At 37.2% G+C, this 57,671-nt stretch carries 55 protein-coding genes (2 of these 55 only partly in view); 34 read left to right on the top strand and 21 right to left on the bottom strand.

Annotated elements, in window-relative coordinates; translation table 11 throughout:
* Positions 1-1,507, top strand: the 3' portion of a protein-coding gene (locus HQN83_RS14645; RefSeq protein WP_173091083.1) for a putative porin. The gene continues 515 nt to the left of window position 1, outside the view; the window shows 1,507 of its 2,022 coding nt (coding positions 516-2,022); the start codon falls outside the window, past its left edge; its stop codon occupies positions 1,505-1,507.
* A gap of 248 nt (positions 1,508-1,755) precedes the next feature.
* On the opposite strand, the gene HQN83_RS14640 is transcribed toward HQN83_RS14645, so the two are convergent.
* Entirely contained in the window at positions 1,756-2,937 is a 1,182-nt protein-coding gene (locus tag HQN83_RS14640; RefSeq protein ID WP_217277395.1) for an asparagine synthetase B, read from the bottom strand.
* Between the two features lie 219 nt (positions 2,938-3,156).
* Here HQN83_RS14640 and HQN83_RS14635 point away from each other — a divergent pair, with 219 nt between their 5' ends.
* Both HQN83_RS14635 and HQN83_RS14630 read left to right on the top strand, forming a co-directional pair.
* The gene (locus HQN83_RS14635) at positions 3,157-3,618 is read left to right on the top strand and encodes a peptidylprolyl isomerase (RefSeq protein ID WP_173091081.1); all 462 of its coding nucleotides are present in this window, start codon (positions 3,157-3,159) and stop codon (positions 3,616-3,618) included.
* Position 3,619: 1 nt separating this feature from the next.
* Positions 3,620-4,159 carry a DUF5606 family protein gene (locus tag HQN83_RS14630; protein ID WP_173091080.1) on the top strand — a complete coding sequence of 180 codons (540 nt, stop codon included), beginning with the start codon at positions 3,620-3,622 and terminating at the stop codon, positions 4,157-4,159.
* A gap of 457 nt (positions 4,160-4,616) precedes the next feature.
* Here the strand turns inward: HQN83_RS14630 and rlmH are convergent, their stop codons facing one another.
* Complete coding sequence (gene rlmH, locus HQN83_RS14625; RefSeq protein ID WP_173091079.1) at positions 4,617-5,090, bottom strand: 23S rRNA (pseudouridine(1915)-N(3))-methyltransferase RlmH; 474 nt, start codon at positions 5,088-5,090, stop codon at positions 4,617-4,619.
* Between the two features lie 79 nt (positions 5,091-5,169).
* Here rlmH and HQN83_RS14620 point away from each other — a divergent pair, with 79 nt between their 5' ends.
* Together HQN83_RS14620 and HQN83_RS14615 are read left to right on the top strand one after the other, a co-directional pair.
* Positions 5,170-6,996, top strand: a complete 1,827-nt coding sequence (locus HQN83_RS14620) for a MutS-related protein (protein WP_173091078.1) — start codon at positions 5,170-5,172, stop codon at positions 6,994-6,996.
* Between the two features lie 36 nt (positions 6,997-7,032).
* Positions 7,033-8,373: a GH1 family beta-glucosidase gene (locus tag HQN83_RS14615; RefSeq protein WP_173091077.1), complete on the top strand. Its 1,341-nt coding sequence runs from the start codon at positions 7,033-7,035 to the stop codon at positions 8,371-8,373.
* Between the two features lie 138 nt (positions 8,374-8,511).
* On the opposite strand, the gene HQN83_RS14610 is transcribed toward HQN83_RS14615, so the two are convergent.
* The gene (locus HQN83_RS14610) at positions 8,512-9,192 is read right to left on the bottom strand and encodes a tetratricopeptide repeat protein (protein WP_173091076.1); all 681 of its coding nucleotides are present in this window, start codon (positions 9,190-9,192) and stop codon (positions 8,512-8,514) included.
* Between the two features lie 143 nt (positions 9,193-9,335).
* Between HQN83_RS14610 and HQN83_RS14605 the strand changes: the two genes are divergently transcribed.
* Positions 9,336-9,743: a putative signal transducing protein gene (locus tag HQN83_RS14605; protein WP_173091075.1), complete on the top strand. Its 408-nt coding sequence runs from the start codon at positions 9,336-9,338 to the stop codon at positions 9,741-9,743.
* 23 nt (positions 9,744-9,766) lie between these two features.
* Here HQN83_RS14605 and HQN83_RS14600 read toward each other — a convergent pair whose 3' ends face one another.
* Positions 9,767-10,204 (bottom strand): DoxX family membrane protein, encoded by a 438-nt coding sequence (locus tag HQN83_RS14600; protein WP_173091074.1) that lies wholly within the window; start codon positions 10,202-10,204, stop codon positions 9,767-9,769.
* Between the two features lie 198 nt (positions 10,205-10,402).
* On the opposite strand from HQN83_RS14600, the gene HQN83_RS14595 reads away from it, so the two are divergent.
* Positions 10,403-12,367 carry a glycoside hydrolase family 97 protein gene (locus HQN83_RS14595; protein ID WP_173091073.1) on the top strand — a complete coding sequence of 655 codons (1,965 nt, stop codon included), beginning with the start codon at positions 10,403-10,405 and terminating at the stop codon, positions 12,365-12,367.
* Positions 12,368-12,591: 224 nt separating this feature from the next.
* Here HQN83_RS14595 and HQN83_RS14590 read toward each other — a convergent pair whose 3' ends face one another.
* Together HQN83_RS14590 and HQN83_RS14585 are read right to left on the bottom strand one after the other, a co-directional pair.
* The gene (locus tag HQN83_RS14590; RefSeq protein WP_173091072.1) at positions 12,592-14,868 is read right to left on the bottom strand and encodes an aconitate hydratase; all 2,277 of its coding nucleotides are present in this window, start codon (positions 14,866-14,868) and stop codon (positions 12,592-12,594) included.
* A gap of 289 nt (positions 14,869-15,157) precedes the next feature.
* Positions 15,158-15,775 carry a polysaccharide deacetylase family protein gene (locus HQN83_RS14585; RefSeq protein WP_173091071.1) on the bottom strand — a complete coding sequence of 206 codons (618 nt, stop codon included), beginning with the start codon at positions 15,773-15,775 and terminating at the stop codon, positions 15,158-15,160.
* Positions 15,776-15,986: 211 nt separating this feature from the next.
* On the opposite strand from HQN83_RS14585, the gene HQN83_RS14580 reads away from it, so the two are divergent.
* From HQN83_RS14580 to HQN83_RS14565, 4 genes are all read left to right on the top strand, one after another.
* A complete protein-coding gene (locus HQN83_RS14580) occupies positions 15,987-17,438 on the top strand; it encodes a TolC family protein (RefSeq protein ID WP_173091070.1) in 1,452 nt (483 codons plus the stop codon).
* A 68-nt stretch (positions 17,439-17,506) separates the two neighbouring features.
* Positions 17,507-18,847 (top strand): efflux RND transporter periplasmic adaptor subunit, encoded by a 1,341-nt coding sequence (locus tag HQN83_RS14575; RefSeq protein ID WP_173091069.1) that lies wholly within the window; start codon positions 17,507-17,509, stop codon positions 18,845-18,847.
* Positions 18,848-18,929: 82 nt separating this feature from the next.
* Complete coding sequence (locus tag HQN83_RS14570; protein WP_173091068.1) at positions 18,930-19,928, top strand: NAD(P)H-dependent glycerol-3-phosphate dehydrogenase; 999 nt, start codon at positions 18,930-18,932, stop codon at positions 19,926-19,928.
* A gap of 45 nt (positions 19,929-19,973) precedes the next feature.
* Positions 19,974-20,306: a hypothetical protein gene (locus HQN83_RS14565; protein WP_173091067.1), complete on the top strand. Its 333-nt coding sequence runs from the start codon at positions 19,974-19,976 to the stop codon at positions 20,304-20,306.
* 195 nt (positions 20,307-20,501) lie between these two features.
* Here HQN83_RS14565 and HQN83_RS14560 read toward each other — a convergent pair whose 3' ends face one another.
* Together HQN83_RS14560 and HQN83_RS14555 are read right to left on the bottom strand one after the other, a co-directional pair.
* Positions 20,502-22,379 carry a DEAD/DEAH box helicase gene (locus HQN83_RS14560; protein ID WP_173091066.1) on the bottom strand — a complete coding sequence of 626 codons (1,878 nt, stop codon included), beginning with the start codon at positions 22,377-22,379 and terminating at the stop codon, positions 20,502-20,504.
* 83 nt (positions 22,380-22,462) lie between these two features.
* Positions 22,463-22,930 (bottom strand): DUF4293 domain-containing protein, encoded by a 468-nt coding sequence (locus HQN83_RS14555; RefSeq protein ID WP_173091065.1) that lies wholly within the window; start codon positions 22,928-22,930, stop codon positions 22,463-22,465.
* 84 nt (positions 22,931-23,014) lie between these two features.
* Between HQN83_RS14555 and truA the strand changes: the two genes are divergently transcribed.
* A complete protein-coding gene (gene truA / locus HQN83_RS14550) occupies positions 23,015-23,785 on the top strand; it encodes a tRNA pseudouridine(38-40) synthase TruA (RefSeq protein WP_173091064.1) in 771 nt (256 codons plus the stop codon).
* 3 nt (positions 23,786-23,788) lie between these two features.
* On the top strand, positions 23,789-25,561 hold the full coding sequence (locus HQN83_RS14545; protein WP_173091063.1) for an ABC transporter ATP-binding protein: 1,773 nt from the start codon (positions 23,789-23,791) through the stop codon (positions 25,559-25,561).
* 262 nt (positions 25,562-25,823) lie between these two features.
* Here HQN83_RS14545 and HQN83_RS14540 read toward each other — a convergent pair whose 3' ends face one another.
* The gene (locus HQN83_RS14540) at positions 25,824-26,459 is read right to left on the bottom strand and encodes a DsbA family oxidoreductase (protein ID WP_173091062.1); all 636 of its coding nucleotides are present in this window, start codon (positions 26,457-26,459) and stop codon (positions 25,824-25,826) included.
* A 247-nt stretch (positions 26,460-26,706) separates the two neighbouring features.
* On the opposite strand from HQN83_RS14540, the gene HQN83_RS14535 reads away from it, so the two are divergent.
* Positions 26,707-28,443 (top strand): GMC family oxidoreductase, encoded by a 1,737-nt coding sequence (locus tag HQN83_RS14535; RefSeq protein ID WP_173091061.1) that lies wholly within the window; start codon positions 26,707-26,709, stop codon positions 28,441-28,443.
* A gap of 16 nt (positions 28,444-28,459) precedes the next feature.
* Complete coding sequence (locus HQN83_RS14530; protein ID WP_173091060.1) at positions 28,460-29,086, top strand: gluconate 2-dehydrogenase subunit 3 family protein; 627 nt, start codon at positions 28,460-28,462, stop codon at positions 29,084-29,086.
* On the opposite strand, the gene HQN83_RS14525 is transcribed toward HQN83_RS14530, so the two are convergent.
* The 3 genes from HQN83_RS14525 to HQN83_RS14515 form a co-directional block, all read right to left on the bottom strand.
* A complete protein-coding gene (locus tag HQN83_RS14525; protein ID WP_173091059.1) occupies positions 29,087-29,521 on the bottom strand; it encodes a carboxymuconolactone decarboxylase family protein in 435 nt (144 codons plus the stop codon). It abuts the gene before it with no gap.
* Between the two features lie 73 nt (positions 29,522-29,594).
* A complete protein-coding gene (locus HQN83_RS14520) occupies positions 29,595-30,167 on the bottom strand; it encodes a Crp/Fnr family transcriptional regulator (protein ID WP_173091058.1) in 573 nt (190 codons plus the stop codon).
* Positions 30,168-30,434: a hypothetical protein gene (locus HQN83_RS14515; protein ID WP_173091057.1), complete on the bottom strand. Its 267-nt coding sequence runs from the start codon at positions 30,432-30,434 to the stop codon at positions 30,168-30,170.
* Between the two features lie 46 nt (positions 30,435-30,480).
* On the opposite strand from HQN83_RS14515, the gene dctA reads away from it, so the two are divergent.
* On the top strand, positions 30,481-31,755 hold the full coding sequence (dctA, locus tag HQN83_RS14510) for a C4-dicarboxylate transporter DctA (RefSeq protein WP_173091056.1): 1,275 nt from the start codon (positions 30,481-30,483) through the stop codon (positions 31,753-31,755).
* Positions 31,756-31,801: 46 nt separating this feature from the next.
* The gene (locus tag HQN83_RS14505; RefSeq protein ID WP_173091055.1) at positions 31,802-32,626 is read left to right on the top strand and encodes a 3-keto-disaccharide hydrolase; all 825 of its coding nucleotides are present in this window, start codon (positions 31,802-31,804) and stop codon (positions 32,624-32,626) included.
* A gap of 5 nt (positions 32,627-32,631) precedes the next feature.
* On the opposite strand, the gene HQN83_RS14500 is transcribed toward HQN83_RS14505, so the two are convergent.
* Entirely contained in the window at positions 32,632-33,063 is a 432-nt protein-coding gene (locus HQN83_RS14500) for a hypothetical protein (RefSeq protein WP_173091054.1), read from the bottom strand.
* 96 nt (positions 33,064-33,159) lie between these two features.
* Here HQN83_RS14500 and HQN83_RS14495 point away from each other — a divergent pair, with 96 nt between their 5' ends.
* From HQN83_RS14495 to fabG, 11 genes are all read left to right on the top strand, one after another.
* On the top strand, positions 33,160-33,732 hold the full coding sequence (locus tag HQN83_RS14495; protein ID WP_173091053.1) for a TMEM175 family protein: 573 nt from the start codon (positions 33,160-33,162) through the stop codon (positions 33,730-33,732).
* Between the two features lie 70 nt (positions 33,733-33,802).
* Complete coding sequence (sucD, locus tag HQN83_RS14490) at positions 33,803-34,675, top strand: succinate--CoA ligase subunit alpha (protein ID WP_048907383.1); 873 nt, start codon at positions 33,803-33,805, stop codon at positions 34,673-34,675.
* Positions 34,676-34,817: 142 nt separating this feature from the next.
* The gene (locus HQN83_RS14485) at positions 34,818-35,297 is read left to right on the top strand and encodes a methionine-R-sulfoxide reductase (protein WP_173091052.1); all 480 of its coding nucleotides are present in this window, start codon (positions 34,818-34,820) and stop codon (positions 35,295-35,297) included.
* A gap of 109 nt (positions 35,298-35,406) precedes the next feature.
* A complete protein-coding gene (locus HQN83_RS14480) occupies positions 35,407-35,841 on the top strand; it encodes a septal ring lytic transglycosylase RlpA family protein (protein ID WP_246254512.1) in 435 nt (144 codons plus the stop codon).
* Between the two features lie 383 nt (positions 35,842-36,224).
* The gene (locus tag HQN83_RS14475) at positions 36,225-37,199 is read left to right on the top strand and encodes a ribonucleoside-diphosphate reductase small subunit (protein WP_173091051.1); all 975 of its coding nucleotides are present in this window, start codon (positions 36,225-36,227) and stop codon (positions 37,197-37,199) included.
* Between the two features lie 106 nt (positions 37,200-37,305).
* A complete protein-coding gene (locus HQN83_RS14470; RefSeq protein ID WP_173091050.1) occupies positions 37,306-39,684 on the top strand; it encodes a ribonucleoside-diphosphate reductase subunit alpha in 2,379 nt (792 codons plus the stop codon).
* A gap of 116 nt (positions 39,685-39,800) precedes the next feature.
* Positions 39,801-41,090 carry a beta-alanine-activating enzyme beta-propeller domain-containing protein gene (locus tag HQN83_RS14465; protein WP_173091049.1) on the top strand — a complete coding sequence of 430 codons (1,290 nt, stop codon included), beginning with the start codon at positions 39,801-39,803 and terminating at the stop codon, positions 41,088-41,090.
* An 89-nt stretch (positions 41,091-41,179) separates the two neighbouring features.
* A complete protein-coding gene (locus HQN83_RS14460) occupies positions 41,180-41,383 on the top strand; it encodes a cysteine-rich CWC family protein (protein WP_173091048.1) in 204 nt (67 codons plus the stop codon).
* Between the two features lie 48 nt (positions 41,384-41,431).
* Positions 41,432-42,307, top strand: a complete 876-nt coding sequence (locus HQN83_RS14455) for a carbon-nitrogen hydrolase (RefSeq protein WP_173091047.1) — start codon at positions 41,432-41,434, stop codon at positions 42,305-42,307.
* A 9-nt stretch (positions 42,308-42,316) separates the two neighbouring features.
* Entirely contained in the window at positions 42,317-43,381 is a 1,065-nt protein-coding gene (locus HQN83_RS14450; RefSeq protein WP_173091046.1) for an agmatine deiminase family protein, read from the top strand.
* 53 nt (positions 43,382-43,434) lie between these two features.
* Positions 43,435-44,178 (top strand): 3-oxoacyl-[acyl-carrier-protein] reductase, encoded by a 744-nt coding sequence (fabG, locus tag HQN83_RS14445; RefSeq protein WP_173091045.1) that lies wholly within the window; start codon positions 43,435-43,437, stop codon positions 44,176-44,178.
* A 50-nt stretch (positions 44,179-44,228) separates the two neighbouring features.
* Here the strand turns inward: fabG and HQN83_RS14440 are convergent, their stop codons facing one another.
* The gene (locus HQN83_RS14440; protein ID WP_173091044.1) at positions 44,229-44,927 is read right to left on the bottom strand and encodes a L,D-transpeptidase family protein; all 699 of its coding nucleotides are present in this window, start codon (positions 44,925-44,927) and stop codon (positions 44,229-44,231) included.
* Positions 44,928-45,001: 74 nt separating this feature from the next.
* On the opposite strand from HQN83_RS14440, the gene HQN83_RS14435 reads away from it, so the two are divergent.
* Positions 45,002-47,086 carry a hypothetical protein gene (locus HQN83_RS14435; RefSeq protein ID WP_173091043.1) on the top strand — a complete coding sequence of 695 codons (2,085 nt, stop codon included), beginning with the start codon at positions 45,002-45,004 and terminating at the stop codon, positions 47,084-47,086.
* 10 nt (positions 47,087-47,096) lie between these two features.
* A complete protein-coding gene (locus HQN83_RS14430; protein ID WP_173091042.1) occupies positions 47,097-47,708 on the top strand; it encodes a trimeric intracellular cation channel family protein in 612 nt (203 codons plus the stop codon).
* Here HQN83_RS14430 and HQN83_RS14425 read toward each other — a convergent pair.
* A complete protein-coding gene (locus HQN83_RS14425) occupies positions 47,705-48,004 on the bottom strand; it encodes an FtsB family cell division protein (RefSeq protein ID WP_173091041.1) in 300 nt (99 codons plus the stop codon). The two genes, HQN83_RS14430 and HQN83_RS14425, sit on opposite strands and share 4 nt — an antisense overlap.
* Positions 48,005-48,205: 201 nt before the next feature.
* On the opposite strand from HQN83_RS14425, the gene HQN83_RS14420 reads away from it, so the two are divergent.
* Positions 48,206-49,204, top strand: coding sequence for a nucleoside hydrolase (locus tag HQN83_RS14420; protein WP_173091040.1), 999 nt, complete (start codon positions 48,206-48,208; stop codon positions 49,202-49,204).
* Positions 49,205-49,292: 88 nt separating this feature from the next.
* On the opposite strand, the gene eno is transcribed toward HQN83_RS14420, so the two are convergent.
* From eno to carA, 5 genes are all read right to left on the bottom strand, one after another.
* On the bottom strand, positions 49,293-50,588 hold the full coding sequence (eno, locus tag HQN83_RS14415; RefSeq protein ID WP_108205208.1) for a phosphopyruvate hydratase: 1,296 nt from the start codon (positions 50,586-50,588) through the stop codon (positions 49,293-49,295).
* Positions 50,589-50,762: 174 nt separating this feature from the next.
* Positions 50,763-51,455 (bottom strand): aquaporin Z, encoded by a 693-nt coding sequence (aqpZ, locus tag HQN83_RS14410; RefSeq protein ID WP_173091039.1) that lies wholly within the window; start codon positions 51,453-51,455, stop codon positions 50,763-50,765.
* A 146-nt stretch (positions 51,456-51,601) separates the two neighbouring features.
* Positions 51,602-52,693 (bottom strand): ABC transporter permease, encoded by a 1,092-nt coding sequence (locus HQN83_RS14405; RefSeq protein WP_173091038.1) that lies wholly within the window; start codon positions 52,691-52,693, stop codon positions 51,602-51,604.
* 8 nt (positions 52,694-52,701) lie between these two features.
* Positions 52,702-53,472: an ABC transporter ATP-binding protein gene (locus tag HQN83_RS14400; protein WP_173091037.1), complete on the bottom strand. Its 771-nt coding sequence runs from the start codon at positions 53,470-53,472 to the stop codon at positions 52,702-52,704.
* A 94-nt stretch (positions 53,473-53,566) separates the two neighbouring features.
* Positions 53,567-54,679: a glutamine-hydrolyzing carbamoyl-phosphate synthase small subunit gene (gene carA / locus HQN83_RS14395; RefSeq protein ID WP_173091036.1), complete on the bottom strand. Its 1,113-nt coding sequence runs from the start codon at positions 54,677-54,679 to the stop codon at positions 53,567-53,569.
* Between the two features lie 319 nt (positions 54,680-54,998).
* Between carA and panB the strand changes: the two genes are divergently transcribed.
* Complete coding sequence (gene panB / locus HQN83_RS14390; protein ID WP_173091035.1) at positions 54,999-55,814, top strand: 3-methyl-2-oxobutanoate hydroxymethyltransferase; 816 nt, start codon at positions 54,999-55,001, stop codon at positions 55,812-55,814.
* Entirely contained in the window at positions 55,815-56,501 is a 687-nt protein-coding gene (locus HQN83_RS14385; protein ID WP_173091034.1) for an RluA family pseudouridine synthase, read from the top strand. It abuts the gene before it with no gap.
* A gap of 1 nt (position 56,502) precedes the next feature.
* Here HQN83_RS14385 and HQN83_RS14380 read toward each other — a convergent pair whose 3' ends face one another.
* Entirely contained in the window at positions 56,503-56,994 is a 492-nt protein-coding gene (locus tag HQN83_RS14380) for a putative periplasmic lipoprotein (protein WP_173091033.1), read from the bottom strand.
* Positions 56,995-57,113: 119 nt separating this feature from the next.
* Between HQN83_RS14380 and HQN83_RS14375 the strand changes: the two genes are divergently transcribed.
* Positions 57,114-57,671: the 5' portion of a DNA-3-methyladenine glycosylase family protein gene (locus HQN83_RS14375; RefSeq protein ID WP_173091032.1), read on the top strand. 345 nt of this gene lie beyond the right edge of the window; the window shows 558 of its 903 coding nt (coding positions 1-558); the start codon lies at positions 57,114-57,116; its stop codon lies off the right edge, out of view.

Genomic DNA, 57,671 nt, shown 5'->3' with positions numbered 1-57,671 from the left:
CCTTAATTTTAATAGAATAGGGGCAAACGGATATTATAGAAGGCAAAGGGGAGATGACCTCAATGGAGCACTCTTTAGTTGGTATCAATCGCCAAACAAAAGGTATAACCTATGGACGAGTGTTGTATTTAATACCCTTAAAACTCAAGAGAATGGTTCAATCATTAATGAATCCATTTTTACAGGTTCAGCCGCAAATAATTCGGTAGATAAGCTTACTGAACCAGTTAGGTTGCAAACAGGAAAGCGACTCTGGCGGCAAACGGGCTTTATGCTTAAACAAACCTATTTTGTTGGTCGTATAGATAGCGTTGCTCAGGAAATAACAAAAAAAATCCTTCCTACAAATAAGATATCCTATACTTTAAAGTACGATGCAAATTCCTACGCATTTCAAAAGGATGAAAATATTCCTAGTACGATTGATAGGGATATTGTTTTTCCAAATGGAATTGGTATTGCCGATACTACTTTTACCAATGACAGTACCAGATACAGCCATATACAAAATGAATTTATATACAGCTTTTTCTTAAGGTCAAAAGGAAGTTCAATTATCAAAAATGAACTGAAATTGGACGTAGGTATAAAGCACGACTTTTATAAGTATAATCAAATGGTGTTGTACAGAGACAGGACAAGATTTTATGATTATTCATCAACCTTCCAGAACATTACCCTGTTGGGTAACGCCGGTTATCGGTTAAGTGATAAGATAGATTTTAATGTTGATTTGCAACAAATCTTCCAGGGCCGTAACATCGGTGATTTTCTATACGAAGCTAAAAGTAATGTGAAGTTAAGTCAATCTGTGGGGCGTATTGTGCTTGGTGCTTATTTCCAAAATAAGTCGCCTGATGAAACTTATGTCAATTATTTTGGTAATCATTACCGTTGGGAAAATAATTTTGATCGTTCTAAAACCATCAATCTGTCTTTTAATTTTATTAACGATAAGTTCGGGTTTGATGCAGGCGCACAGTATTATTTAATAGACAATTACCTGTATTTTGGTCAGGATGATTTAGGCGGTATAAAGCCTTTTCAATTAGGTTCTTCTATAAATCTCCTTAAAATAACTGCCGGTAAAAAGTTCAAGTTTGGTAAGTTTAATCTGGAAAGTTATGTGGTTTACCAAAAAACAGATAATCCTGATAAGTTACGTACTCCGGAAATTTATACTTTCAATAGTTTTTATCTGGATCAAACCTTTTTTAAAGTGTTAAAGACAAATGTTGGGTTTGATGTGCGCTATAACACTCCATATAAGGCATATTCTTATTCAACAGCAACAGGTCAGTTTTATGTAGGTAAAGACATAACGTTTGATACCACACCAATTGTAGATGTATGGGTAAAAGCAAGCTTAAGAAGAGCTAATCTTTTTGTGAAATGCGATTATGTAAACCAAGGGTTAATTTACAAAGGATACTATACTGTTAACCGTTATCCAATGCCAGATCGTTTACTGTTCAAATTTGGTGTAAGCTGGAATTTTTACGATTAGTTTATTGCCGATTGGTTTATTGCAATTAGTTTATTGCGATTAAATTGGGCCTTTTGCGCTCATTAGGAGGTTGCTTGCCGTCATGAAGAGTCTCTCGCCGTCATGAAAAAAGCTCTTGCAATCATGCAAAAACCTCTTGTCGTCATCCTGAATTTATTTCAGGACCTCTCAAAACAAAGGCTGCCTAGTATGTGAGGGATCCTGAAATAAATTCAGGATGACGAGGAATATATTCAGGATTATAGCTACTAAGTTTTTTGCGGTTTCTTTTTAGCAGCCGGAAACAATACATTGTTCAATATCAACCTGTAGCCTGGCGAATTAGGGTGCAGGTTTAAGTCCGTTGGTGGATCTCCTACAGCATGCTGATAATCTTCAGGATCATGACCACCATAGAAAGTAAACTGGCCTTTGCCAATCTCTCCATTTAAATAACGCACTTCCTCAGCACCTTTATTTTCTCCAAGAACAGTTACACTTGGTTTTACAACACGCTTTTTAAATGCGGTAGTTTGCCCCATAAAGCCTTTGATAACCTTATCATGATTTTGAGTTAGCATAGTCGGCACAAGATCCCATTTTGCAGAGAAATCAAACAAAGTGAAAAAATCATTCGACTGTACCAACGTTCTTGTCTGGGTAGCATCAATATCAGAAAACTCATAATTATTCGGGTTTTCATCAAGCTTAAAATCTTTAAAAGCAAAGGTGTTATTGTAGTTGAGTTTACTCTGAGCCTGCGGATCGGCAGCATCACCATCAAACATACTTTCGCAAATATCTACACCCTCAGCGCTCAATGCAATGTCAAAACTATCAGTACCTGAGCACATGGCAAAAAGAAAACCTCCACCTGTACAGAATTCCTTTATTCGTTTTGCCACGGCAAGTTTTAATTGAGACACCTTAGTAAAACCATTTCTTTTAGCTGTAGCTTCTTGATTTTTAACATCCTCACGGTACCATGTCGCATTTCTAAATGAACTCCAAAAACGACCGTACTGACCGGTAAAATCCTCATGATGAAGGTGTAGCCAGTCGTAGGCCGACAGTTTATCCTTCAAAACATCATCGTCATATACTACGTCGTATGGGATTTCCGCATAAGTAAGTACCATTGTCACGGCATCATCCCATGGCAATTTACTTTTGGGCGAGTAAACAGCTATTTTGGGAGCTTTTTCAAGCTTTACCATTTCCATATTTACCTGCGGATCGCTGATCTCATTTAAAATACCCGTTACCTTTCCATCTGCAAGTATCTGATAAGAAACGCCTCTTGTTTTGCATTCATCTTCAATGGCTTTATTGTGGCCGATTAAAAAGCTGCCACCTCTATAATTCAAAAGCCAGCTAACATCCGCTTTCTGCTTTATGCTCCAATAGGCAATGCCATAAGCCTTTAAATGATTCTTTTGGTCCTCATCCATGTAGATAAGAATAGACGATGCCTTGGCAGCTATTGTAACTACAATTAAGAAAAACAGAAGGCCAAATTTTTTAAAGCTTAAAATCATGCGTTTGTATCAATGAGTACGAATGTATATTTTTTGTATACCAATATAAAATTATAATGTACATATAACGCTTTTAGTATAAATTGCATATAAAAACTATTTTATCTAAGTTTGGCGTTTACAAAAAATAACATGAGTAAAGCAATAATTAAAACAGAGAAAGGGAACATGACTGTTCAGTTTTATGATCAGGATGCACCAAATACAGTTGCTAACTTTAAAAAATTAGCTAACGAAGGATTTTATGATGGGATTACATTTCACAGAGTAATACCAAACTTTGTGGTTCAGGCTGGATGTCCAAACTCTAAAGATCCTGCAAAAGCACACTTAGCAGGTACTGGTGGCCCAGGTTATAAAATTGATTGTGAGCTTTCTGGTGAGAACCAATATCATGACCGTGGTGTTTTATCGATGGCACATGCCGGAAGAAACACTGGTGGATCACAGTTTTTTATCTGCCACAGCAGAGACAATACTGCTCACTTAGATAGAAATCATACTGTATTCGGTAAAGTAGTAGAAAATGTCGATATTGTTGATGATATTAAACAAGGTGACAAGATTTTAGGAATAGAAGTAATAGAGGATTAATATGAATTTAAGAGGAATAGTAGCAGTATCTGGGAGACCAGGCCTATTTAAACTAGTAGGGCAAAATAAAGGCGGATATGTTCTTGAGAGCCTTGATGCTCAAAAAGTTAAAATTGTAGCCAATATTACTACAACCAAACTTGCATCATTAGAAGACATTACCATTTACGGTGAAGATGAAGATCTGAAACTTGTAGATGTTTTGGCTAACATTGCTGCCGCTAAAGGAAACGTTCCTGATGCAAAATCAGAAATAACGGCTTTAAAAGCATTCTTTAAAGAAGTAGCTCCAGCTCATGATGAAGAGAAAGTATATACCTCTGACATGAAAAAGATCATTACTTGGTATCATTTACTAAAAGAATTGCCTTTGTTTTCAGAGGAAGCACCTTCAGTAACACCAGAGCAAGAAGCTTTAAAAGCAGAAGAGAAAAGCGATAAAAAGCCAAAAGCAACGCCAAAACCGGCAAATGCAAAGGCTCCGGCTAAAACATCACAGCCAGCTAAAAAAGCAAACATGACCAGTAAAAAAGGCGTGTAGTTAGCTGATATAATATTAAATAAAACAGGCTGCTCAATGTTAAGTTGAGCAGCCTGTTTTGTTATATATGGGCATAGTCTTTTAAAACGGCCGTCATCCTGAATTTATTTCAGGACCTCTCAAGAGAAAGATGGCTTTACTAGTGCGAGGTCCTGAAATAAATTCAGGATGACGGCGGGATTAATTAGTTCCTGCATAACTGATAGTTCCTGCAAACTTATGATGACGGCAAGGTTATCAGTTTTACCCCCAAATCCCCTTGTTGTTTTAAGCTAGATACCAGATCAGCAAAAACGCTATTGCCGAAATAACAATAGCAATAATGTAGCTTAAACGATCCTTTCTCTTGTCACTTTTAAACCTATAATTTCTTTTATAATCTGATGGTAAGCGCATAGTAAATCTCCTTTTATATAATGATGACAGCCGTTTTAAATTTCCATAAAATTAATACAGATTATTCATGGTGATATGGCTCACCCTTTAAAATACTAAAAGCCCTGTACAGCTGTTCTACAAAGAATAAACGTACCATTTGGTGAGAAAAAGTCATATCAGAAAGCGACATGCTTCCGTTAGCCCGTTTATAAACAGACTCATCAAAGCCATAAGGCCCGCCTATTACAAATACCAAATGCTGAACACTTCCAATCATCTGTTTGTTTAAATAATTAGAAAAAAGAACAGAAGTATATTTTTTGCCCTTTTCATCAAGTAAAATTACAGTATCCGGATTACTGATGTGCTTTAACATCATCTCAGCCTCTTTGCTTTTTTGCTGTGCTTCGCTTAAGTTTTTAGTGTTTTTCACATCAGGAATAACAATCATATTAAAGCCGATGTAATGTTTTAATCGATTTAAATACTTTTCAATACCCTCAATAAGGTATTTTTCTTCAGTTTTTCCTGTAACAAGTAGTGTAATTTTCATCTAATTAGCGGAGTAATAATCAATTCCCTATATTTAACAAACCGAGCCGAAGCAAAACAGTTCAACGGAGAAAAATACAATGATAAGAACAAAAGATAGCATTTTAAACGATTACAGAAATAATGTAGAGAGCCAGCAAGCCCAAATTGATGGCCTCAAAAGTAAACTCAATAAAATATCATTCTCCCGCTTAGGCCTTTTTATTGCCGAGATATTAATAGTTGCCCTCATCATAAATATGGGGTTTTCTTGGGTATTAATAGCACTAACCGCTATCCCGGTAATCCTTTTTATGATTTTGGTAAAAAAGCAAAGTGAGGTGCAACAGGAGCTAACCTATGCAGAGCAGCTTTTGTGGGTTTACCAAAATGAAGTAAATCACATTACTTCAAACATTAATGGATATAGCAATGGCGAAAACTATGCCGACGAGTACCATCCATATTCATCTGATTTGGATATTTACGGACAAGGGACTTTGTTTGCTCACATCAATAGGTGCAATACCAATAATGGCTTAAATATCCTTGCAGAAAATCTTGGGAGGCCAAATGAAAAGGAAGTTATTTTACAGCGACAGGAAGCTATTGCCGAATTAACTGAGCATATAGATAAAACCTTTCACTTCAGGGCCGAATTACAAAACCACAAACCAGGGCAACTTGATGTTATTAAGGATAAGCTGGAGCATCAGCTACCCAATCACCTAACATTTACTAAAAGTAAAGCACTTCAGTTATACGTAAAAATAGGACCTTATATTACCATCGGCCTGCTTATACTTGGTGCTATATTTGGCGGCTATGTATGGAAGATATTTGGCTTTGTAGCCATATTTAATATGGGGATCATCTTTTTCAACCTCAAATACATTAATCAGATTTATTATGGGTTTACAGGAAGCTCAAATTTACTAGACTCCTTTTCTGGCACGGTAAAGTGGACAGAAGATATAGTTTGGCGGAGCCCTTATATTAAAGACTTTTTTAAGGGTAATGACGAGAAAAATAAAACAAACGATCCTGTAAGTAAACAAATCAAACAACTAGCTTCCATCATAAAGGCATTTGATGTGAGACTAAATCCGTTTTTAGGTTTTCTTTTAAACCTGTTTTTGCTATTAGATTTAAAATGCTCTTTCGATTTAATTAAATGGTATGCAAAATCTTCAGCTAATTTGGTAGGAGGCCTGTATAGGATCAGCCAGTTCGAAGAACTTATTTCCTTTGCAACACTTAATCATAATCAGCCAGATTGGAACTTTCCAACAATTGCAGATACCTTTACCTTACATGGTACTGAATTAGGACATCCGCTAATTCACGAAAGCGCGCGCGTAGCGAACGATTTTGGTTTGGAGGGACATCCGACGGTTGATATCGTTACAGGCTCTAATATGGCCGGAAAAAGCACATTCCTGCGTACAGTAGGTATTAACATGGTGCTTGCCTTTTCAGGCGCCCCGGTTTGCGCTAAAGAAATGTCGCTTTCTATATTTAAAGTGCTTTCATATATGCGTATCAAGGATTCGCTGAACGATCAAACATCAACTTTTAAAGCAGAGCTAAACAGACTTAAAATGATCCTCGATGCGATCAGTATTTCCGAAAATTCATTTGTACTGATTGATGAAATGCTTAGAGGAACAAATAGCAAGGATAAATACCTGGGTTCAAAGGTGTTCATAGAAAGGCTAATTGCACAAAAAACACCTGCGCTGTTTGCCACTCACGATCTGCAGCTTTCAGAAATGGAAGCCGACCATAGCCACGAAGTTAGAAACTACCATTTTGATATTCAGATTGCAGAAGACGAAATGAAGTTTGATTATAAATTGAAGCATGGCCCTTGCAAAACATTTAATGCCGCTCTGTTACTCAAACAGATAGGCTTAACATTAAGTTAATACCATAATGCCATATTGCCTTTAATAACTAAAAGTATGATTAAAGCGTCTGATTTTGGAGCCGATTTTTTATGGGGCGTAGCAGCGGCTGCGGCGCAAATTGAAGGTGCTGCGGATGGTTATGGCAAAGGCCCATCAATTTGGGATACCTTCTCTAAAAGATCAGGCAAAATAAAAAGAGGACATCAGCCTACACAGGCCTGCGATTTTTATCATAAGTACAAAGAGGATATTGCGCTTGTTAAAACACTTGGTTTCTCCGTTTTTAGGTTTTCAATATCCTGGCCCAGAATCCTTCCCTACGGTAAAGGCGTAATAAATAAAGAAGGTATCTTGTTTTATCACAATGTGATTGATGAGTGCCTCGCTAACGGCATAATCCCTTATGTAACTCTTTACCATTGGGATTTACCAGATGCATTGGAAGAAGAAGGAGGGTGGACCGCTTACAGCGTAAACGATTCCTTTAATAATTTTGTATCCATCTGCGCCAAAGAATATGGCGATAAGGTTAAGAATTGGATAGTTTTAAATGAACCCTTCGGATTTACCTCGCTTGGCTACATGTTGGGCATACACGCCCCCGGAAAAACAGGTTTAACCAATTTCTTTTCAGCCGTTCATCATACCGCAATAGCACAAGCCGATGGTGGACGAATATTAAGGGCTGAAGTTCAGAATGCTAATATTGGAACCAGTTTCTCTTGCTCGGAGGTTATGCCTTATACGCAAAGCGATGCCGATATAACCGCCGCTAAAAGGATAGACTGTTTAATGAACAGGCTATTTATTGAGCCAACACTCGGAATGGGCTATCCAGGGGCAGATTGGGATTTGATGGAGAAGTTTTCTATTCAGCATTCTACCTGGCGACATACCGAACGCCTAACTTTTGACTTCGATTTTATTGGTTTGCAAAACTATTTCCCGCTAACTATAAAATACAATGCGTTTATTCCTGTTTTGCAAGCATGGGAAGTAAAGGCCAAAAGCCGAAAGAAACCTCATACCGCAATGGGATGGGAAATAAACGCCGATAGTTTTTATAATATCATTAAACAATTTGCTTCTTATCCCGGTATTAAAAAGTTAATGATTACCGAAAATGGGGCAGCATATCATGATAAGCTTTCCGGCGGTCATATTCACGATCCGGAACGGATAGCTTATTTTGAACTTTATTTAGCAGCCTTGCTAAAGGCTAAAAATGAAGGGTTAAATATTTCAGGATACATGGCCTGGACATTGATGGATAATTTTGAATGGGCAGAGGGTTTCAATGCACGTTTTGGATTGGTTCATACAGATTTTAAAACTCAACACAGAACCATTAAGGACTCCGGTTATTGGTTTCAGCAATTTTTGAAAGCGATTTAATACGGCTCTAAAATCGAGATGAAGTTATTCCACATTGACCACACGGTGAGTTCACACTGAGTCCACCTTTTTTCTAGCAAAACGTGGACTAGACGTGGACTCAGTGTGGACTCACCGTGGACTGACTATAGGAAGATTTTAGGTATGAGCTAGTAAACCATCCTGACCTAAAACCGTATTTATATACTCCGCTCTTGTGCTACTTTTAAGTGCTTCATATCCCGATTCAACTTTGGTGTCTTTTGGGAACAGTGCTTGTAATTTACTTAGCACGTCCAATGGTTCTTTACTATCTTTTTTAATGATAAAAATATTGAAGGCTCTTGAAACTGCTTCAGCAATTTGTTCCTGAGTCATGTTTTTGTTTATTGCAGGTGCAGGCTTGGCCGAAATAATTTGTAACGCTGCCTCATAATCCTTATTTGATAGATCGGTTTTGCCTAGCTGTTCGTATACTAATCCTCGCTTTATTAAAATATCCGGATTGTTTGGCTGGTTTTTTAACCAATCAGAAGATAGGGGGATGTTTTCATTAAACAGTTGCATGGAGTTATTGAAATTCCAGAGGTTCAAGTAGGCAATTTGATAAGTAGGATCAATTTCTATGGCCTGTTTCCAAAGGCTAGCTATTTTTAAAACTGAATCTTTAGATATGTTTCGGCTAATAAAATTCATCTGTATCTTAACTGCGCTATCATTAAGTACAACCGCTTTTTGGTCGAATCGCTGATCTCCTGTTTTTTCTGATTGATTGCAGGATACGAATGCACTGGTAAGAAATAAAGCTGCTAGCAGGTAAGGTTTAATGGTTGTGTTCATGATTGGATATATTTGGCTTTGCTTTTTAAAAGCTGAGCTAATATAGGAAATCACTAAATTATTACAGCTAGTTTTCTTGTTGGTTTGTCCAAAATAGCCCAATTTAGATGCTTTTCAGTATATTTATTGCCAAAGGAGATTAAGTGGATAAAATTATAGTATTAACAACTTTTTACAATCCAATTGAGGCCAATATTGTGAAAGCACGATTGTTGGATAGCGGCGTTCAATGTTTTTTATCTGATGAGAATTCAATCACATTAAATCCTTTGTATACTCAGGCTTATGGAGGGGTTAGGCTGCATGTTTTTGAAAAGGACATCCCTCTGGCAAAAAGCATTCTGCAAGACGAAAATGTTCAGTTACCAGATGAGGAAACTGAGCCAGGAGTTGAGGTTTGTCCTAACTGTGGTTCAAATCATGTAGGCTTTGTACAGGCCACTAAAAAGAGATTTGGCCTGCTAACAATGATAGTTTCCTTTGCACTAATGGTTTATCCTTTTCATGTTAAGAAAACTTATCATTGCTTTGATTGCGAGCATGAGTTTTAGCTTTAATTAAAAGCCAATATCAATTAAACAACCACCTTTTTTTCGTGTTCTATAGACAATACTCCGTCTCCTTCAATTAAAAAGCAGACTAAGCCGACTAGGACAATACATGACACCCAAAACTCAGCATATGGTCTAAATATGTCTGCTCTTAGATTAACAAAGAATACAGCCACGATAAGTATAGGCAAGTTGAGCGCACAAAATAAACGCGTTTGCGAACCTATGGCAATCAGTATTCCGCCAATGATATGGAGCACAATAATAATGTGCGCCATTAGGCTAATTGATACTGCTACCCCTAGCATGGCATCTTTCATCATGTTGGTAAAGGCTTGTAGATTTGATGCAAACGCAATGCCTTTCCAGATAAGTACAAGGCCTAAAAGAATCCTAAAATAGTCGATCCATTTTGGGTGATGATGATTACCCCAGTTTTGAACTTTAGTGAGTACATTCATAATCTTAGTATTTGGTTGAATGAATTTACTAAAAAAAATAATCATTTCCAGCTTTAATGCTGAAAGAAAGACTTTACCATCAAACGGGGTTGAGTAAATGGTTTTAGCAAATAAAATTGCTACCTTTAATGTTACAAAACTGAACCAAATATATTGTAATCACACAAACTCAACCGTATAGACTAAACCACTATTTTCATGAATTTTTTTAATAAACTCGTACTAACTCTTGTAGCCGTGTTCGGATTTTCGGCTGCGGTAAATGCTCAGGCAAAAAATATTGAGCTTAAATCTCCTGGTGGGGGATTGAAAGTTTCAGTGAATGTATCCGACAAGATATATTATTCTATTTCCTCTGGCGATGATTTGCTGTTGGAAAAGAACCATTTGCAGATGAGCCTTAGAAATGAGGTTTTGGGGCAAAATCCAAAATTAACCGGTAGCAAAAAGGGACAGGGTAATGAAACCATTAAACCTTATGTTTCTTTAAAATTTTCTACTGTTAAAAATAATTACAACGCTGTGTTGCTCAATTTTAAGGGCGGGTATAATGTAGAGTTTCGTGCATTTGATGATGGTATTGCTTATCGCTTTATTACCAATAAGAAGGATAGCATAGAGGTATTGAATGAGGAGTTTGCAGTTAACTTTCCGGCAGAGTATGCGCTTCATTTGCAACAACCGGGTGGTTTTAAAACAGCCTACGAAGAGCTGTATTCGGAGGTAAAATCAAGTGAATGGAAACCTGAAAATAAGATGTCGACTCTTCCTGTACTTATTGATACCAAGAAGAAATACAAGATACTGATAAGTGAGTCTGACCTGACTGATTATCCTTGTATGTTTCTTAAAGGCACTGGAAATAATGGGATGTCGGCTACGTTTCCTAAGGTTCCGCTTAAATTTGGAGATGATGGCGACCGTAGCTTGAAAATTCTTAAAGAGGCTGATTACATTGCAAAAACTTCGGGAACGCGTAGTTTCCCATGGAGATATTTTGTAGTAACTTCTAATGATAAGCAGCTTTTAGAAAACACCATGACTTTAAAGTTGGCTTCGCCAAGTGTAATTAAGGATCCTAGCTGGGTTAAACCTGGTCAGGCAAGTTGGGAGTGGTGGAATGATGCTGCGCCATATGGCCCCGATGTGAATTTTGTTTCGGGCTATAACCTGGCTACATATAAGTATTACATAGACTTTGCTGCTAAATTTGGTATACCTTATATCATTATGGATGAGGGTTGGGCAAAGAGCACCAGAGATCCTTATACGCCAAATCCGGATGTTGATGTACACGAGCTGATTCGTTATGGTAAAGAGAAGAATGTTGGTGTGGTGCTTTGGTTAACCTGGTTAACTGTTCATAAAAACATGGAGTTGTTTAAGACTTTCCAGGAATGGGGTGTAAAAGGCGTTAAAATAGACTTTATGGATCGTAGCGATCAATGGATTGTTAATTACTATGAGGATGTTGCTAAGGAAGCGGCAAAGCATAAACTGTTTGTCGATTTTCATGGTGCGTTTAAACCTGCAGGACTGGAATATAAATATCCAAATGTGATTTCTTACGAAGGGGTTAGGGGATTGGAGCAGATGGGTGGTTGTTATCCTGATAATAGCTTGTATCTTCCGTTTATGCGTAATGCCGTTGGTCCGATGGATTATACTCCGGGTGCTATGATCAGTATGCAGCCTGATGTTTACAGAGCCGACAGGCCAAATGCTGCAAGCATTGGCACGCGTGCTTATCAATTGGCTTTGTTTGTAGTTTTTGAAAGTGGTATACAGATGTTGGCTGATAATCCTACGTTATATTACAGAAATCTGGAGTGCACAGAGTTTATCACAAGTGTGCCAACTACATGGGATGAAACTAAGGCGCTAGAGGCAAAGATTGGTGAGGTTGCGGTAGTGGCTAAGCGTAAAAAGGATAAATGGTTTATAGGTGCAATTGCCAATGGTAAGGAAAAGGAAAGAACTGTTTCTTTAGATTTTGATTTTCTTGAAAAAGGTAGGACTTATACCATGACTTATTTTGAAGATGGAATTAATGCAGGTCGTCAGGCTATGGATTATAGAAAGAAAACTGTGCAGGTGAAATCTGGAGATAAGATGGATATTAAGATGGTTCGCAATGGCGGATGGGCTGCGGTGATTCAATAATTGAAAAGCAGCTGCAGAAAGTAACACGATCCGTCATCCTGAATTTATTTTGCTTCGCAGCTTCTTCGAGGTCAGGACCTCGCAAGAGAAAGAAAGCCTTGCTTATGTGAGGTCCTGAAATAAATTCAGGATGACGATCGTATAAAAAATAGTTCAACACAAAAGGCCTGAATCATTGATTCAGGCCTTTTGTGTATTAAGGTATTTTACTGAGATATTAGCTCCTAAGCGTTTTTAGCTGCTGCATCTCTACGAATGATATTCAATGCACCACCTGCTTTGAACCATTCGATTTGTTGTTCGTTATAACTGTGATTAACAGATATTTCTTCTTTAGTTCCATCAGCGTGGTTTAATACTAAAGTAAGAGGAACATCAGGAGTGAATGTTGTTAATCCAATAATATCGATAACATCACCTTCTAATATTTTATCGTAATCTTCTTTGTTAACAAAGGTTAAGCCAAGCATACCTTGTTTCTTAAGGTTGGTTTCGTGGATACGGGCAAATGATTTTACCAATACAGCACGTACACCTAAGTGACGAGGCTCCATAGCTGCGTGCTCGCGGCTTGATCCTTCACCATAGTTTTCATCACCAACAACGATAGAACCTAAACCTGCAGCTTTATAATCTCTTTGGGTTGCCGGTACAGGACCGTACTCGCCAGTAAGTTCATTTTTAACTGAGTCAGTTTTCTCATTAAAGTAGTTTACAGCACCGATTAACATGTTGTTAGAAATGTTATCTAAGTGACCGCGGAATTTTAACCATGGACCAGCCATTGAGATATGGTCAGTAGTACATTTTCCTTTTGCTTTAATTAACAACTTAAGGCCTTTAAGGTCTGTACCTTCCCATGGAGTAAATGGATCAAGTAATTGTAACCTGTGTGAAGTTGGAGAAACAAGTACTTCTACTTTACTTCCGTCTTCAGCCGGTTTCTGATAACCTGCATCTTCAACTGCAAAACCTTGAGTAGGTAATTCGAATCCAGTTGGAGCATCAAGTTTTACTTGTTCGCCTTTATCGTTAGTTAAAGTATCTGTTAACGGGTTAAAGCTTAAATCACCTGCAATAGCTAATGCTGTTACTAATTCCGGAGAACCAACAAAAGCAAAAGTATTAGGGTTACCGTCAGCACGTTTCGCAAAGTTGCGGTTAAACGAGTGAACGATAGTGTTTCTCTCTTGTTTATCAGAACCAACTCTGTCCCACATACCAATACATGGTCCGCAAGCATTTGTAAATACTTTAGCACCGATGCTTTTGAATACGTCTAAGAATCCATCACGTTGAATGGTGTAACGGATTTGCTCAGAACCAGGATTGATACAGTATTCAGATTTAGCAGTTAAGCCTTTTTCTGATACTTGTTTTGCAATACTGATTGCACGAGAAATATCTTCGTATGATGAGTTGGTACATGAACCGATCAATCCTACATCGATTTTCATTGGCCATCCGTTAGCAGCTGCAACTTCTTTCATTTTAGAGATAGGAGTAGCTAAATCTGGAGTGAATGGACCATTCAAATAAGGCTCAAGTTCAGATAAGTTAATTTCGATGATTTGATCGAAGTATTTTTCAGGCTCTGCATAAACTTCAGCATCGCCGGTTAAGTGTTCTTTAATTGCGTTTGCTGCATCAGCAACTTCAGCTCTATCGGTAGCACGTAAGTAACGCTCCATGCTCTCGTCGTAACCAAATGTTGACGTAGTTGCACCAATTTCAGCACCCATATTACAAATGGTTCCTTTACCGGTACAGCTCATGCTTGTTGCGCCTTCGCCAAAATATTCAACAATTGCACCTGTTCCACCTTTTACGGTAAGAATGCCTGCAACTTTAAGAATAACATCTTTTGCAGATACCCATCCACTTAATTTTCCGGTAAGTTTAATACCAATTAGTTTAGGGAATTTTAGTTCCCATGGTAATCCTGCCATTACATCACAAGCATCAGCACCACCAACACCTATTGCAACCATACCTAAACCACCTGCGTTTACAGTGTGAGAGTCGGTACCTATCATCATTCCACCCGGGAAAGCATAGTTTTCTAAAACAACCTGGTGAATAATACCTGCACCTGGTTTCCAGAAACCAATACCATATTTGTTAGAAACTGAAGCTAAAAAGTCAAATACTTCCTTACTTTCAGTGTTTGCAGCCGGTAAGTCAATTTCAGCACCATTCTTTGCCGTGATCAAGTGATCGCAATGAACGGTAGAAGGAACAGCAACCCTTGGTCTGCCTGCCTGCATAAATTGCAATAAAGCCATTTGTGCAGTAGCATCTTGCATGGCCACACGGTCAGGAGCAAAGTCTACGTAATCAGTACCTCTTGTGTAAGCGGTATTTGTATTTCCATCCCAAAGGTGGGTGTAAAGAATTTTTTCTGAGAGTGTTAAAGGTCTGCCTACTAATTTACGAGCCGCCTCAACGCGGGGGCCAAAGTTTGCATACACCTTTTTGATCATTTCTATATCAAAAGCCATTGATAATATGTGTTAAAAGGGTAAGTTATTCTTATTATTTGTAGCGAATTTACAAAAAAAAATAGGGGTAGGACATCATCTGCTTATCATTATATTATTTATACCTATTCTAAATAATGTTAGCTGATTATTCGCTTAAATCTTTGCAAAATAGAGGCGGTCATTTTTGAACAGTGTTGTTCGTTTTTGAACACCTGTGTGTTTTTTGTTTGCTGTAATGTGTTGTTTTTAAGTCTGTTGCGTTGGATTGTCGTTTTGGCCTAAGCTTAGCTGTTGCGATCATGAAAAATTAAAGAGAATCGAAGCGATAACCGAGATCAGAAAAATGTTTCAACACTCTGGGTAATGCATATTTCATTCGGTCGTAGGCTTTCAAGCTGTCATGAAAAACTACAATTGATCCGTTGCCAGTATGTTTTATCACATTGTTGTAGCATTTGTGAGGGGCAAGGTTGATGTCAAAATCACCGCTTAGTACATCCCACATGATGATCTGGGTTTCAGGGTTTAGTGCTCTGATGCTGGTGACCTGAGATTTTTTAATTCTGCCGTAAGGCGGACGAAATAAATTTGTGTTAGTTATTTCCTGACACTTTTGGAAGTTTTTGGTGTATATTTCATCCGGCGTTTTCCATCCTTTTAAATGGTTAAAAGTATGGTTGCCGATGCGGTGGCCGTCGTTCTTTATCTTCTCAAAAATATCAGGATGTTTGTGAATATTATCTCCAATGCAAAAGAATGTTGCTTTTGCATTAAAGCTTTTTAAAGTTTTTAATGCAAAGTCTGTAACATCTGGTATAGGTCCATCGTCAAAGGTTAAATAAATAACTTTTTGATCCCGGCTCTTGTGCCAGGTTAATGATGGGTAATACCATTTTAATAAAAGCGGGGATTTTATCAGGTACATGCCCAAACTTAGAGAAAATTTTAAATCTATTGGCTTCTTTTAAGTCAAATAGAAGAAAAATGGAGGATGAGAAGATTGAAAAAATACGGTTGTTGTACCCGAAAATTTACAAAATGAATAAGTTGTTTATATTAATATTGTGAAACCATTTGAGAATGCTCAATTAGTTTCACAACTAAAAAGAGAATCAAATCTCAGTGAAAATTAAATTATGAAAAAAATTATCCCTTATAGTACATTACCTAAAGTTACATTGGCACTCTCCTTTATGTTTATTACAGGTTTTGTGCAAAAAACTAACGCTCAGGAAATCATTACGATACAACAAGCAATAGATGAAACTTTACATAATAACCTTCAGGTAAAACAATCTCAATTGAGCGAAAGTTTGTCTGATGAGAACTTTAAGCAATCAAAAAATGCCCTTTTACCAACGTTAAATAGTAACGGGAGCTACAATATAAATTACGGTCGAAGCGTCGATCCTTCAACCAATCAGTTCAATAGTCAGCAGTTTTCTTCTTTTAACGGAGGGGTGTCAACCAGTATTAATGTTTTTCAAGGGTTTCAAAAGCTAAATCAAATAAAACAAAACAAAATTTTATTGGATGCTGATAAAACCAATACCGCTAAGGTTAAGAATGACTTGATTTTAAAGGTGATTACTTCTTATTTGGATATTCTATATAATAAAGACTTTTTGGTAGCTGCAAAACAACAATTGTCGGTTGCTCAACAACAGCTTAAGCAACAACAAGAGCTTTTGGATGTAGGTAATAAGACGCTTGCTGATCTTGCTGAGGCTAAGGCACAGGTTGCTACCGCTGATCTTGATGTGGTTACTGCTGAAAATTCGTTATCAATTTCTTACCTCACGTTGGCTCAGTTAATGGATATACCATCAGCTACTAAATATGATGTTAAGGCGCCTTTATTGGAAAGTTTTAGCAAGCCATTAACCAATGTTAATCCTGATGAAGTATATAGCTCGGCACTAAGTGTTTTTCCTGATATTAAACTGGCAGCTTTAAGAACTGAAGCTTCAAAAAGAGGAATGGACATAGCAAAAGGTAATTATTATCCGAGTTTATCATTTGGAGCGGGATTGAGTACTAATTATTCAAGCGGTAGAAAATCAATAGTTGGTGTTATTCCTAAGGAAGACAAAGTGGTTGGAGTAGTAGAGGGTACTACAACAAGAGTAGTAGCTCCAGACTTTACCACCCTTACAGAAAATTACAAGTTTAAGAATCAGATTCAAGACAACTTTGGTCAGTATGTTGGGTTAAGCTTACAGATTCCAATCTTTAATGGCTTCTCTGCAAGATCAACGGTAAGGAAAGCTAGAATAGCTTATATGCAGAATCAGACTGAAGAACAACTTGTTAAAAATAATTTGAATAAAATTATTTATCAGGCAGTTGCTGATTTGAAAGCTGCAAGTGGTACGTTCGAGTCGACAACCAATACTTTTACTGCCAGAAAAGAGGCGTTTTCAGTAATAGAGCAACGCTATAATGTTGGTTTAGTTAACTCTTTAGATTACAATACCTCATTAACAAATAAGAATAAAGCAGAAATAGACATGATTAGGGCTAAGTATGATTTACTTTTCAAAGCAAAAGTTATTGATTACTACTTAGGTCAACAAATAGTTTTCTAGGAGCAGGATATAAATTCGCACAATTTAATGCACCTGGATCATAAATAATAAAAAATAAATAAATTGAAATGAAACTAAAACCGATACTAATTGTAATAGGCGTTATCATTGTCCTGCTGGCCGGAGCAAAATTTACCGGCTTAATAGGAGGTGATAAGACTGAGAAGGTGACGATTGAAAAGGCTGCTGATAGGAAAGTTATTGAAACTGTTACTGCCAGTGGTAAGGTACAGCCTGAAACCGAAGTGAAACTAAGCTCTGAAGTATCGGGTGAGGTTACTGAACTTTTGGTTAAAGAAGGTGATGTGGTTAAAAAGGGCCAATTGCTGATTAAAGTTAGACCAGATGTGCTTCAATCTGGATTTGAAAGAGCTGTTGCCTCAAACAACACTCAAAAAGCTCAGGTTGTGGCTGCAGAGCAACAATTGAAACAGGCAAATGCAAACTTCGATAATACTGAAGCTTCTTTTAAAAGAAGTCAGGAGCTTTTTAACAGAAAGGTGATCTCTGCTTCGGAGTTTGATGCTTCTAAAGCACAATATTTCTCTGCCTTAGCTGATATTGCAAGATTGAAAGCTATGGTTACTGGTGCTAAATATAGTTTAGCTGAAGGTGGTGCTAATGTTAAGGAAGCTGGGGCTAATCTTGCCAAAGCAACTATCTATGCTCCTGTTGATGGGGTAATCTCTAAATTATCTGTTGAATTGGGAGATCGTATTCTTGGTACAGCTCAAATGGCAGGTACTGAGATTATGCGTATTTCTAATCTATCATCAATGGAAGTAAACGTTGATGTGAATGAGAATGATATTAATAGGGTTAATGTTGGAGATAGCTCGATTATTGAGGTAGATGCATTTGGAGATACTAAATTTAAAGGTATTGTAACTGAAATTGCAAGCTCGTCTAAAGATGTTGGCGCTGCAACAAGTTCTGTTGATCAGGTAACAAACTTTAATGTTAAGGTTCGTATTCTGGCTGAATCATACAGTAGTATTAAAACTGGTGCCAAAGATCTTCCTTCTCCATTCAGACCAGGTATGTCGGCAACTGTTGATATCGAAAGCGAGTCTGTAAAAGGCTTGGCTATTCCAATTCAATCTGTATTTACAGAAGATAAGACTAAATCTGATAAACCTGCTGACAATAATGAAAATGCAGATAAGCAGAAATCTAAACTTTCTGATAAAACCGTTAAACAATATGTTTATGTGTTTAATAATGGCACAGTAAAACGTACTGAGGTTACAACAGGGATTCAAAATGATCAATATATCATTATCAAATCTGGACTTAAAGCGAATCAGGAAGTGGTAACAGGTCCATACTCTGCAATTCAAAACAGATTAAAGGATGGTATGAAAGTAGAAAAAACCACTAAGGATCAATTGTTTGCCGCTCCTAAATAGAAAGTAAGCAATATCAGTCATTTAAAATAAGTAAATTGCCCCCGGTTTAAAACAATAAGCCGGGGCTTTTTATTTATAAATTATGATACCTAAAGTTGCAATGATTGGTGGCGGTAGTTGGGCTACTGCAATCATAAAAATGCTTTCAGATAATTTCACCGCAAAGGAAATTTATTGGTGGATGAGGAATCAGGATTCAATAGTTCACTTACAGAAATATAAGCATAATCCAAATTATCTGAGTTCTGTTGAAATCAGGATTCCTGAAGATAATATCTCAGATGATATTTCGGATATTATTGAAAAGGCCGAATACATTATTTTAAATGTGCCTGCAGCTTTTTTAAAAGCAACCTTGGATGGGATAACTCCTGAGCAATTAAAGGGCAAAAAGATCATTTCTGCCATTAAAGGGATAGTGCCTGATGAGAATCTTATCATTGGCGAGTTCCTAAATCAGAAATATAATGTCTCTTATGAGGATATTGTAGTAATAAGCGGACCTTGTCATGCTGAAGAGGTGGCTTTAGAGAAGTTGTCTTATCTAACAATAGCCTCCACTAATCTGGATCTTGCAGCAACATTTTCAAGGCTTTTAAGCACACGATATATTAAAACCAATATTTCTGATGATATTTTTGGTACTGAATATGCTGCTGTTCTAAAAAATATATATGCTGTAGCCAGTGGTATTTGTCATGGTGTGGGGTATGGTGACAATTTTCAGGCTGTTTTGATATCAAATGCAATTAGGGAGATAAAAAGATTTGTTGATGCCGTTCATCCTATTTCGAGAGACATAAAGGAATCAGCCTATCTTGGAGATCTGCTGGTAACAGCATATTCTCAATTTAGCCGTAATCGTACCTTCGGGAATATGATTGGCAAGGGGTATACCGTGAAATCTGCACAGTTGGAGATGAATATGGTTGCCGAAGGTTATTACGCGGTAAATTCTATGCATCATGTAAATAAAAAGTACAAGGTTGATATGCCTATTTGCAGGGCAGTTTATGCTATTTTGTACGAAAAGCATTCTCCTCATATTGAAATGCGTTTGCTTACTGAGCAGTTGAACTAGAAAAACAAATTGTGGCTGTAGTTGTTTTTATAGAAACATGTAACTATGAAAACAAAATTTGCAACGGGCTTATTAGCTCTCGCTCTATGTGCAGCAGTTTCTTTTAGCAGTAATGCACAAGATAAGAAGAAGGAATCGGTGCTTGATAAAACAGGCAAAGCCATCGGTAAAACGGCAACGAAAGTTGGTAATAAAACTGCAGAGGTTGCTGTAAAGGGCAGCTCTAAAGTGGTTGATAAGGTTTACAAAGGAAAAATGGCTCCGGATGGGACAGACGTATATATTGACGGTAAAAACAAAAAATACTATATCAATAAAAAAGGAGCTAAGATTTATCTTAAAGCATCTCAGATTAAAGAAAGACCTGTAAAACCATAAGAAAATGTTTTACTATGGAAGGAAGGATTCGTCATGCTGAATTTATTTCAGCATCTCACACTAGCAAGGCTTTCCTTCTCTTTAGAGGTCCTGAAATAAATTCAGGATCGCGATCGATTAAATAATAACAATGATATAAAAAAAGGCCCTTCAGAATTTCTGAAGGGCCTTTTTTGTATTAAGAAGATCTGTAAATTAAGATCTGCGTTTTCTGTCGTTTCCGCCTTCGCGTCTTCCGCTTCCACCTGCACCTCTATCCTCACGGCTTCTTCCAGAGAAATCTCTGAAACCACCACCGCTGTTTCCGCCTTCACGTCTTCCGCCTCCGCCACCACCGTAGCTTCTTCTCTCACCGCCTCCGCCTTCGCGTCTTCCACCACCGTAGCTTCCGCCTTCGCGTCTACCACCGCCTGAACCACCACGACTACGACCACCGCCATCACTGTCAGCAGTTTTTTCGATTCTTACACCACGGTTGTTAAATTCAACTCCTTTAAAGTTGCTGAATAATGACTCAACAGTTGCATCTTCAACCTCAAAGAATGAATAAACACCTTTTAAGTCGATTTTACCAATGCTTTTTCCGCTGATTTTACCGTTGTTACATACAAAAGATAATAAATCACCTCTTGTGAAATCATCAACAGAACCCAAGTTTATGAATAAACGGGTGTAACCATCGCTACCTCTGTGACTTCTTTCTCCACGTTCACCACGTTCTCCGCGCTCACCTCTGTCATCAGCAGATGAATTAAGATCAGGTGCATTTTTGTAATACTCTAAAAAGCGGTTAAACTCTAAAGATGCAAAACGTTTAATTACCTCATCTTTGCTTAGTTCAGCAAACTCATCCATAATACGAGGCATGTACTGCTCGATTTGGTTTTCGTTTACTTCAACATTGTGAACTTTGTGTACTAAAGCAAATAATTGTTTTTCGCAAACATCAAAACCAGTAGGTAGTTCAGCTTTAGTAAACTGTTTACCAATGATTCTTTCAATTTGACGGATTTTACCAATTTCTTTAGAGTTAACGATACAGATAGAAACACCTGTTTTACCAGCACGACCGGTACGGCCACTACGGTGAGTGTAACTTTCTATTTCGTCAGGTAAAGAGTAATTGATTACGTGAGTAACGTTATTTACATCGATACCACGGGCAGCAACGTCAGTAGCAATAAGCAACTGCATGTTACGATCGCGGAAACGTTGCATAACTTTATCACGTTGTTGCTGAGAAAGATCTCCGTGCAATGCATCAGCATTGTAGCCATCTTTAATTAAGTGTTCAGCAACGTCTTGAGTATCCAATTTGGTTTTACAGAATACTACTGCAAAAATTTCTGGATTAAAGTCAACAATACGTTTTAAAGCAGCGTATTTATCTCTTGCACGAACGATATAGTATTCGTGTTCAATGTTTACGTTACCTGTGTTTTTTGTTCCCATGGTTAGCTCAACTGGCTGATCCATGTAGTTTTTAGCTATTCTTCTAACCTCTGGAGGCATAGTTGCAGAGAATAACCATGTTTTTTTGTCGTCAGGAGTTGTTGACAAGATGTCGTTGATGTCTTCCTGGAAGCCCATGTTTAACATTTCATCAGCCTCATCTAAAACTACAAATTTCACATTACTGAAATCTATAGCCTTACGGCCAATAATGTCCAACATACGGCCGGGTGTAGCCACTACAATTTGTACACCGTTTCTAATTTCACGCAACTGTTGCATAATGTTTGCGCCACCGTAAACGGCAACTACATTAGCTCCAGAGATGTTTTTTGAGAAATTCTTGATGTCGCTGGTAATCTGCAAGCAAAGCTCTCTTGTAGGGCATAAAATCAATGCCTGAGGCTTATTGCTTTTAAAGTCTATCAATTCTAACAGCGGCAAACCAAATGCGGCTGTTTTTCCTGTTCCTGTTTGGGCCAAACCAACAAAATCGTTATTGCCCTCTAACAGCACAGGAATACTTTGTTCCTGAATAGGTGTTGGATTTTCGAAACCTAAATCCTTTACAGCATTAACAACGTCATCACTTATCCCCAATTTACTAAATGGGTTTATCATGTATATTATTTATTAAGCCGCAAAGGTAAGTTTAATATTTGGTATTTTACTGATGCGTAACTAAATAAAAATGAGCTAATTAATTATCTTAGTCTATCTGCGGACCTTAATAATTGCTCATCTTTACGGATTCCGCGGATCGCAAGTGCACAAAATAAGATGCTTAAGATAGGTAAAAATGCTGCTATACCGTAAGTTGCACCTTCAATTCCACCGGGGATTTTTTGAGCATAATTAAAGCCCCAAAATGACAGTGCTATGGTTAATATGATGGCTACACTAGCTAAACGTTTCTGTATAGTTCGGTTTTTAAAGCTAAATAATGTAACAATGCAAAGCACAGCAATTGCAATATTTGAAATAAACAGTGGTAAAAACGGCTCTACTTTTTGGCCTGTTCCGCTATCTCCAGAAATTGTCTGATGAAGACCATTTGTATAAATACTAAATTCACTTCCATTAACATTTTTAGTTAAGAAAGGCAAAAATAACATGCAAGTAAGTGTTAGGGCAGCTAATAAAAGCCATATAGATTGCACTCTTTGTATCATATCAATTCCATAATTTTAGCAAAGATATTAAAAGCGAAACACTAAGCAATCTAAAAACAGATTTAGAATATTAGATTTGTAACATTGAACACGCAACGTTATTTTATCGAATTATCGTATAATGGTACGGATTATCATGGTTGGCAAGTACAGCCTAATGCCGTTACTGTACAGGAATGCCTTGATAAGGCACTGTCTACATATTTTAGACAGCCTATTGTTACACTTGGCTGCGGTCGAACAGATGCCGGTGTGCACGCAACTCAATTTTATGCACACTTTGATATTGTACAAGAAAGTGAAGCGAATGAACTTAAACCTTTAAATTTTGGCCGTTCTGTAACAGGTATAAATTCTCTATTGCCTTATCAAATATCAGTAAAACGCATTTTTGAAGTTGAAAATATGGCTCATGCTCGCTTTGGTGCAACAGAAAGAGCTTATCACTATCATATACATTTTCATAAAGATCCGTTTAAGCTTGATCGGTCGTGGCTTTATAAAGGAGATCTTGATGTCACAGCAATGAATGAGGCTGCCGAAATCTTACTTAAACATACTGATTTCTCTTGTTTCAGTAAATCGAATACTCAAACGTTTACTAATAATTGTAAAATTACAGAAGCCCACTTTCAGGTAAAAGATGAATCTTTATTATTTACCATAAGAGCAGATCGATTTTTAAGAAATATGGTTCGTGCAATTGTTGGTACCTTAGTGCGAATTGGTAAAAAGGAAATTGACCTGGAGCAGTTTAAAGAAATAATTGAAAGTAAAAATAGAAGTAATGCCGGACAATCAGTACCTGCATGCGGTTTATATCTTGTGAGTGTAGTCTATCCCTTTGTAAAATAAAATATGTCTAAAATAACCGGTGATGTAATTAATGTAGGCTTGTTGAAAAGGGTTTTTCAATACGTAAAACCATACCAGCGCATTTTTATTATTTCTGTAATACTTACTATACTGCTTGCTGTTTTGGCTCCTTTAAGGCCAATTCTTATCGGCTACACACTGGATCATCATATTATTACCGGGGATTATAGTGGATTACTAAACATGACCATACTTATGGTTATCCTGCTTGTTGTACAAACAGGAGTGCAGTATAGTCATACTTTGCTTACAAATACTTTGGGGCAGTCGGCGATCCGTGATCTCAGGATTAATGTGTTTAATCATATCACCAAATTAAGGCTTAAATATTTTGACAATACACCGATAGGGCAATTGATTACCCGCACGGTTTCAGATCTTGAAACCATTGCAGAGATTTTTTCTGAGGGTTTAATTGTAATTATTGGTGATATTTTAATGGTGATTGTAATTATCGGAGTGATGATATATCAGGACTGGGCTTTATCACTTGTGGTGTTATTACCTATGCCTTTACTTATTATTGCTACCTCGATTTTTCAGAAAGCAATTAAATCAGCTTTTCAGGAAATCAGAACCGAAGTGTCTAATTTAAATACATACTTACAAGAGCACATTACAGGTGTTTCGATTATTCAATATTTTGCCAGGGAAAAGCAAGAGTACAATAAGTTTTTAAAAATTAATGGTCGCTATCGCGATGCCAACATTCGCTCTAATTGGTATTATTCTATATTTTTCCCGGTTGTAGAGATTATTTCGGCAATGTCACTTGGTTTATTGGTTTGGTATGGTGCCAGAACAATCCTTAGTAATCCTGATATTAAACCAGGAATTATCACGGAGTTTATTATGTATATCGGTATGCTTTTCAGACCAATTAGAGAGCTTGCTGATAAATTTAATACCCTCCAAATGGGTATGGTTGGTGCCGAACGTGTATTTAAGGTTTTAGATACCGATGAGGTTACTGAGAACAAGGGCACGTATGCGCCGGAAGTGATGAAAGGTAATATTTCGTTTGATAAGGTTTGGTTTGCATATAATGATGAGAATTATGTGTTGAAAGATATATCCTTTGAAGTTGAAGCCGGTAAAACCATTGCGCTTGTTGGAGCAACCGGTGCGGGGAAATCATCAACAATCAATATCTTAAACCGCTTTTATGAAATTCAAAAGGGAGAGATTAAAGTTGATGGAGTAAGGATACAAGATTACGAATTGGGCTATTTGAGGAATCAAATCGCTACTGTATTGCAAGATGTTTTCCTCTTCTCGGATACCATCTTTAATAACATAACGCTTAATAATGATTCGATCACTATGGAAGAGGTGGTTGATGCAGCAAAAAAGGTAGGCGCTCATGATTTTATAGAGCGATTGCCGGGTGGATATCAATATAATGTAATGGAGCGTGGGGCAACGTTATCGGCAGGACAGGCTCAGCTGATTTCTTTTATCAGAGCGTTGGTGTATAATCCTGCAATTTTGGTATTGGATGAGGCTACTTCGTCTGTTGATACTGAAACTGAAATGCTTATTCAGCGTGCAATAGAGAATTTAATGAAAGGCCGTACTTCTATTGTGATTGCCCATCGATTATCAACAATACAGAAAGCAGATAAGATTCTTGTATTGGAGAAAGGTGAGATTAAAGAAATGGGAACACATCAGCAATTACTTAAGCTTGATGGTTATTATAAGAAGCTGTACGATTTGCAGTTTAACTCAACTGGTATTTCTACCTCAATTTAAAGGGAAAAAAATCATGATTCTTCTCATCCTCAGATTTTTGAAGGGAAAAATCTGCATGTCTTCGAAGAACACGGTTTTTTTCAGTAAAATAGTTATGCATAATGGCTAAATGCAAGGTTGAAGGCAATGCATCGCCATTTTAAATTGTTATGTGAAATAGACGGTGGGTTTTACTTTAAAATCAGTTTCTCAGAAAAGGCCTAGGAAGTTTTGTCCCTTTTTCAGGGACAAAAGATTCCAGACTTTGAAGAGAATACTTATTTTAACCTTTTTGAAACGCCTGATTTAGCGCGCCTAAAAATGTTTCCGGTGATTGTGCTCCTGAAACAGCAAGCTTTTGATTGAATATGAAAAAAGGAACACCTTTAATTCCGATAGTTTGTGCAGCATTTTCATCATATCTTACCTCGTCAGTAAAATCAGTACTGCTCAGCATGGTTTGAACCGAAAGTTTGTCAATGCCAATTTTAACACCGATTTCAACTAGTGATTGATGATCACTGATGTTAACGCCATCTGTGAAATGAGCTTTAAATAATTGCTCTTCAGCTTCATCACCCAATCCCATCGACTTTGCCAATTGGATTAATCTATGTGCATCAAAAGAATTTGCGACTACGGAGATGTCAAAATTGAAATCTAACCCAACAGCTGCAGCAGTTTCCTTTACCTGCTCATGAGTTTCTATAGCCCATTCCTTCGATCTGCCATATTTGTCAGCCAGGTATTCATAGGCGCTGATTTCAGGAGTGGTTTCAGCATTTGGATCAAGCTCATAGCTATGCCATTCAACTTCAATTTTATCCTTATGCTCAAACTGTTCAAGAGCAGTCTCAAATTTTCTTTTCCCTATATAACAGAACGGGCAACGCACGTCCGACCAGATATCTACTTTCATAGGTGCAAATTTATAGATATGGATTTGTTTATCGCTTTATGTTGTTAATTATGAGTTTTGTGTGATGAATTCATTAATTAGAGTCGTTATAAATAAGCCTAGATTTTTCAGTGGAATTCTAAAATTTGTATATTACTTATTCTTACGTTCTTAACTTTTATCCCAAACCATTATTGTTGTTACAGATGGCTGTTTTGGGAATAAAATGGATAGTAAATCGTTACTTTTAAAAAAAACCAAATTGTAAATGAGCGAATTTGAAATTAAGAAATCAGGCGTCGAATATGATGCTATCATTGTAGGATCAGGTGCCGGGGGAGGTATGACCGGATATGTACTTGCCAATGCAGGTTTGAAAGTGTTAATGCTAGAAGCTGGTTCTTATTTTGATCCGCGAGTTGATTCTGCGCAATTAAAATGGCCATGGGAATCTCCTAGAAGAGGTGCTGGTACTACCAGACATTTTGGTGATTTTGATGCCGCTTATGGCGGATGGGAACTAGAAGGAGAACCTTATACTCAGAAAAATAATTCGGAGTTTTCTTGGTTCCGTTCCAGGATGCTTGGTGGAAGAACAAATCACTGGGGGCGTATCTCTTTGAGAATGGGGCCAGATGATTTTAAACCTAAAGATGGACTTACAGATTCCTGGCCTATTACTTACCAAGAGCTAAAACCTTTTTACGATAAAGTAGATAGGATGATTGGCCTTTATGGTACTGTAGAAGGTATTGAAAGTGAACCCGATGGTATATTTATGACTCCTCCAAAGCCAAGGCTAAATGAGTTATTTATAAAAAAAGCGGCACAAAAGGTAGGCGTGCGTGTTATTCCGGGAAGAGGCTCTGTGCTTACAGAAGGATTAAAAGATAATAAAGATCGCGGACAATGCTTTTATTGCGGTCAGTGTGGTAGGTCGTGTAAAGTTTACGCTGACTTTTCATCTTCTTCCTGCTTGGTTATTCCTGCGGTGAAGACAGGAAATCTTACCGTTATCACAAATGCCATGGTAAGAGAGGTACTTACCGATAAAACCGGAAAAGCTACCGGTGTATCTTATGTAAATACAAAAGATATGCAAGAGTATCAGGTTAATGGTAAAACCATTGTTCTGGGCGCTAGTGCATGTGAATCTGCAAGGCTATTACTTAACTCTAAATCTGCTGCCCACCCTGATGGAATTGCGAATAGCAGTGGAGTAGTTGGTAAGTACCTACATGATTCTACAGGAGCCAGTATGGGTGGATATTTACCTCAGCTGGTAGATCGTAAAAGATATAATGAAGATGGTGCAGGAAGTATACATATATACTCTCCATGGTGGCTTGATAATAAAAAACTTGATTTCCCGAGAGGGTACCATATAGAATATGGTGGCGGACTTGATATGCCAGGTTATGGATTTGGATGGGGTATAGAGGGACAAAATGGAACTATACCTGGTAGAGATGGAAAAAAGAAAGAAGCCGGCGGGTATGGGGCTGGTTTGAAAGATGATTATAGGCGTTTCTACGGAACAGGTGTTTGGATGGCTGGTAGGGGGACTGCTATAGCCAGAGAGAGCAACTATTGCGAAATAGATCCTAACGTAGTAGATAAATACGGAATTCCGGTTCTTAGATTCAATTATAAATGGGCACCTGAAGAAGTAAAACAAGCCAAGCATATGCAGGAAACCTTTAAGGAGATCATGCACGCCATGGGTGCTGTTGCTTCTGAGCCTCCTGGTGCAGATACTAATTACGGATTAGAAGCTCCAGGTAAAATTATACACGAAGTTGGTACAGTTAGAATGGGTGATGATCCTAAAAAATCTGCGCTAAACAGATGGTGTCAGGCGCATGACTGTAAAAACTTATTTGTAGTAGATGCTGCCCCTTTCGTACAGCAAGGTGATAAAAATGCTACCTGGACAATTCTTGCGCTTTCTATGCGTACTGCAGAATACATTTTAGAACAAAAGAAAAATTTAAACATTAGCTGATCTCAAATCTATATATATGAACAGACGTGATTCGTTAAAAGCTTTGGGCCTTACTGCAATTAGTGCCGGTGTTGTGCTTGAAGCTTGCAAACCAGGAAAAGAACCTGTAGTTGCTGCTGCCGGTGCCGATGGTGAGGCCACCCCTGGTAGACAGGAATTTGAAGTAGAACGTGATAAAAAATTAAATTCCTGGAAGTTCTTTACGGAACATGAAATGGCAACAATAACACTATTGGCGGATATTATTATTCCTAAAGATGACAAATCAGGAAGCGCTTCGGATGCTAAGGTTCCTGATTTCATTGAGTTTATTGTTAAAGACATGCCGGGACATCAAACTCCAATGCGCGGGGGATTAAAGTGGCTTGATATGCAATGCTTAACCCGTTATCAGAAAACATTTAAAGAAGCATCATCCGCTCAACAAATTGAGATGGTTGATGACATTGCTTATCCTGCAAAAGTAAAACCAGGAATGCAGCAGGGTGTATCTTTCTTTAGTTTGATGCGTAATCTGACCGCCTCTGGATTCTTTACAACCGAGATCGGTGTTAAAGACCTCGGTTATGTTGGTAACGTGCCTAACCGTTGGGAAGGCGTGCCTGCAGATGTACTGAAACAATACGGCATGGAGGGAGTATAGTTATTTGGGTTCTAACCCAGTACTAATTCCAATTCTGTTCCATGCATTAATAATAATTATGGCCATGATTATCTGCGCAAGATAAGCATGGTCAAAAAGTGCAGCTGCATTATTGTAAGTTTCGTTAGATATCTTGTTGGTAATTAAGGTTACTTCTTCAGTAAGTGCTAATAATGCACGTTCTTGCTCATCAAAAAATGGAGTGTCTCTCCATGCATTCAGTGCATAAATTCTTTGTTCTGTTTCACCCGCTTTGCGTGCATCGCGGGTGTGCATATCTATACAGTAAGCACATCCGTTAATTTGGGATGCCCTTATTTTGATAAGATCTTTGTGTTTAGTTGTAAGACTGCTGTGTTCTACATAACTATCAAACGCTAACATAGCTTTGTATGCCGCAGGTTCTGCCTCATTAATTTTAATTCTATTGCTCATAACTATTTGTTTTTTGTTATAACAAAGTTGAGTAATAAGTTGCTTCCAAAAAATGAACTGTGGTTAAGAAAATTTAGTCTTTTTTAGCTCGTAAGCGACTTAAAAATTGAGGAGTAAAGCCCAAGTAAGAAGCCAGCATGTATTGTGGTACACGTTGCATGAAATCTGGGAATAGTTTTGAGAAGTGTCTATAACGCTCTTCTTCAGTTTGATTGAAAATGTATCCTATTCTGCGTTGGGAGGCAACAAATGCTTTTTGCATCATGATCCTGAAGTAACTTTCCAATCTCGGTATGTTTTCAAATAAGATAGCTTTACTCTGTTCACTAAGAAGTAAAAGCTCAGAAGCTTCTATAGCCTGAATATTAGTTGTAGATGGATGTTTATTTAGCAGGCTGTCCTGATCTGCTATCCACCAGTTTTCCAGACCAAAGTTTATAATCTGCTCGTTGAGTTTCTTATTTATATAGAACTGCCTTAAACATCCTTTGAGGATGAAATAATCGCCTTTGCATAATTTTCCGGTTTCCAGAAGATACTCTTTCTTTTTAAGGCTTTTAAACTCCACATGGTCACATAGCAATTGCTCTTCATGCGGCTCAAGCTGTACGTATCTTCTGATGTGGGCTAAAAGTTCAGGATACATTTACTCCTCCTCTTCAAGGTAGATTTCGTGTACCAAAAATTTAACTTTAGCCACCGGCTCTAAAAGTTCAGTGATATCGTCTGAGTCGATATGATATATTGTTTCGCCTGCATCAGGAATTTCAGAATCAGGAATAAGCTCAAAAAACTTAATAGCGAGATCGGCTTCCAGCTCTACTAGTTTGATGTATTTTACCCCATTGTCTTTCCAGTCCTTCAGAATTTTATGATTGAATTGTACATAGGGATTTTCATTTTTGTTTTCCATGCCATAAAGCTAAGTACATTAAACAAAATTTCACTATTATAGTACAATGAAATCTATTCTTTCGAACCTTACTTTTCAGGTTTTAGTGGCTATTACATTAGGTATTGCAGTAGGGGCATTTTTCCCGGGTTTTGCACCACACGCCAAATTGATAAGCCAGAGTTTCATCAATATGATCAGTATGCTCATTGCTCCGATCATTTTTTTAACAATAGTATTGGGAATAGCCCATATGGGTGATATGAAGAAAGTTGGACGCGTAGGGGGGAAAGCACTTTTATATTTTGAGATAGTGACCACATTGGCTATTGTGATTGGAATGGTGGTGGCTAATTTATTAAAACCCGGGGTAGGAATACATCCGGTTACCGGAGATGTAAATAAAATAAAGGCATACACTGAGCAGGCCGGAGAAATTAACTGGTCTGAATTTTTTGCGCACATTATACCTCATAATGTTTTTGAGGCTTTTACTAAAGGGGATATTTTACAGATACTGTTTTTTGCCATTTTGTTTGGTTATGGGCTAAATAAGATGGGGCCAAACGGAGACTCATTGCTTAGTTTTTTTGATAAAATGGCAAAGGTGTTTTTTAATATTATGAAAGTAGTGATGCGCCTTGCCCCGGTTGGTGCCTTTGGTGGGATGGCATTTAGTGTAGGTACTTATGGATTACATACCTTATTACCAATGGCGAAATTAATGGGGGCGGTTTATCTAACCTGTTTCTTGTTCATTTTTGTAGTATTAAATGCTATCTGCAAATACTACAAGTTTAGCTTATGGCAGTACCTTAAATATATTCGTCAGGAGATCTTAATTGTTCTGGGTACCTCGTCTTCTGAATCGGTATTGCCTAGTATGATGCAAAAAATGGAAGCTATTGGTTGTAATAAATCTGTAGTTGGTTTAGTTATTCCTACTGGCTATTCCTTTAATCTCGATGGAACAGCAATTTATCTTTCTATGGCGGTGATATTCTTGTGTCAGGTTTTTAGTGTAGATCTTTCCATTGGGCAACAGCTAAGTGTGCTGGCTGTTTTGATGGTTACATCTAAAGGGGCTGCGGGAGTTACAGGGAGTGGGTTTATTGTGTTGGTTTCTACTTTAACGGCTTTGAAATTAATGCCTGTTGAGCATATTGCCATCTTGTTGGGGGTAGACAGGTTTATGTCGGAGGCCAGAGCTATAACCAATATGATTGGAAATGGAATTGCCACTATTGTGATTGCCAAAAGCGAGAATGAGTTCGATGAAGAAAAATATCAGCTGGCAATTCAACCTGCAGCTATTGAGAAGTTAGAGGAATTAGATATTTAATTTTTTATTGTATTTTGCCTCCAACTAAAATAAACCACACACAATTATGAAAAGAACCACTTTTATTGCCCTAATTTCCTGTTTTATCTTTGCTGGCTGCGGAGGGATTAAACAGAACTCAAACCAATCTGATGATAAAAAAGGCTGGGTTAAGTTGTTTAATGGCAAAGATATTAATGACTGGTTTGTAAAAGTACACCATCATGAAGTTGGCGTAAATTTTGGAAATACCTTTAGGGTTGAAGATGGTATAATTAAAGTTAGATACGATCAGTATGGGGACTTTAATGACCAGTTTGCTCACCTTTATTATAAAACTCCATTCTCTTATTATCATCTGAAATTTGAATATCGTTTTGTAGGAAAACTGCAAAAAGGCGCTCCGGATTATACGTTGTTAAATAGCGGGGTAATGTTTCATTCGCAGGATCCAAGAACAATGTTAAAAGAACAAGATTGGCCAATTTCAGTTGAGATGCAGCTTTTAGGTGGATTAGGTGACGGAAACCCAAGACCTACTGGCAACATGTGCTCACCTGGAACCAATGTGGTTTATAAGGGAAAGATAGCCGATTCACACTGCTTAAATTCTACATCAAAAACTTATGATGGTGATCAATGGGTACGCGGAGAGTTGATCGTGCTTGGCGATTCTTTAATTACACATATTATTAATGGCGATACTGTACTACAATACTCTAAACCGCAAATTGGTGGTGGCGTGGCAAATGGTTACGATCCTAAAATTAAAATAGATGGCAAGCTATTGAGCAGTGGTTTTATCGCGCTGCAAAGCGAAGGTCAACCTGTTGACTTTAAGAACGTCGAAATAAAAGACTTGTCTCGTTTAAAGAGAGTGGCTAAAAAGTAAGAGGATTATTCTTCTTCAACTATTACTGAAACGTCTTTATCTAGCTTTACGGTATGCAGCACTTTTGTCTTTTCGCTGTATACCACAAGCTTGTTTTCATCTAAATATTGTACTAGTCTGTAAGCTTCAGATTTTTGGATATATCTCCATTGGGTGTAAAATTGCTCCGGTGCTAATTTCTCCTGTGGTAAGAAAGTGATGGCAACTTCAATGTCAGAAATACTTTCAATAAAGAAACGTTCGCTGGTGCGTAATACTTTTTGCGCTTTATCATTGTTTTTAAAATCCTCAATAGTTATTTCCCTTATTGCTGATGACGACTTGGTTGGGTTCCTGTCAATCACATCAACAATAAGGTTACTTACCTCATTTTTCGTTTTCAGGTATTTTCCATTTCCTGTTTGCAATACTTTAAAATAGATTTTAAGTGGTTTCATTTTGTGTTGTTTGCGGTAAGGTTAATCTTATCTCTGCAAATAAATGAGTATTTAAGCTTAGTTTGAAACAATAATGAATTAATATATCTTTAATTTATGAACAAGAGCAGATTAGAAGCATTTAGTGATGGAGTTTTGGCTATCATCATTACCATTATGGTTTTGGAATTAAAAGTTCCTCATGGTAGTTCCTTGTCGGCATTAAAGCCACTAGTCCCCGTATTTATGAGCTACTTGCTGAGCTTTGTATACGTTGGTATTTATTGGAATAATCATCATCATATGATGCAAATGGTTAAAAAGGTTAATGGAAAAGTATTATGGGCTAATCTGCATTTGCTTTTTTGGCTCTCTCTGTTTCCTTTTGCTACTGCATGGATGGGCGAAAACCATTATGATACCTGGCCTGTGGTAATTTATGGTTGTATAATGCTTATGGCAGCTACGGCTTATTTTATTTTGGAAAGTACATTGAAAAAGTTACATGGCCCGGATTCCGAATTTGCCAATACATTTGGAACAAGTCTAAAGGATACTGTTTCTTGTTTATTGTATGTTATTGCAATTGGAGGCAGTTTTATTAGTTCCTGGATAGGTATTGTATGTTATATTTTAGTTGCTATAATCTGGTTTATACCAGAAAGACGGGTAGAAAAAAAGATAGCCTAATATTTTTTTTCAATTGTTTTCATGAATGCTCCGCAGTTTTATCTAAGTTTGCACAAAAAAATAAAGATACATGAGTGTTTTAGTAAATAAGGATTCAAAAGTTATTGTTCAAGGCTTTACAGGAAATGAGGGTACTTATCATGCTTCTCAAATGATTGAGTACGGAACGAACGTTGTTGGCGGTGTTACACCAGGTAAAGGTGGCCAGACTCATTTAGACAAACCAGTATTTAATACTGTAAAGGATGCGGTTGATAAGGCCGGTGCTAATGTATCTATTATATTTGTTCCTCCTGCATTTGCTGCAGATGCTATCATGGAAGCTGCGGAAGCAGGTATTAAAGTTATTGTTTGTATTACTGAGGGTATCCCTACTAAGGATATGATTCAGGTTAAAGAATATATTTCTGACAGAGATTGCCGTTTAATCGGTCCTAACTGTCCAGGTGTTATCACTGCTGATGAAGCTAAAATTGGTATCATGCCAGGTTTCATCTTCAAAAAAGGTACTGTTGGCGTAGTTTCTAAATCAGGTACTTTAACTTACGAAGCTGTTGATCAGGTAGTAAAAGCAGGTTTAGGTATTACTACTGCAATCGGTATCGGTGGTGATCCAATCATTGGTACTACTACCAAAGAAGCAGTTGAATTGTTGATGAACGATCCGGAAACTGAAGGTATCATCATGATTGGTGAAATTGGTGGTGGTATGGAAGCTGAAGCTGCTCGTTGGATTAAAGAAAATGGCACAAAACCAGTTGTAGGTTTCATCGCTGGTCAAACTGCTCCTGCTGGACGTAGAATGGGGCATGCTGGTGCTATTGTTGGCGGTGCTGACGATACTGCTGCAGCTAAGATGAAAATCATGGCAGAATGCGGTATTCATGTTGTAGCTAGTCCTGCTGAAATTGGCGAAGCTATGGCTGCCTTGTTAAAGAAATAATAAAGATCTTCTTGTATAATGCAAAGGCTCTGGTGATTTCATTCATCGGAGCTTTTTTTTTAGAACTGACATTATTATTACTTCTATTATGAAACCGGAGGAAACTTTAGTCCGTATCTTGTATTAAATAATGATAATGCAAATGAAAGCTTTAATCAATAAAACATTTATGCTGGCCGGCTTGTTAGTGATAACTAGTTTTGTAGCCTGCGCTCAAAAGCCCAAAAAAGAAGAAGTAAAAAAAACAACCAACAATATGGAGTGGAATAAACTAACTAAAGAGGAAGAGGATGTGATTGTACGCAAGGGTACTGAATATCCTGGAACTGGAGCGTTGTTGAATAACAAGGAAAAAGGAACCTATATCTGCAAACGATGTAATGCACCTTTATACCGCTCAGAGTCGAAGTTTGAATCGCATTGCGGATGGCCAAGCTTTGATGACGAAATTAAAGGAGCGGTGCTAAGAATTCCTGATGCAGATGGGCAACGTACCGAAATTGTATGCGCAAATTGTAAAGCACATTTAGGTCATGTGTTTTTGGGCGAAGGCTTCACATCTAAAAATACTCGTAACTGTGTGAACTCAATTTCTATGAGTTTTGTGCCCGATAAGAAATAAAATCTTTTGGAATGACATAAGTATAATGCCCGATGATAACTTGTCGGGCATTACTTGTTTATAAGTAATTAGTTTACTTATGTTTGCACGTTCACCAACTATAGTAAATATGAAGTATTGTTTATTGTTATGCGGTATGCTAATTTCTTCCTTGGGTTTTTCTCAAAGAATTACTGACGGAGCAACATCAGATTCTGCTCCCGAAACAATAGCAGAATCGTCATCCAATCTATCTTCTAAATTAATCTCTAAAACCGTTTACGGAACATATTACGCAAAGAAGTTTGAAGGACGAAGGACTACAAGCGGTGTAAGATATCGGGGTAAAAAAATGACTGCGGCCCATATGTCCTTACCATTCGGAACAATCGTAACGGTTACCAATCCAGTAAATGGAAAATCTGTAGATGTGGAAATAAATGACAGAGGTCCGCACTCTAGAAAATTTAAAATAGATCTCTCTGCAGCTGCAGCAAAAGAGCTTGGGTTTTATGGAAAAGGGGTTGCTAAACTTGAAATTAGCTATCTGCCAGAAACCGAGTAACTTTTAAACTTTAGGGGGTATAAAGTCAGCTTTTTTTAAATTATTAACATTCAAAAGTTTTTACTACCCCCTAAAAAAGAAATAATTAGCTTTTTTACTGGTTGATTATGACGGAATTCTGATCTTTTAAACGACGATATCTAACAACGTGTTAACAACTTTGTTCTATTAAAAAGACCTCATACTTTATATTTGTTTAAGTAAAATTCTTTAATAAATCACACTTAGGTTTTCAGTTAAAGGTTTAATATTTAGTTGGTTAAGGTTGTCCGAGAGTTTCAAGGCTTTTAAAATCTTTAAATTAAGTATGGTTTCGCCGACTGTTAGTGTTTATTAAAGAGGTTTTTATTGTTCAAATCATTCACTACGTTAAACAAAGGCTTATGCAAGAAGAAGAAATATTATTAAAAGAAAACAAAGATCGTTTTGTTCTTTTACCGATTAAATATCCGGCAATTTGGGAAATGTACAAAAAGAGTGAGGCTAGTTTTTGGACTGCAGAAGAAATTGACCTTTCAGACGATCAGAAGCATTGGGATAACCTAAATGATGGCGAAAGACATTTTATTTCTCATATCCTGGCCTTCTTCTCTGCAAGTGATGGTATTGTAAATGAAAACCTGGCAGTGAATTTTATGAGTGAGGTTCAGTTACCTGAAGCACGTTGCTTCTATGGTTTCCAGATCATGATGGAGAACATCCACTCTGAAACTTACGCATTGCTAATTGATACTTATATTAAAGATCCTGATGAAAAGGATAGATTGTTCCACGCAATAGACACTGTTCCTTGTGTTAAGAAAAAAGCGGAGTGGGCACTACGTTGGATTGAAGGTGGTAACTTTGCTGAGCGCTTGGTAGCTTTTGCAGCTGTTGAAGGTATCTTCTTTAGCGGAAGTTTCTGCTCTATATTCTGGTTAAAAAAACGCGGTTTAATGCCGGGCTTAACTTTCAGTAATGAATTGATCTCAAGAGATGAAGGATCACATTGCGAGTTTGCTTGCTTATTGTACAGCATGCTTAAAAACAGGCTTACTGAAGAGCAAGTTCATGGTATCATTAAAGATGCTGTGGAAATAGAAAAAGAATTTATTACAGATGCCCTTCCAGTGGCACTGATTGGAATGAATGCAAAATTAATGTCGCAATATATTGAGTTTGTTGCCGACAGATGGGTACAGGAGCTTGGTTATACTAAGATCTATAATGCAACCAATCCATTTGATTTTATGGAGATGATATCATTACAAGGTAAAACGAACTTCTTTGAAAAAAGAGTTGGTGATTATCAAAAAAGTGGTGTATTAACCTCTACCGAAGATAAAGCTGCGGCTTTCTCTTTAGATGATGATTTTTAATACTTATCGGGTTAGGCGATAAGGAATATAAATAAATAATTAATTAGGTGCCTATGCTGGGTTTGCTCATCACAAGCTCAATATGCACCATAAATACCTGAAAAATATGTTTGTAATAAAAAGAGATGGCCGCAAAGAAGCGGTAAGGTTTGACAAAATAACTGCCCGTATTGAAAAGTTATGCTATGGTTTTAATGCTGAACTTGTAGATCCGATAGATGTAGCCAAGAAGGTGATTGAAGGTTTATATGATGGGGTTACAACTTCTGAATTGGATAACCTTGCAGCTGAAACCGCAGCCTCTTTAACTACCAAACACCCAGATTACGCTTTACTTGCTTCACGTATTGCAGTATCTAACCTTCATAAGAATACAACTAAATCTTTCTCCAAAACTATGGAGATGCTGTATAATTATATTGATTCTAAAACAGGTAAATCCGCCTCTCTTATAGCTGATGATGTTTGGGAAGTAATAAAAGAAAATGCTGACACACTTGACAGCACAATTATATACGATAGAGATTTTGGGTTTGATTATTTCGGTTTCAAAACTCTTGAGAAATCTTATTTATTAAAAGTTGACGGACAAATTGTTGAGCGTCCTCAGCATTTATTTATGCGTGTGTCTGTTGGTATTCATAAAGGAGATATCGAAAGCGCAATCGCGACTTATAACTTGATGAGTGAGCGTTGGTTTACACATGCTACACCTACGTTATTTAATGCCGCTACTCCTAAACCTCAAATGTCGTCATGTTTCTTGTTAACCATGCAGGATGATAGCATTGAAGGTATTTACGATACATTAAAACAAACTGCCAAAATCTCTCAAAGTGCAGGTGGTATTGGTTTAAGTATCCATAACATTCGCGCTACAGGTTCTTACATTGGTGGTACTAACGGAACAAGTAATGGTATTGTACCAATGCTAAAGGTATTTAATGATACCGCTCGTTACGTAGATCAAGGTGGAGGTAAACGTAAAGGTGCCTTTGCAATTTATTTAGAGCCTTGGCATGCTGATGTATTCAGTTTCTTAGACTTGCGTAAAAACCATGGAAAAGAAGAATTACGTGCACGTGATTTATTCTATGCCCTTTGGGTTTGCGATTTGTTTATGAGACGTGTAGAAGAAAACGGCGACTGGAGCTTATTCTGTCCGCATGAAGCACCAGGTTTAGCTGATTGCTTTGGAGCAGAATTTGATGCTTTATATGAGCGTTACGAAAAAGAAGGAAGAGCACGTAAAACCATCAAAGCTCAGGAATTGTGGTTTGCCATCCTTGATTCGCAAATTGAAACCGGAACTCCTTACTTGTTGTATAAAGATGCTGCAAATAGCAAATCTAATCAACAAAACTTGGGTACCATCAAAAGCTCTAACCTTTGTACAGAGATTATTGAATATACTTCTAAAGATGAAGTTGCAGTTTGTAACCTTGCATCTTTAGCTTTACCTAGATATGTAATCAACGGTGAATTTGATCACCAAAAATTATATGATGTTACTTATCAGGCTACTTTAAACCTGAATAAAATCATCGATTATAACTATTATCCTGTAGAAGAAGCTAAAAACTCTAATATGCGCCACCGACCAATTGGTTTAGGTGTACAAGGTTTAGCTGATGCATTTATTTTAATGCGTTTACCTTTCGAAAGTGAAGGTGCACGTGAATTGAACAAAGAAATCTTTGAAACAATTTACTTTGCTGCAATGACTGCTTCTCATGACCTTGCGGTTAAAAATGGTCCTTACCAAACCTTTAAAGGTTCTCCTTTATCAGAAGGTAAATTCCAGTTCGATCTTTGGAATGTGAAACCAGATAGCGGCAGATGGGATTGGGAAACTTTACGTGAAAAAGTAGTTAAAGATGGTGTTTACAATTCATTACTTGTTGCTCCAATGCCTACGGCTTCTACTTCACAGATTTTGGGTAACAACGAATGTTTCGAACCATATACTTCTAATATCTACACCAGAAGGGTGTTAAGCGGTGAGTTTGTGGTAGTAAATAAACACTTGTTGAAAGATCTTGTTGCCTTAGGTTTGTGGACACCGGCAATGAAAGACAGAATTATTTTAGCGAATGGCTCTGTTCAGGATATTGCTGAGATTCCTGATTATATCAAAGAATTATACAAAACCGTTTGGGAAATTAAAATGCGTAGTATTATTGATATGGCTGCCGATAGAGGTGCTTACATCTGTCAGTCTCAATCTCTAAACTTGTTCATTAATGCTCCAAACACTTCTAAATTAACTTCAATGCATTTCTATGCTTGGAAAAAAGGATTAAAAACTGGTATGTATTATCTGCGTACTCAAGCTGCTTCTCAGGCTGTTAAATTCACAGTAGAGAATCAGGCAGGTAAAAACATGGAGCCGGTAATTCCTGAGCATATTGAACAAAGTGCTGAAGAAATTGTTGAAGGCCCGGTTTGCTCAATGGAAGAAGGTTGCATTAGCTGTTCAGGTTAATCAATTGCCTTTTATCTGATCTTAAAATAACAGGTTAAATATATTTAAGGAGTAAGATTTTTCTTACTCCTTTTTTTGTGTTTAATTTTATAAATTTAAGATTAACTTAAAATATAATGAAGGCTCTTTTCTCAATAGTTTTCTTTTGCATTTCCTTTAGTCAGATTAGCGCTTATGCTCAAAATCCTGCTCAGCCAAAAATTGGCGTGCTTAAGTGGAAGTTTAAAAGTAACGGTAAGTTTTTCTCTTCTCCAACTGTTTCCAGTAACAAGGTGTTTATAGGTGGTAATGATTCTGTTATTTATGCTGTTAATATTAAAACCGGAAGGAAAGCATGGGCATATAAAACTGATGGCTCAGTTAACTCATCTCCAGTAGTATTTAAAAATACAGTCTATGTAGGAAGCTTTGATGGGCATTTGTATGCGCTTGATGTAAACAATGGAAAGATAAAATGGAAGTTTGCAACAAACGGAGAGAAAAGGATGGGAGCAAGGGGCCTATGGGGCATGCAGCCCTCAGATTTGTATATGGAAGATCAGTATGACCTTATTAGGTCTTCGCCGGTAGTAGACATGAAAAGTAAAGTTCCTATTGTTTATTTTGGCAGTAGTGATGGTTACATATATGCATTGAATGCAGCGGATGGTGAATTGATATGGAAATTTAAAACCAATGGGATTATTAGAGCGTCTCCGGTTCTAAATAATGGTAAATTATATATTGGAAGTTGGGACACATATATCTATGCCCTAGACCAAAAGACAGGTAAGTTAGTATGGAAGTACAAGACGGGGGAAGATGATAAAGTTCACCTAATGGAAGGTATACAGGCTTCGGCTGTTGTTTATGGTGGTAAGCTATTTGTTGGTTCACGCGATGGTTTCTTTTATTGTTTAGATGCTGAAACAGGTGAATTAAATTGGAAGTATGATGGAAAAGGCTCGTGGATAGTTGCTTCAGCAGCGGTTAAAAATGAAACAGTTTATCTAACTACTTCAGATTCCTATTTATTCATCGCATTAAACATCTTAACCGGAAAGGAAAAATATAGTATTAAAACTTCAGGATACAATTTTTCATCACCTTTGGTAAACGGTAACAATATCTATTTTGGAGATTTTAGTGGGAAAATCTATTCCGTTAATGCTGAGCATGGAAAAATTGAGGGTGAATTTGAAACGACATCGAGACTGAAATATAAAGAAGAAGTTTTGGATAGAGAGGGTAAGCTTGACTTTGTTCATTCAGCAGGAAAAAGTAATCCTGCACTTTCTCAAACAGGAATCGAAGTAATGGATAAATTTTATAAACTTGGGTCTATTGTATCATCGCCAATCATTGCTAATGGCATAATCTATTTTGGTAGCGCAGATGGTTATTTATATGCTGTAAAAATGCCTTAGTCAGAGTATAATACATTGATATAAGGGCTTTGTCATTTTTAAGGAGGGATTAACTATCATTAGTTTCTGATCTTGTATCTTTGTAGCTAATGGCTAAACACGAAATCATACCCTGCGAGCGTTGTGGAACACCAATAGAGTGTAAGGCTAACTCATACACTAAATGCCAGTGCAGTGTTGTACAGCTTGATTTAAATGAGATGCAGTACATTAGTGAACTGCATGATGGGTGTTTGTGTGCTAAATGCTTATTTGAACTTCAGCAAGAGTACAGAGACGCCATGGCTTCATAAAATCTATTTTTTTGGCTAACTTTGCGTCAAATTATTTGTTAACAAAGAATGGCAAAAGTACAAGTTGGGTTGGTGCAGATGAGCTGTACCAATAATAAGCAAGAAAATTTAGATAAAGCAATTTTAAAAATCAGGGAAGCAGCAGCAAAAGGTGCACAAATTGTGTGTTTGCAAGAGCTTTTTACTTCCCTATACTTTTGTGATGTTGAAGATTATGACAACTTCAATTTGGCTGAGGCTATTCCCGGTCCTTCCACAGATGCTTTACAAGTTATCGCTAAAGAGTTGGGCGTGGTAATTATTGCTTCTTTATTCGAAAAGCGTACAGCAGGCTTGTATCACAATACAACAGCTGTTTTAGATGCTGATGGAACTTATCTTGGCAAGTATCGTAAAATGCACATTCCTGATGATCCTGCTTTTTATGAGAAGTTTTACTTCACTCCGGGTGATTTAGGTTATAAGGTTTTTCAGACAAAATTTGCCAAAATCGGCATATTGATCTGCTGGGATCAGTGGTACCCTGAAGCATCACGTATTACAGCTTTGATGGGTGCTGAGATTATGTTTTATCCAACTGCTATAGGTTGGGCTACAGATCAGGATGAAGAAACAAATAAAGATCAGTATAATGCATGGCAGACCATTCAGCGTTCTCACGCTATTGCTAATGGAGTGCCTGTAGTGAGTGTAAACCGTGTTGGACTTGAACAAAATGGAGCTATGAAATTCTGGGGTGGAAGTTTCGCAACAAATGCTCAGGGCAGATTGCTTTATTTGGGTTCACATGAAAATGAAGAAACTAAAGTAGTAGAATTAGATTTATCTGAGTCTGATTTCTTCCGTAAACATTGGCCTTTCTTAAGAGATCGTAGAATAGACTCTTATCAGCCGATCACTAAAAGATTTATTGACGAAGATTAAGATTTAGAAATGTCATCATTTAACGAAGTAATATTTAATAATAGTCCTAAAAAGACTGGATACGCTTTTCCTGCCGAATGGGTAAAACATGACGCAACCTGGTTAAGCTGGCCGCATAAAGAGGCTTCATGGCCAGGAAAACTAGAAACTATATTTGAACCGTATTGCCAGTTTATTAAAATTGTAGCAACCGGTGAAAAGGTTAGAATTAACATTAACGATGAAGAAACTAAGGCTTTTGCTATTTCTGAATTGGAAAAGGTTGGTGCTGATTTAAGTCAGATAGAGTTTTATTTTAATCCAAGTAATGATGCCTGGTGCCGAGATCATGGCCCTGCTTTTTTGTTAAACAAGGAAACGGGAAAAAGAGCCATAGTAGACTGGGGATATAATGCATGGGGAGATAAATATCCTCCTTATGATCTTGATGATGTAATTCCAACCAAAATAGCTGAGCATTTTAACTTACCTGTTTACCATCCTGATATTGTGATGGAGGGTGGATCTGTTGAGTTTAATGGTGCAGGCACAATCCTTACAACTACAGCATGCTTATTAAATGAGAACAGAAATCCTCATTTAAATAAGGAACAGATTGAGCAATACCTAAAAGAATTTTATGGTGCAGATCAAGTATTGTGGTTAGGTGACGGGATAGTTGGTGATGATACCGATGGTCATATCGACGACATTACTCGTTTCGTTAACGAGGATACCGTTTTAACAGTTGTGGAGAGTAATCCTCTGGATGAAAATTATCTGCTGTTACAAGAGAATTTAGAAGCGCTAAAGGCCATGCGATTATTAAGCGGGAAACCTTTAAATATCGTGAAATTGCCAATGCCTTCTCCAGTGATCCACGAAGACACAAGACTACCAGCTTCATACGCTAATTTTTACATTGCAAATGCTGCGGTAATTGTACCAACTTTTAGAGATGTAAATGATGAGAAAGCGTTGGAGATCATAAGAGGTGTTTTCCCTGATAGAGAAGTTGTAGGAATAGATTCTACAGATATTATTTGGGGATTGGGTAGTTTCCATTGCCTTAGTCAGCAGGAACCATCTATTTAATCGCTTTTATAATCGACATAAATTAATTGAATATAACCAAACAAGAAATACAGATGAAGTTATTAGAAGGAAAAACAGCACTTGTTACGGGTGCATCCAAAGGAATTGGCCGCAAAATAGCGGAAAAGTTTGCAGAGCATGGTGCTAATGTAGCTTTTACTTATTTATCATCAGTAGAAAAGGGAGAGGCTTTAGAGCAAGAATTGCAAAGTTTTGGTACTAAGGTTAAAGGATATCGTTCTGATGCTTCTAAATTTGATGAAGCAGAGAAATTGATTAGTGATATTGTTGCTGACTTCGGTGCATTAGATATCGTAGTAAACAATGCTGGTATCACTAAAGACGGTTTATTGATGCGCATGAGCGAGGAGAACTGGGATGAGGTAATTAATGTTAACCTTAAGTCTGTATTTAACGTGTCTAAAGCTGCATCTAAAGTGATGATGAAAGCACGTAAAGGATCTATCATTAATATGAGTTCAGTAGTAGGTGTTCAAGGAAATGCGGGTCAGGCTAACTATGCTGCATCTAAAGCAGGTATCATTGGCTTCTCTAAGTCATTGGCTAAAGAGTTAGGATCACGTAATATCCGTACCAATGTTATTGCTCCAGGATTTATCCGTACTGAAATGACAGATGTATTAGACCCTAAAGTAGTACAAGGTTGGGAAGATGGTATTCCTTTGAAAAGAGCAGGCGAGACTGATGATGTAGCAAATGCATGTGTATTCCTTGCATCTGATATGAGTGCTTACGTAACCGGACAAGTGTTGTCTGTTTGCGGCGGAATGTTGTAAGCTAACTATAAATATTTGTAAAGGGTATCAGGATTTTCTGATACCTTTTTTTATTTAAATTGATATGTGTTCATAAGCTCTGTTACATCAGGTACTTGTCTGTACTTTTTAAAATAAGCATATCCTTGTTGAAGGTTTGTCCAGAAAGCCTTATACTGAGGGAACGCTGAGAGATGTTTATTTAGATTGGCATCTGTGATTTTGAATGGGAAAATATGAACAGGAATCTCATTTTGCCCTGAGTTTCTTGCCTCCACTGCTAATATGTAAACCTCTTTTATTTTTTCATCTGTTAATGGAATGCAGCCCACTGTTACACAATTGCCATGAATGTAAATGTGGTTGCCGGGCTTTTCATTTGCACTCCTCAACAGGTCAACACTGTTGGGATAATTTATTCCTAAAGATAAGTGGAAATTGCTTTTAGGATTAAATGCTGCAATGTGATAAAATCCCTCCGGAGTTTGTAAATCTCCCTCCTTTAATTTAGGTCCCAATACTCCTGATAATGTACAAAATGGATATACTTTAAACAGTTTGTATTGCTTTTGAGTACTTTGCTTTAACCAAATTTCTAATCTCCTCTCTGCTTTGTAAGCAGCTATATACAAAATGAATTTCCCTGTTATCTGCTCCTTAGCGAGTTCTTTTTGCAAGTTTTCCCACTTTACATCATAAGCCTCTCTAACACGTTCAAATGTTAATTGCTGCGTTTTAAAGCTAGATTGGGCAAGTGTAGGAATTGACATAATGTTTTACTATAAACAAACTTATATAAAATTGTGCGCGCATTTTAAAATTTAGCATCTTTACCCAAACACGTATGAACGATTCTTTTAGCTTATACACTTTATTGGCTTTACTGGGGTGCTTGCTTGCAGGGGCTCTTTTTGCCTGGTTATTGTACCGTAAAACGGAGCACTTAGATAAAAGGCTACGGTATGGACTATTTGCAATACGCACTATTGTAGTAACCATAATAGCCTCACTGTTGTTCTTTCCGTTGGTAAGGAGTATCTCGTATGATCTCGAAAAACCGGTAATTATTATTGGGCAAGACAATTCTTTGTCTGTTGGAGCGATTGAACCTAAAGGGTTCAATAAACAACAATATGAAAAGGAGATGCAGGATTTGGCGGATAAGTTGTTGGAAAAATATGAAGTTAAGATTTACAATTTTAGTGATAGCATTAAATCAGGGTACGACTTTAAAAATAAAGGCCAGTTAAGTAACGCTTCAAAATTCATTAGTCAATTAAATGATGAATTGCTGAACCGTAATGTTGGCTCAGTTATTTTAGCTACAGATGGTATTTTTAATCGTGGTGGCAGCCCGCTTTATGATTTAAACAAGTTGAAAGCTCCGGTTTATACCATTGCACTGGGAGATACAATTCCAAAGAAGGACTTAGTGATTGCCAATGTAAACCACAATAGTTTGGTTTATCTTGATAATGAATTTACACTAGAGGTTCAGGTGCAAGCTTTTGAAAGTAAAGGGGAACAATCCAGAATTTCAGTTACTGAAGGTGGCAAAAAGATTTACGATGAAGAGCTTCAGATTAATTCGAACCCTTTTGTAAAGAACATAACAATTAAGCTAAAAGCTACTAAGCTTGGTCTTCAAAAATATACTATTCAGTTAAATCCACTAAAAGATGAAATATCAGAGCGTAATAATGCTCAAAACATTTTTATAGAAGTAATTGATGCAAAGCAAAAGATATTACTCGCCTCAGCTGCCCCGCATCCTGATATTGCAGCATTAAAACAGGCGATTACCTTAAATAAGCATTACGATCTAAAGGTTGCCTTGGGTGATGACTTAAATGCAATTAATCCTAATGATTATAGCTTAATTATCTTGTATCAGTTGCCTGCTCTTCAAAATGATGGAGGAGTTTTTATTAATAAACTTCAACAGAGTAATGTGCCATTGTGGTACATTTTAGGTGCTCAAAGTAATTTGTATGCTTTTAATAAGATGCAGAATACGGTTAACTTTAATGGGAGTAATAATACCATACAGGAAGCTTTTGGGGTTGTAAATACTGGATTTACTACATTCGAAATGAATGCATCATTAGATAAGCAGATGGAGGGATTTGATCCTCTCCAAGCGCCATTTGGTGAAATAAAAATAAATGGTACAGCGCAGGTAGCTTTAAAACAGCGAATAGGTAAGATCAAGACTGAATCTCCACAGTTGTTTTTTATGAATGCTGATGGCAAGAAGACAGGGTATTTGATAGGTGAGGGGATATGGCGTTGGAAGTTGGCAGAAGCCCAGAACGAGCAAAAGACAGATGTTTTTAATACTTTGATATCAAACGCAGTTCAATACCTTGCTGTAAAGGACGACAAACGTAAATTTAAAGTTTATACTGCCAAAAACACATTTGATGAAAATGAAAATGTGTTGATCAATGCGGTTCTTTATAATGATAGCTACGTTTCGGTAAATACACCTGATGTAAGTATTCAGATCAAAAATGAAGAAGGAAAAGCGTATAATTTCTTGTTTTCGAGAACTGAGACTGCTTATCAGCTTGATGCAGGAATGTTGCCTGCCGGAAATTATACTTATACTGCAACCACCACCTTAGGGAATAAAAAGCATACTGCGCAAGGACTTTTTTATGTAAATGCACTAGTTGCAGAATATCAGCAAACCATTGCTAATCACCAGTTGCTAAATACTATGTCGGTTCAAACGGGCGGTAAAATGTATATGCCACAGAATTTATCTCATATTTTAAATGACATAAGTACTAATGACCAGATAAAGACTTTGAGTTATGAGGATCGTAAATATGAGGAATTGATTAACTTTAAATGGGTGTTTGCACTGATAGTTACATTGCTTACTCTTGAATGGTTTTTAAGAAAAAGAAACGGAGAAATTTAAGTCCTGAAGTATGCAAATAAACACTATGGATGCCATTGAGATCCTGGGAACCATTTCTTTTGCGATATCTGGCTCTTTTGCGGCCATGCAGAGAAGATTAGATCCTTTTGGGGTACTCATTATCGCTTTTGTAACTTCAATTGGTGGAGGTACTGTTCGTGACCTTTTACTAGGCGATACACCTGTTGCATGGATGAGGGATGTAAACTACTGCTTGCTGATTTTACTTACCTCAATTGCTACCATCTTTTTTAAAACTCACATTAAGAAATTTAAAGTGACTCTTTTCCTGTTTGACTCTTTAGGTCTTGGCTTGTTTACTATGCTAGGTATTCAGAAAGGCATAGTTTTCGGATTGAGCCCGGGTATTTGCATTGCACTTGGAACCATTACAGGATGTTTTGGTGGTATTATAAGGGATACACTATTGAATACTATTCCGATAATATTCAGAAAAGAAATTTATGCTACTGCCTGTATTATGGGGGGTACATTGTACTTCACTCTTCTGTATTTTAATTTAAAAGAAGATCTGGCAAAGGTTGCGGTGATTGCATTTATTTTTACCTTAAGAATAGTAGTAGTAAGGTATAAGCTGACGTTACCTAGGTTTGGCTATTAATTTTTAGGAGCTTCCTGGATAATGACAAAAACATCTTCATTGTCTTTTTTCATGAAGTACTTTTCTCTGGCAAATTTTTCTGCAGTATTTAGGTCGGTATTTAGCTCGTTAAGGTCTTTTTTAACTTTGGCAATTTCTTTTACATAGAAATCCTTTTCTTCCTGAAGTTTATTTACCTGTGATCTGTATTCGTATTGAGCTACTACATCATTCTTATCGAAAAATAACATCCATACCACGAATGCCATTACACTAAGGAAGTATTTGTTGCGTAAAAGTTCTAGCAGGCGATTCATATTGACAAAGATATAAAATAAGACACGAAGATTTAAAAGCTTTGGCTTTTAATCAAATGAGTATTCTCCACTTATCAACATATTAGATCTAAATGAAAGTAAATTATATGTTTCAATAAGAGTTAATTAGTGTAAAGATCAGATATTGTATATAGCTTGTAAAGAAACGATAAAACGTCGCCCTAAATTAAACGCAAACAAATGAAAACTATTTTTTACTCATTATTGATACTAATTGTTCTTACATCGTCTGGCTGGTCTGTTAAACATGGGAAACCAGATAAGAGAGTCAAAGTTATTTTCGATACTGATATGGGGCCGGATTTTGATGATGTAGGTGCAATAACTGTTTTGCATGCATTAGCTGCTAAAGGTGAATGCGAAATTCTAGCAACAGTCTCATCTGATAGCCATCCTTCTGTTGCTCCTACTATTGAGGTTTTTAACCAATATTTTAGGAAACCTAATATTCCTATAGGTATTGCTTCCGTAAAGGCCCCAGGTTTTATATCTCCCAACAATTGGAACGATTCATTGGTTACACACTTCCTTAAAAATAAACAGATTGCTAATTATCCTAGCGCTTTGGAAGTTTATAGGAAAGTATTGGCAAAGCAGGATGATAATAGCGTAACCATAGTGACCGTTGGTTTCTTATCAAATATCATGGACTTGCTTAACTCTAAGCCGGATCAATTTTCCAGTCTTTCGGGAATGGATCTTGTAAAAAAGAAAGTGAAAAATTGGGTTGCAATGGCGGGAATGATACCAAATGGGGTAGAATTTAATGTAAATGAGCATAAGGAAGCAGCTTATGAAGCTTTTAGTAGATGGCCGAAACCATTATTATTGAGCGGCTTTGAAATAGGAGATAAAATACATACCGGTAGCAAATTGGCAAAGAGAAATATTAGTAAAAACCCTGCTGCATGGGCTTATCAGTATAATCTGGCTACTTATGACAAAAATAAGCCGGCTAATAGACCCTCATGGGATCAAACAGCAGTTTTATGCGCAATCAGAAAGCCTGAAAAATATTTTTATGTTAATGGCCCTGGTAAATTTATAGTAAATAAAGATGGATCTAATTTATGGGATGCAGATGTTAATGCCGGACATTATTTTCTTACACATAAATATCCGTACGAAAAGATTTCAACTATAATAGAAGACTTAATGCTGTATGAGCCTGGAAATTGATCAGTACAAAAATCCCCGAAGCTTTTAGGCATCGGGGATTTTTGTTATTAGCGTATTTATCCTATCGTAAACTTAGGATAAGTATTTCTTACTTCTTTAAGAATTTGAAGTCTTTACCAATAAAACGTGCTGCATCACCTAATTCTTCTTCAATACGCAGCAATTGATTGTATTTTGCAATCCTGTCTGAACGTGAAGCTGAACCGGTTTTAATCTGACCACAGTTTAATGCTACTGCAAGATCCGCAATAGTAGTATCTTCAGTCTCACCACTTCTATGACTCATTACTGAGGTATAACCATTAGTTTGTGCTAAAGAAACTGCATTGATAGTTTCAGTTAATGAACCAATTTGGTTTACTTTAACCAAGATAGAGTTAGCAGTGTTTTTGTCGATACCTGCTTGTAAACGAGTTACATTGGTAACAAACAAATCATCACCTACAAGTTGAACTTTGTCACCGATTTTATCAGTTAACATTTTCCAACCATCCCAATCATTTTCATCCATACCATCTTCAATAGAGATAATTGGATATTTTTCAGTTAAAGATGCAAGGTAATCAGCCTGTTCAGCGCTTGTGCGGATAGCACCTTTATCACCTTCAAATTTAGTATAGTCGTATTTACCATCTTTGTAGAACTCAGAAGCAGCACAGTCAAATGCTAAGAAGATTTGCTCGCCAGCTTTGTAGCCTGCTTTTTCGATAGCTTGGATGATAGTCTCAACTGCATCTTCAGTACCTGCAAAAGTTGGAGCAAATCCACCTTCGTCACCTACAGCTGTTGAAAGACCTCTATCATGTAAAATAGCTTTTAAGTTATGGAATACTTCTGTTCCCCATCTTAATGCTTCAGAGAATGAAGACGCGCCAACTGGCATGATCATAAATTCTTGAAAAGCAATAGGAGCATCAGAGTGAGAACCACCATTTACGATGTTCATCATCGGAATAGGTAAAATGTTAGCATTAACACCGCCGATATAACGGTATAAAGGCTGACGGCTTTCTTGAGCTGCAGCTTTAGCAACAGCTAAAGAAACACCTAAGATAGCGTTAGCACCAAGATTTCCTTTATTTTCTGTTCCGTCAAGCTTGATCATTAAGCTGTCGATAGCATTTTGTTCAAATACATCAACACCTTTTAATTCATCAGCAATTTTATCATTCACGTTAGCAACGGCTTTTAAAACACCTTTACCTAAGTAAACTTTTTTATCACCATCTCTTAACTCCACAGCTTCATGCATACCAGTAGAAGCTCCTGATGGTACTGCTGCACGACCAAGGATACCATTTTCTGTAATTACATCTACTTCGATTGTAGGATTGCCGCGGGAGTCAAGTATTTGCCGCGCACGAACATCAATTATTAAACTCATTTTTATTGGTTTTTATTTGTAAATAACCCTTAGTGTAAAAGTTACAATTACTAAGGCGATATCCAAAGTTAAAAATTAAACGCAAAAAAGTCGTAATTAATTTAATTACGACTTTTTGAATATTGATTATTTAATGGTTTTGTTGTTATCGAGTTGTTTTGTAGTTAGTTAAGTTTATGCACTTTCTGACTTCGCAGCAAAAACAGCTTTGTATACAATTCCGGCTAAAATGGCACCAACAATGGGTGCAACCCAAAATAACCAAAGTTGACTCAAAGCTTCACCGCCAACAAAAATGGCCTGACTGGTACTTCTTGCCGGATTAACTGAAGTATTCGTTACAGGGATACTAATTAGGTGAATTAGTGTTAATCCAAGACCAATTGCCAAACCTGCAAATCCCTTTGGAGCCCTTTCATCAGTTGCACCTAATATTATGATTAAAAAAATGAAGGTCATTACTATTTCTGTAACCAGCGCTGCAGTCATGTTGTATTTTCCCGGAGAGAGGTCTCCGTATCCATTTGCGGCAAAGCCTCCAATAGGATTTCCATTTCCGGTAGCGATGATGTAAAGTACTCCAGCGGCTACGATGCCTCCTAATACTTGTGAAATAATATATGGGATAAGATCTTTTCCGTCAAAGCGTCCACCAACCCAAAGGCCGATTGAAACTGCGGGGTTTAGGTGGGCTCCGGATATGTGGCCGAGAGCATAAGCAATAGTCACTACTGTTAGTCCGAAGGCGAGTGCTACACCGGCAAAGCCAATGCCTGCACTTGGATAATTACAGGCTAAAACCGCGCTGCCGCAGCCGCCTAGAACAAGCCAAAATGTACCGATAAATTCTGCTGCTAGTTTTTTCATAGGAGTTTAATTTAGTTTAGGCAGCGACATTGATTTTTTATCACTACCCGGTTGTTAAATTAATGGTAGAATATTTGTTTTTTTTATTATGAAATTTAAAAACAAATATTCATTTTTCCTAGAAAAAAAGCAGAGGTATTAGTAGTTTACTCCCACTTAAATACCTTAACAGCAACGATATAGACTCCGATTCCCCAGATAGCCATAATCAGGATTTGATGTTTCACATCCCATAAGCCAGCACCTTCAAAAGCTACCTTTCTCATGGCATCGTTAAGGTATGTTAAGGGCAATGCACGACTTATTGGTTGAAGCCATGACGGAAATGCATCGATAGAAAAAAACGTGCCCGATAATAAGAACTGGGGTAACGTAATGATATTTGAAATAGGAGGGATAGTACTTTCACTTTTTGCTATTCCGGATACGATAAAGCCAAAGCCCATAAATACTACAAGCCCAATGATGGCAAGTAAAAGCATATTTAGTACCGTGATCACGCCATGTATTAAGGTGAAATGGAAAAAGAAATGCCCAATAAGAATAATAAATACGGCTCCACAAAGTGCAAAACCTATTCTTGCAATGCCTTCGCCAAAAACAATACTCGCTCTGCTTACAGGGGTAGCAAAGAAGCGTTTGATAACCAGGGTTTGTCTTAAACTAAAAAATACAAATGCTGTTCCAAATACTCCTGTGCTTAATAAAGAGAAACCCAGCTGTCCCGGTAAAATGAAGTCTATGGTACGGTAAATTCTACCTTGAACAGTGCTTTCGTTTAACTGAGCTACGGTAGGTTTAATGTCTTTTGAATTTAAAGTATACATTAGGTTGGCCAGTACAGACTTAAGGATGCTCCCTTTATCAATAGACGCTGAGGTATATTGAACGTTGGCAAGATAGGCTGGCGTACCGGAAGTATTTTTTTTAACGTTGATTACAGCAGCTATGTGCCCCTTTTCAAGTTCCGCCTTTATTTCATCAGCATCTTTGTCTTTAACGATATGTATGACATTGATTTGCTCAATTGCATTAATAATCGGGTTTTGAAGGTCAGAACCTGGCGCAATAGCCAAATCAACCTTTACACCACCACCTCCTAAAAAGCCAAAAACAAGAATGAAGATTAAAGGGAAGGCAAGTGTAAAAACAACTGCCGAAGGGCTACGCATAATGGAACGAAAACTTGCTTTTGCAAGGGCCAACGTAGCTTTGGTATTATTATAAGGTTTGCTCATGTTCTTTGTTAATTATCCTCACGCCATTCTTTCCCTGTCAGGTTAATGAAAACATCTTCCAGGTTAGCTTTTTTAACTTCTTTTTGGCGTTCAAAACCACTATTTATAAGGTTGTCTATCAAGTTGTCTGGTGTATCTAATGCAATGATTTCACCACGTTCAACAAAAGCAACACGATCACAAAGTTGTTCTGCCTCATCCATATAGTGGGTTGTGATCACTACAGTTGTGCCATTATTTCTGATATCGATAATTAAATCCCATAAATTACGACGTGCCTGAGGATCCAATCCTGTAGTAGGCTCATCAAGGAAAATGATTTTAGGAGAGTTGATAAGTGTAGTGGCAATAGAGAAACGTTGCTTCTGACCACCAGACAGGGCTTTGTACTTAGCTTTTGCTTTATCCTGAAGATTTACCTTTTCAAGCATCTCCATAGGTTTTATGTCTACGCCATAAAGTCCTGCGAACAGCTCCATTAACTCAATCAGATTGAGGTTAGGGTAGTAGCCAGCGGCCTGTAATTGTACTCCAATAATCCTTTTGATTTTACTTGCATCTTTGTCAACAGAGTAACCATCAACTATGATTTCGCCTGAAGTCTTTTCGCGAAGCGTTTCGATAATTTCAAGTGTAGTTGTTTTTCCTGCACCGTTAGGCCCCAGAAGGCCAAATATCTCATTCTCATAAACTTCAAAGCTGATACCTTGCACAGCAGTGAAATCGTCATACTTTTTTACCAGTTCTTTTACACTGATAATGGCATTCGTTTTATCCATGTTATAAATGTAAGAAGGTTTAGAGGAATAGAAAACGCTATTCTGCTAAACCTTCTAAAATGTCGGTAAAATGATAGTTTTGAACCGGTAAATATTACCAGGCTAATTCGCCTTTGATCATATCTATGAAATCGTCAAAAAGGTAACGTGAATCATGTGGGCCTGGAGAAGACTCAGGGTGATACTGTACTGAGAATGCTTTTTTGCCTTTCACGCGGATACCTTCAATAGATTGATCATTTAAATTGATGTGAGTGATCTCTACTTTGTCAGATTTTCTAACATCTTCAGGGATTACACCAAAACCATGGTTCTGTGATGTTACTTCGCAGTGATTTTTAATGATGTTTTTAACCGGGTGATTTAAACCTCTGTGACCGTTAAACATTTTCATTGTGCCTATGCCATTTGCTTCTGCAAGCAATTGATGGCCTAAGCAAATTCCGAAAAGAGGTTTGTCGGCTGCTAATATTTTAGTTACGGTTTCGATCGCATAAGGCATTGCTGATGGATCACCAGGGCCATTAGAGATGAAATAACCGTCAGCACCCCATTTATCCATTTCCTCAAAAGTGGTTTTGGCAGGGAAAACCTGAACGTAAATATCTCTTGCGTCGAAGTTACGTAGTATATTCTTTTTAATTCCTAAATCTAAAGCTGCTATTTTGTAAGTAGCCTCCGGAGAACCATAGAAGTAGGGAGTTTTTGTGGAAACTTTAGAAGATAATTCTAAACCATCCATTGAAGGTACTTCAGCTAATTTGCTTTTTAATTCATCAAGGTCAGTGATTTCTGAAGAGATGATTGCATTCATTGCTCCTTTATTTCTGATGTGACGAACCAAAGCACGCGTATCGATGTCAGAAATACCTACGATGTTTTCATTCTGAAAATAATCCTGTATAGATTCAGAAGCTTCTTTACGGCTAAAACCGATATTGTAATTTTTGCAAACTAAACCAGCGATTTTTATGTTTTCCGATTCAGTTTCATCTTTGTGGATACCATAATTTCCAATATGTGCATTGGTGGTTACCATAATCTGAGCGAAATAAGAGGGATCAGTGAAAATTTCCTGATATCCTGTCATACCTGTATTAAAACAGATTTCGCCTGTTGTTGTGCCTATTTTTCCAGCGGCTTTACCGTGGTAAACTGTGCCGTCAGCCAGTAACAAGATTGCAGGTAACTTGGTGTAATTAGTCATGGTAATTATTAAGAGAAATTATTGGGATTAAAAAAGGAGAAAATGATGGTTCTAGTACGGCTTTGATGCCGTTATTGTAATTAACATATGTGCTGTTAAGTGACCCCCTCATTTCGGGATACAAAGATACGTTTTTGATGATTTAAATCAAGAGTTTTTTTAAGAATGTTTTAAGGAACTTCTGTTAGTTAACGGATACTTCATGTTATATATAGTATAACGGAAACGAACAAGGCATGAACTAAATGTCACAAAAACGATAAAACTGTGTTTATTTCGAATGTAAAAACTAATTTTGTCGCTACAAAACGATAGAACTATGTCAGTAAACAAAGAGGTTAAACGCATAACCACACATATACTTCAGGAAATGAAGGCTAGTGGAGAAAAAATAGCCATGTTAACCGCTTACGATTATTCGATGGCGACCATTCTTGATGATGCAGGTTTGGACGTACTATTAGTTGGTGATTCAGCTTCTAATGTAATGGCCGGACATGAAACTACTCTGCCAATAACTCTTGATCAGATGATTTATCATGCTCAAGGTGTAGTTAGAGGTGCAAAACGTGCATTTGTAGTTGTCGATTTGCCTTTTGGCAGCTACCAGGGTAACTCTAAGGAAGCATTAAATTCGGCAATCAGAATCATGAAAGAATCTGGTGCGCACGGTGTAAAGCTTGAGGGGGGAACTGAAGTTGCTGAATCAATATCACGTATCATTACGGCAGGAATTCCTGTTATGGGACATCTTGGATTAACTCCACAGTCTATTTATAAGTTCGGTACTTATACTGTTAGAGCGAAAGATGAAGATGAAGCAGAAAAATTAAAAACTGATGCACTTGCATTGCAAGAAGCAGGATGTTTTGCTATTGTACTTGAGAAAATACCCGCTAAACTCGCTAAAATAGTTTCGGAAAGTTTACAAATACCGACTATAGGTATTGGTGCTGGTCCGGATTGTGATGGACAAGTATTGGTCGTTAATGATATGATTGGTTTAACAAAAGGATTTAAGCCTCGTTTTTTACGTCAATATATAAATTTGTATGATGGCATATTAGACGCAGCACAATCATATATTAAAGATGTTAAAGCAAAAGATTTCCCGAACGAAAAGGAGCAGTATTAAATGCCGGTAACCGATAAAGATATACTTTACGAAGACAATCACCTGATAGCAGTATTAAAACGTGCAGGTGATATTGTGCAGATTGACGAGACAGGTGATGAGCCTCTTGACGAGCAAGTAAAAAAGTATCTAGCTAAAAAATATAACAAACCTAATAGTGCCTTTCTGGGCGTTGTACATCGCCTAGATAGGCCGGTTAGTGGTGTAATCCTTTTTGCTAAAACAAGTAAGGCGCTTGAGCGGATGAATGCAGTATTCAAAAATCGCGAAGTAAAAAAGACTTATTGGGCTATAGTTAGAAATAAACCAGCTAAACCTTCTGGAACATTAGTGCATTGGCTGGTTAAAAATCCTCAAAAGAATGTGGTTACTCCACATAATATAGAAGTGCCAGGGAGCCAGCGTTCAGAATTAAGTTACAGGTTGCTAGGGGAACTGGGAGGTTATTATCTAATAGAGGTTGATCCACTTACCGGACGATCACATCAAATCAGAGTGCAGTTGTCTACATTAGGATGCCCAATTGTAGGTGATAATAAATATGGCTATCCTAGAGGTAGCCGTAAAGGAAGTATTTGCTTGCATGCTCGCAGGTTACAGTTTATCCATCCGGTAAAGAAAGAACCTGTGAATATTTTTGCAAAGCTACCTGTTGATGGTTTTTGGGAGCGTTTTGAGAATTTTTAGATTATTTACATTCTGTTAAAGAAAGTACTACTGCGTCTTCAAATTTTAACTTCGCTCTATTTTTAAATACAGTTTTGCCACTTTTCTCTTCTACATCACCAAAACCTTCATATAATTTTCCATCCCTTTTTAAAAATACAACCTCTCTTGTTGATCGCATTCCTTCTGAATCAAAAGTATATTCTGCTAGGATAGTATCTCCTTTAATTTCTCCAGCAATAGTGCCTTTGTTACTGTCTTTCTCAAACAGATTATAACTTAAATCTCCAGTTAATTCTTCGTTTTCAGTATTCAACTTGAGTTTTATGGTGTCTCTGTTCTTGGTATAAATGTAACAATCTGTGATTTTTACTTGAGCTGGTACTGCTGGTGTAAGCGTAGTATCAACCGATGTTATTGAAGTACTATCGACACTTTTGCTGTCGGTATTACTGCTATTGCATGCAGATGCTAGCAAGGCGATGCCGGTTAATAGGATGAGTGATTTTTTCATATTGACATTAATTGTTCTTCTTTCTTCCTGCAATAGCCCTGCCATTTTTATGGTTACCTGAATTTTATATTGAGCAAGAAACAGATTTTATTGTTCAAACAAATGAATACTTTTGAGATATGAGTAAGCAGATCATATCAATCGATGCCCCTTTGAATTTTGATTTTCAAGAATGTTTATGGTTTCTGGATAGGAATTTTGACGACTGTATGCATAAGGTAGATACAGATCAGGTTATAAAAGTTGTTGAAATTGAAGGTCAGCAATTATTGGTTAGTGTCGCTTTTTATGAGCATAAATTGCAGATTGAGCTACTTGATGGCAATCTTAAGCAGCCTGATTTAAATAAGCTTAAGAAATTTGTATCTGATTGGTTTGATCTTGAGAAAGATATGGAGTCCTTTTATCTGTTAATAAAAAATGATGAAAGGTTAGCTTATATGGCAACGGCTTATAATGGGCTCCGTTTAATTGGCATACCTAATTTATTTGAAGCCATTTGTTGGGCAATAATAGGTCAGCAGATTAACCTTACTTTCGCATATAAATTAAAGAGACGACTGGTTGAAAAGTATGGAGCCTATATGTCTTATAATGGGTTCAATTATCATGTGTTTCCAAATTGCGAGGTACTAGCTGAACTTTATCCTGATGATCTGAAGGAAATGCAGTTTTCT

The sequence above is a fragment of the Pedobacter foliorum genome (assembly GCF_013266735.1).
GTDB lineage: Bacteria > Bacteroidota > Bacteroidia > Sphingobacteriales > Sphingobacteriaceae > Pedobacter > Pedobacter foliorum.
Note: the sequence above shows the minus strand (reverse complement) of the source record. Positions and strands in the feature narration are given on the sequence as shown.

Coding starts and splice junctions, on each gene's coding strand:
- HQN83_RS14640 (WP_217277395.1), bottom strand. CDS start 2,937: ATGGATGAGGACCAAAAGAATCATTTAAAGGCTTATGGCATTGCCTAT.
- HQN83_RS14635 (WP_173091081.1), top strand. CDS start 3,157: ATGAGTAAAGCAATAATTAAAACAGAGAAAGGGAACATGACTGTTCAG.
- HQN83_RS14630 (WP_173091080.1), top strand. CDS start 3,620: ATGAATTTAAGAGGAATAGTAGCAGTATCTGGGAGACCAGGCCTATTT.
- rlmH (WP_173091079.1), bottom strand. CDS start 5,090: ATGAAAATTACACTACTTGTTACAGGAAAAACTGAAGAAAAATACCTT.
- HQN83_RS14620 (WP_173091078.1), top strand. CDS start 5,170: ATGATAAGAACAAAAGATAGCATTTTAAACGATTACAGAAATAATGTA.
- HQN83_RS14615 (WP_173091077.1), top strand. CDS start 7,033: ATGATTAAAGCGTCTGATTTTGGAGCCGATTTTTTATGGGGCGTAGCA.
- HQN83_RS14610 (WP_173091076.1), bottom strand. CDS start 9,192: ATGAACACAACCATTAAACCTTACCTGCTAGCAGCTTTATTTCTTACC.
- HQN83_RS14600 (WP_173091074.1), bottom strand. CDS start 10,204: ATGAATGTACTCACTAAAGTTCAAAACTGGGGTAATCATCATCACCCA.
- HQN83_RS14595 (WP_173091073.1), top strand. CDS start 10,403: ATGAATTTTTTTAATAAACTCGTACTAACTCTTGTAGCCGTGTTCGGA.
- HQN83_RS14590 (WP_173091072.1), bottom strand. CDS start 14,868: ATGGCTTTTGATATAGAAATGATCAAAAAGGTGTATGCAAACTTTGGC.
- HQN83_RS14585 (WP_173091071.1), bottom strand. CDS start 15,775: ATGTACCTGATAAAATCCCCGCTTTTATTAAAATGGTATTACCCATCA.
- HQN83_RS14580 (WP_173091070.1), top strand. CDS start 15,987: ATGAAAAAAATTATCCCTTATAGTACATTACCTAAAGTTACATTGGCA.
- HQN83_RS14575 (WP_173091069.1), top strand. CDS start 17,507: ATGAAACTAAAACCGATACTAATTGTAATAGGCGTTATCATTGTCCTG.
- HQN83_RS14570 (WP_173091068.1), top strand. CDS start 18,930: ATGATACCTAAAGTTGCAATGATTGGTGGCGGTAGTTGGGCTACTGCA.
- HQN83_RS14565 (WP_173091067.1), top strand. CDS start 19,974: ATGAAAACAAAATTTGCAACGGGCTTATTAGCTCTCGCTCTATGTGCA.
- HQN83_RS14560 (WP_173091066.1), bottom strand. CDS start 22,379: ATGATAAACCCATTTAGTAAATTGGGGATAAGTGATGACGTTGTTAAT.
- HQN83_RS14555 (WP_173091065.1), bottom strand. CDS start 22,930: ATGATACAAAGAGTGCAATCTATATGGCTTTTATTAGCTGCCCTAACA.
- HQN83_RS14545 (WP_173091063.1), top strand. CDS start 23,789: ATGTCTAAAATAACCGGTGATGTAATTAATGTAGGCTTGTTGAAAAGG.
- HQN83_RS14540 (WP_173091062.1), bottom strand. CDS start 26,459: ATGAAAGTAGATATCTGGTCGGACGTGCGTTGCCCGTTCTGTTATATA.
- HQN83_RS14535 (WP_173091061.1), top strand. CDS start 26,707: ATGAGCGAATTTGAAATTAAGAAATCAGGCGTCGAATATGATGCTATC.
- HQN83_RS14530 (WP_173091060.1), top strand. CDS start 28,460: ATGAACAGACGTGATTCGTTAAAAGCTTTGGGCCTTACTGCAATTAGT.
- HQN83_RS14525 (WP_173091059.1), bottom strand. CDS start 29,521: ATGAGCAATAGAATTAAAATTAATGAGGCAGAACCTGCGGCATACAAA.
- HQN83_RS14520 (WP_173091058.1), bottom strand. CDS start 30,167: ATGTATCCTGAACTTTTAGCCCACATCAGAAGATACGTACAGCTTGAG.
- HQN83_RS14515 (WP_173091057.1), bottom strand. CDS start 30,434: ATGGAAAACAAAAATGAAAATCCCTATGTACAATTCAATCATAAAATT.
- dctA (WP_173091056.1), top strand. CDS start 30,481: ATGAAATCTATTCTTTCGAACCTTACTTTTCAGGTTTTAGTGGCTATT.
- HQN83_RS14505 (WP_173091055.1), top strand. CDS start 31,802: ATGAAAAGAACCACTTTTATTGCCCTAATTTCCTGTTTTATCTTTGCT.
- HQN83_RS14500 (WP_173091054.1), bottom strand. CDS start 33,063: ATGAAACCACTTAAAATCTATTTTAAAGTATTGCAAACAGGAAATGGA.
- HQN83_RS14495 (WP_173091053.1), top strand. CDS start 33,160: ATGAACAAGAGCAGATTAGAAGCATTTAGTGATGGAGTTTTGGCTATC.
- sucD (WP_048907383.1), top strand. CDS start 33,803: ATGAGTGTTTTAGTAAATAAGGATTCAAAAGTTATTGTTCAAGGCTTT.
- HQN83_RS14485 (WP_173091052.1), top strand. CDS start 34,818: ATGAAAGCTTTAATCAATAAAACATTTATGCTGGCCGGCTTGTTAGTG.
- HQN83_RS14480 (WP_246254512.1), top strand. CDS start 35,407: ATGAAGTATTGTTTATTGTTATGCGGTATGCTAATTTCTTCCTTGGGT.
- HQN83_RS14475 (WP_173091051.1), top strand. CDS start 36,225: ATGCAAGAAGAAGAAATATTATTAAAAGAAAACAAAGATCGTTTTGTT.
- HQN83_RS14470 (WP_173091050.1), top strand. CDS start 37,306: ATGTTTGTAATAAAAAGAGATGGCCGCAAAGAAGCGGTAAGGTTTGAC.
- HQN83_RS14465 (WP_173091049.1), top strand. CDS start 39,801: ATGAAGGCTCTTTTCTCAATAGTTTTCTTTTGCATTTCCTTTAGTCAG.
- HQN83_RS14460 (WP_173091048.1), top strand. CDS start 41,180: ATGGCTAAACACGAAATCATACCCTGCGAGCGTTGTGGAACACCAATA.
- HQN83_RS14455 (WP_173091047.1), top strand. CDS start 41,432: ATGGCAAAAGTACAAGTTGGGTTGGTGCAGATGAGCTGTACCAATAAT.
- HQN83_RS14450 (WP_173091046.1), top strand. CDS start 42,317: ATGTCATCATTTAACGAAGTAATATTTAATAATAGTCCTAAAAAGACT.
- fabG (WP_173091045.1), top strand. CDS start 43,435: ATGAAGTTATTAGAAGGAAAAACAGCACTTGTTACGGGTGCATCCAAA.
- HQN83_RS14440 (WP_173091044.1), bottom strand. CDS start 44,927: ATGTCAATTCCTACACTTGCCCAATCTAGCTTTAAAACGCAGCAATTA.
- HQN83_RS14435 (WP_173091043.1), top strand. CDS start 45,002: ATGAACGATTCTTTTAGCTTATACACTTTATTGGCTTTACTGGGGTGC.
- HQN83_RS14430 (WP_173091042.1), top strand. CDS start 47,097: ATGCAAATAAACACTATGGATGCCATTGAGATCCTGGGAACCATTTCT.
- HQN83_RS14425 (WP_173091041.1), bottom strand. CDS start 48,004: ATGAATCGCCTGCTAGAACTTTTACGCAACAAATACTTCCTTAGTGTA.
- HQN83_RS14420 (WP_173091040.1), top strand. CDS start 48,206: ATGAAAACTATTTTTTACTCATTATTGATACTAATTGTTCTTACATCG.
- eno (WP_108205208.1), bottom strand. CDS start 50,588: ATGAGTTTAATAATTGATGTTCGTGCGCGGCAAATACTTGACTCCCGC.
- aqpZ (WP_173091039.1), bottom strand. CDS start 51,455: ATGAAAAAACTAGCAGCAGAATTTATCGGTACATTTTGGCTTGTTCTA.
- HQN83_RS14405 (WP_173091038.1), bottom strand. CDS start 52,693: ATGAGCAAACCTTATAATAATACCAAAGCTACGTTGGCCCTTGCAAAA.
- HQN83_RS14400 (WP_173091037.1), bottom strand. CDS start 53,472: ATGGATAAAACGAATGCCATTATCAGTGTAAAAGAACTGGTAAAAAAG.
- carA (WP_173091036.1), bottom strand. CDS start 54,679: ATGACTAATTACACCAAGTTACCTGCAATCTTGTTACTGGCTGACGGC.
- panB (WP_173091035.1), top strand. CDS start 54,999: ATGTCAGTAAACAAAGAGGTTAAACGCATAACCACACATATACTTCAG.
- HQN83_RS14385 (WP_173091034.1), top strand. CDS start 55,815: ATGCCGGTAACCGATAAAGATATACTTTACGAAGACAATCACCTGATA.
- HQN83_RS14380 (WP_173091033.1), bottom strand. CDS start 56,994: ATGAAAAAATCACTCATCCTATTAACCGGCATCGCCTTGCTAGCATCT.